The sequence below is a fragment of the Micromonospora foliorum genome (genome assembly GCF_022229015.1).
GTDB lineage: Bacteria > Actinomycetota > Actinomycetes > Mycobacteriales > Micromonosporaceae > Micromonospora > Micromonospora foliorum.
The window spans coordinates 1-45,318 of the sequence record NZ_JAKKFF010000116.1; the positions used below are offsets into that span (position 1 = coordinate 1).

Consider the following 45,318-nt stretch of genomic DNA (forward strand, 5'->3'; position numbering starts at 1 on the left):
CTGGGCCCGGAGCTGGCCGCCGCCCGACGCCGGGCCGACCTGGCGCGGGTGGACGTGTCCTCGGCGCTGCGTCGGCTGCTGCCCTGGGCGCAGGCCGCCCGCCTCGACGAGCTGGCCCCGGAGCGGATCGAGGTGCCGAGTGGTTCCCGGATCCGGCTGGACTACAGCGACCCGGCCGCGCCGGTGCTCGCCGTGAAGCTCCAGGAGACGTTCGGCTGGCCGGCTGCTCCCCGCGTCGCCGACGGTCGGGTGCCGGTGCTGCTGCACCTGCTCTCCCCCGCCGGCCGGCCGGTGGCGGTCACCGCCGACCTGGCGTCGTTCTGGCGTACCGGCTATCCACAGGTCCGCTCCGAGCTGCGCGGACGCTATCCCCGGCACCCGTGGCCGGAGGATCCGGGAACGGCGACACCCACCCGGCACGCCACGCCACGTCGGCGGTGAGCGCCGGTCTACTCCTCGACCACCTCGGCGGTGAGCGCCGGTCTACTCCTCGACCACGTCGGCCACCACGACGGTGACGTTGTCCGGCGCGCCGGCGTGCAGGGCCAGGTCGATCAGCTTGGCGGCGCAGGCGCCCCGGTCCGGATAGCCGCTGAGCACCTCGGTGAGGGTGTCCGGGCGGACCACGTTGGAGAGGCCGTCGCTGCATAGCAGCCACCGGTCGCCGGCCCGGGGCACCATGGTCGCGTACGACGGGGAGACCTCGTCGCCCTGCAACGCCTGGGTGACCACGGCGCGGCGCGGGTGGCTGCTGGCCTGGTCCGGGGTGATCACGCCCTGATCCACCAACATCTGGACGAACGTGTCGTCCCGGGTGACCTGCTTGAGCACGCCCTCGCGGAACAGGTAGGCCCGGGAGTCGCCGACGTGCGCGAGCGCCAGGCAGCTGCCGGTACGGGCGAAGAGCAGGGCGGTCAGCGTGGTGCCCATGCCCTGGCGCTCGGGATCCTCGGCGACCGCCTGTCGGATCCGGGAGGTGGCCAGCGCGATGCCACCTTCGAGCGCGGCCACCAGGGCGTCCTCGGGTGTCTCCACGTCCAGCGGGGCGACCGCGTCGATGGTGAGGGCGCTGGCCAGGTCGCCGGCGGCCATCCCGCCCATGCCGTCGGCGACGGCGACGAGCCAGGTGCCGGCGTGCAGGGCGTCCTGGTTTCCGCTGCGGATCAGCCCACGGTCGCTCGTTCCCACGGAACGCAGCTTCAGGGTCATGGGAGGCAGCCTGCCAGGCGAAGGGCGCAGTTGTCTCTAGGAGATCAGGACGACGGCGCGTGGCGCGGCCAATCTCACTTTCGGGCGGCGGCGCGACGGAACACGCCCGTCGGGCTGACCGCCCTCGTCGAATGCCAGAACCCATCCAACCAGATCAATTGACATGGCGTACCGGCACTGGAAACATCGAGCCGATACCTGGGAGCGCTCCCAGGTTTTCCCCGCACCACCGTGCCACCACCACTGTCCCACTTCCCGTCCCGGAAGGACTCCCCGTGACGCCATCCCGACGCCGCCTCCTGTTGGCTGCGGCGACCACTCTGGCCCTCACCGGCGCGGGCGCCGGCGCGGCCCACGCCGACCCACCACCGGACGCCCCCGAGCAGATCGACAACGGCGACTTCAGCGCCGGGGTGAGCCCCTGGTTCTCCTTCGGCACCGGTGCGCTGGCGGTCACCGACGGCCGGCTCTGCACCACGGTCGCGGGCGGGCTGGCCAATCCGTGGGACGCCGGCATCGGCCAGGACGGCGTGCCGCTGATCGCCGGCGCCGAATACACCCTCGGCTTCGCGGTCTCCGCCACTCCCGGCGCCGCGGTGAAGGCCGTGTTGCAGCTCGGCAGCGCCCCGTACACCACGTACGCGGCCGTGGACGCCACCGCGACCGGCACCATCCAGCGGGTCGAGCAGACCTTCACCGTCCCGGACGACAACCCCAACGCCCAACTGATCTTCCAGGTCGGCGGTTCCGCCCAGGCGCAGACCATCTGTCTGGACGACGTCTCGCTGCGCGGCGGCGAGCCACCCGAGCCGTACGAGCCGGACACCGGGCCGCGGGTGCGCGTCAACCAGGTCGGCTACCTTCCCGGCGGCCCGAAGAACGCCACTGTCGTCACCGAGGCCACCGAACCGCTGCCCTGGCAGCTGCGCAGCGCCGCCGGCGCGGTCGTGGCCAGTGGCACCACCACGGCTCGCGGCGTCGACGCCGCCTCTGGGCAGAACGTGCAGACTGTCGACTTCTCCAGCTACCGCACCTCCGGCACCGGGCTCACGCTCACCGTTGACGGTGAGACCAGCCACCCGTTCGACATCTCCGGCGCGCTCTACGACCAGCTGCGCTCCGACTCGTTGCAGTTCTTCTACGCCCAGCGCAGCGGCATCGCCATCGACGGCGACCTGATCGGCGACGAGTACGCCCGACCCGCCGGCCACCTCGGCGTCGCCCCCAACCAGGGCGACACCAACGTGCCCTGCCAACCGGGTGTCTGCGACTACTCCCTCGACGTGCGTGGCGGCTGGTACGACGCCGGCGACCACGGCAAGTACGTGGTCAACGGCGGCATCGCCACCTACCAGCTGTTGAACACCTTCGAGCGGACCAAGACGGCGGCCACCGCCGGTGGCGGCGCCGAGCTCGCCGACGGCACGCTGCGGGTGCCCGAGCGCGACAACGGGGTGCCGGACATCCTCGACGAGGCCCGCTGGGAGCTGGAGTTCCTGCTGCGCATGCAGGTGCCCGCCGGCAAGCCGCTCGCCGGCATGGTCCACCACAAGATCCACGATCAGAACTGGACCGGGCTGCCCCTCGCCCCACAGGACGACCCGCAGCCGCGCGAGCTGCACCCGCCGTCGACCGCGGCCACCCTCAACCTCGCCGCCACCGCCGCCCAGTGCGCGCGGCTCTTCGCCCCCTACGACGCGGCGTTCGCGACCCGCTGCGGCACTGCCGCGAAGACGGCCTACGCCGCGGCCAAGGCCCACCCGGCGGTGTACGCCAGCCCGACCGACGGCACCGGCGGCGGCGCGTACGACGACAGCAACGTCACCGACGAGTTCTACTGGGCGGCGGCTGAGCTGTACCTGACCACCGGGGCGCAGAACTACCTGGCCGACCTGACCGCCTCACCGCACCACACCGGGAACGTGTTCGACGCACGGGGCTTCGGCTGGCAGAGCGTGGCCGCGCTGGGCCGCCTCGACCTGGCCACGGTGCCGAACGGGCTTCCCGCCGCCGATCTGGCCCGGGTCCGCGCGTCGGTCACCGCCGCCGCCGACACGTACCTCGCCGAGCTGCGCCGGCAGGCGTACGGGCTGCCGATGCCCGGTGACGCCAACAGCTACTTCTGGGGTGGCAACAGCAACGTCATCAACAACGCCGTGGTGCTGGCCACCGCGTTCGACCTGACCCGCAACCCCGCCTACCGCGACGGCGCCGTGCAGGCCATGGACTACATCTTCGGTCGCAACGCCCTGAACATCTCCTACGTCACCGGGTGGGGAGAGCACGCCGCGCAGAACCAGCACAGCCGGATCTTCGGCCACCAGCTCGACCCGAACCTGCCTCGCCCGCCCGCCGGCTCACTCGCCGGAGGCCCGAACGCGGCCCTCCAGGACCCGTTCGTGGCGCAACTGCTCGCCGGCTGCAAGCCGATGTTCTGCTACGTCGACGACATCAACTCGTACTCGACAAACGAGGTGGCAATCAACTGGAACTCGGCGCTGGCCTGGATCTCCTCGTTCCTCGCCGACCAGGGTGAGGCCGGCGCGGTACCGGCCACCACCTGCACCGCGCGCTACGCCAACTACGGCGCCTGGCAGGGCGGCACCGGGTTCACCGGGCAGCTGACCATCCAGAACACGGGCGCCGCGGCCGTCAACGGCTGGAGCGTGCGCTTCGCGTTCACCGGCGACCAGCGGGTACGCGAGGCGTGGCTGGCGAAGGTCACCCAGTCCGGTGCGACGGTGACCGCGCGCAACGAGTCGTACAACGCCAAGATCGCTCCCGGCGGCACGGTGACGTTCGGCTTCAACGCGACGACGGGCGGAGGCGCCAACCCGAGCCCCGGCCTGGTCACCGTCAACGGGGCGGCCTGCTCGCTGACCTGATCGACGTCCCGGTGGCCGCCCTCCCCGGGCGGCCACCGGGACCGCACGTTTCACGCGGTCGGCGGGTCAACCGCCGGCCGCGTTGTACTTCGCGACCAGACCGGGGAGTTCGTCCAGCGAGTCGATCCGGAACAGGCACCGCTCGGCCACGGTGGAGGGGTCGAGGATGTGCCCCCAGGGACCACGTCGGATCAGGCACGTCTTCATGCCCGCCTCCAGGGCCGGGCGCACGTCGTTGTCGGGCCGGTCGCCGACGTACAGGATCGACGACGCGACACCGCCGCCCGCGGCGACGACCCGCTCGAAGAACACCGGCGACGGCTTCGCCATGCCCCACCCGTGCGACGTGCCGATCACGTCCACCGGAAGGTCGAGACCGCGCAGGGTCGCCTCCGCGTGAGCTGGCTGGTTGCCGGCCAGGCCCACGACCAGGCCCTGGTCCTTCAGGGACTGCAGGCATCCTCGCGCGTCCGGGTAGAGATCCTCCTCGGCGAACGACTCCGGCTGGCCGGCAGCCGCCCGACGCTCCAGCTCGGTGGTGAGATCGAAGTCGGGCCGGAAGACCCGGAACGTCTCCTGATAGTCCAGACCCCTGGCGATCACCGCACCGAAGACCGCCGAGAACGTGTGCCGGGGTACGCCGAGCCAGTCGGCCCAGGCAGCGAACTCGTGAGACTCGTCGAGAATGGTCCCACCGACATCGAAGATGACCGTGTCAATCATGTCCGTCTCCCCGCTGGCGCTCGCACCGTCGGTGAAGCGTAGACGGGAGTACGAGCGCCACCAGGCCCGCATGATCACTTGATGGTGGGTAGCCGGTACGCCTCAATTCCGCTACTGCCCATCAAGTGATCGAGGGCACGACGTGGCCGACTCATCCGGCGCGCAGCAAAATCGATGGATCGGACCCGCCGCGCCGGAAGCCGCCGAACCTGGCCTGCCAGCCAGCCAGCCGAAACTGTCGTACACCTGTTCTATTGTCGGTCCATGTTGGAGGGGTTGGCGCAGGCGGAGGCGGCAGTCGTCGACTGCCTCGACGCGCCGACGTGGGCTCTTCCGGAGCACGACCTCGTCGCGGCACTCGACGCCGCGCACCGGCTCGAGCAACGCCTGGCCGCGGTCAAGCTGGCCCTCGTGCGGCAGTTGGACGGTCGAGGCACCGCGACCAGGCAGGGCGCGTCCTCGACGGCGGTGTGGCTGCGGGACCGCCTGCGCCTACGGGTCGGTGCCGCCCGTCGTCTGGTCGAGTTGGCTGCGACGCTCGATGCCGCCCCGTCCGGCGTGCGGGACGCGTTGGCCGGCGGAGCGGTCGACGTGGAGCAGGCGCAGGTCATCGCCGGCACGGTCGAAACCGTCCATACCGCCGCCGGGGCAGAGGCCGCCAGCAAGGCCGTCGGCGTCCTCGTCGACTGGGCCGCGCAATTCGACGCCACCCTGTTACGCAGGTTCGGCACCCGAATTCTCGACCACGTCTCCCCCGAGGTCGCCGACGCGGCCGCCGACGCGGCGCTGCGGGCCGACGAGTCGCGGGCCGCCCGCGACCGGCACGTCACCATCAGCGAACAGACCGACGGCCGGCTACGCCTCGCCGGCATCCTCGATCCTGAGGCTGCCGCGCTGCTTCGCACCGCCATCGCCCCCCCAGCGCACCCACCGGCCCGGACGACACCCGCACCGCCGGGCAACGCCGCCACGACGCCCTCGCCGATGTCTGCCGACTCACCCTTCGCGGTGGCGAACTGCCAGACCACGGTGGTGACCCCACCCAACTCGTCGTCACCACCAGCTACGACGGGTTGACGCGGCAGCTGGGCACCGGCGCTCTCGACAGCGGCCTGCACCTCACCCCCGAGGCCGTGCGCCGGCTCGCCTGCGATGCCGCTGTCCTGCCCGCTGTCCTCGGGGGCGCCGGTCAGACGCTCGACGTGGGCAGGCAACGCCGGCTGATCACCGGCCCACTACGCCGCGCCCTGGTGCTGCGCGACGAGGGCTGCGCGTTCCCCGGCTGCAACCGTCCACCGCGCTGGTGCGACGCCCACCACCACTGGGTCGACGGCGGCACCACCAGCCTCGACAACGCCGTGCTGCTCTGCGGGCATCACCACCGACACGTCCACGGCGGCGACTGGAGCATCCGACTCGGCGGCGACGGCCACCCCGAGTTCGTCCCACCCGCCTGGCTCGACCCCGACCAGCTGCCCCGCCGCAACCAGTACCACCGACGGACGTGGCTTCTCAGCCGATCAGCCGATCTCCTCGTCGACGAAGCACCAGCGCCAGGCCTCGCCCGGCTGCGCCGAGCGGATCACCGGGTGGCCGGTGGACGCGAAGTGCTTGCTCGCGTGCTGGTTCGGCGACGAGTCACAGCAGCCGACCTGCCCGCAGCTCAGGCAGGTGCGCAGGTGCACCCAGTAGGTGTCGCCGATGGCAACGCAGTCCGCGCACTCGTCGGGGGTGCGGGGCTCGGCGGCACCGGCCTCGGTCAGGTGCTGACAGCTCACTTCTCAACCTCTCGCAGCAACGACTCTTCCAGGTCCAGGTCACGGTAGGCCCGCACCAACACCTCCTCGGGGATCCGACCGGAGTCCCGGGCTGCCCGGAACACATCCCGCTCAGCGTCGATCATCTCCTGCCGCAGCCGACCGTACGCCTGCGACGGGGTCTCCCGCTCGTCGCCGCCGAGTCGTTCCCACGCCATGTTGGTGCGGTCCTCCACCGCTCGGCGCAGCCGGTCCACCACCGGATCCGGGGCGCTGTCGGCCAACTCGTCGAGGCGGTCCTGGGCGGCCTTGCTGGCCTGTTGCTGCACTGCGGCTGCGGAGAGCGCGTCCTGCACCGGGTCGTCCTGCGGCAGCTTCAACCGGCGGGCGACCAGCGGCAGGGTGGCGCCCTGGCCGACCAGGGTGAAAACGATCACGGCGAAGGCCAGCCAGATGAACAACGCCCGGGGGTACGGCTCGTCGTCGGCCAGGGTCAGCGGCAGGGCCAGCGCGGCGGCCAGGGTCACCACGCCCCGCATGCCGGCCCAGCCGATGATGATCGGGAACTTCGGTGACGGCCGGGCGTCACGGCGGCGGATTTGGGGGACCAACCGGGCCAGGTAGGTGGCCGGGAAGAGCCAGACGAACCGGGTCAGGAAGACGGTGGCGAGCACCGCGAAGGTGATCAGGATGAGCGAGCCGATCGGCTCGTCGAGATCGCGCAGTACCTCCCGCAGTTGGAGCCCGACCAGCAGGAAGACCAGGCCCTCCAGGAGGAAGCGGACCAGCCGCCAGAACGCGCCGATCTGCAACCGCGACGCCGCGGACAGCAACTGGGGCAGCTTGTGCCCGAGCACCAGACCGGTGACGACCACCGCGACCACCCCGGAGGCGTGCAGGTGTTCGGCGGTGAACACCACCGCGAACGGGATGATCAGCGACAGCGCGTTGTCCAGCAGCGGGTCGTTGATCCGCCGATGCAGGAAGCCGAACACCAGCGCCCCGAGCGCCCCGATCAGGATGCCGCCGCCGGTGGACCGCAGCACCTCGATGGCGATCTTGTCGGCGCCGACGGCCGAGCCGATGGTGGCCATCGTCGCGACCCGCAGCAGCACCAGCGCGGTCGCGTCGTTGACCAGGCTCTCGCCCTCCAGGATGGTGACGACCCGGCGGGGCAGTCCGACCCGGCGGGCGACGGCCGTGGCGGCCACGGCGTCCGGTGGGGCGACCACCGCGCCGAGGGCCAGGCAGATCGCGAACGGCAGCTGCGGCAGCAGCAGGTGCAGCACCAGCCCGACCACGAACGCGGTGAACAACACCAGGCCGACCGCGAGCAGCAGGATCGGCCGGATGTTGTTCTTGAACGCCGGCACCGAGGTTTCCAGCGCGGCCACGTAGAGCAGCGGCGGCAGGATGCCGACCAGCACCAACTCCGGGTCGAGTTCCACCTGCGGGAAGCCCGGCACGAACGAGAGCGCCAGGCCGAGGACGACCAGCACGATCGGCGCGAGCAGACCGAGCCGCCGGGCCAACGCGGCGCCCAGGGTGGCGATCGCCAGGAAGACGACGACCGGAAACAGGCTTTCCATGGGGTACGAGCCTAGGGGTACGCGGGTACGGTCTCGATCAGCCGCCCGGGCGCAGCTTCGGCAGCACCTCAGCGCCAAACGCGTCGATGAAGCCGCGCTGCTCCTGCCCGACGTGGTGCAGGGCGATCTGGTCGAAGCCGAGCTGCACGTACTCCTCCAACCAGCCGACGTGTCGGCCCAGGTCCGCCGACACGTTCACCACCTCGGCGATCCGCTGGGCCGGCACGTCGGCGGAGACCACGTCGAAGTGTTCGACGGTCTCCAGGTCCCAGCAGACCGGCGGGGCGAAGACGTTGCTGCGCCACTGGTCGTGGGCGATGGCCTCGGCCTGGGCCTGCTCCGGGGCCCAGGAGACGTGCACCTGGAGGTGCAGCGGCCCACGCCCGCCCGCGTCCCGGTACGCGTCGATCATCTCGCGCAGGTGCGCCACCGGGGCGTTCACGGTGATCAGCCCGTCGGCCCACTCGGCACACCAGCGGGCGGTGGCCACGCTGACGGCGGCGCCGACAAGCGCGGGCGGCTGCTCGGGGCGGGTCCAGAGCCGGGCCCGATCCACCCGGACCAGGCCGTCGTGGCTGACCTCCTCGCCGGCCAGCAGGGCCCGGATGACGTCCACGCACTCGCGCAGCCGGGCGGCGCGCAGGTCCTTGCGCGGCCACGGGTCGCCGGTGATGTGCTCGTTGCTGGCCTCGCCGGTGCCCAGGGCCGCCCAGAACCGGCCCGGGTACATCGCGCCGAGGGTGCCGATCGCCTGCGCGATGATCGCCGGGTGGTACCGCTGACCGGGCGCGTTGACCACGCCGAACGGCATGCCGGTGGCCTGCAACGCCGAGCCCAGCCAGGACCAGGCGAAGCCGGACTCGCCCTGCCGGGCGCTCCACGGGGAGAAGTGGTCGGAGCACATGGCGGCGTCGAAGCCGGCCCGCTCGGCCTGGATCACCGCCTCCAACAGGGCGCGCGGACCGATCTGCTCATGTGAGGCGTGGAACCCGAACGACGTCATGGGCACACTTCCTACCCACGACGGCGCCGGCTGACGCGTGCCGCGCCCCGAACTACTCGGCGTGCGCGCCGGCGCCGGCCGAGGCGGCGCCCTCGCCCACCCAGACCGTCTTGGTGTTGCAGAACTCCCGCATGCCCAGCGCCGACAACTCCCGCCCGTAACCGGAGTTCTTCACGCCGCCGAACGGCAACTCCGGGTACGAGGTGGTCATCCCGTTGATGAAGACGTTGCCGGCGTCCAGGTCGGTGGCGAAGCGCTCCTGCTCGGCCCGGTCCCGGGTCCAGGCGTTCGAGCCGAGCCCGAAACTGGTGCCGTTGGCGACCTCGATGGCCTCCTCGTACGACGAGACCCGGAACAGGCCGGCGACCGGGCCGAAGACCTCCTCGGACCACATCCGCATCTGCGGGGTGAGGTCGGTGACCACGGTCGGCGGGTAGAACCACCCGTCGCCGCTCGGCGGTTCGCCCCCGCAGAGCACCGTCGCGCCGTTGTCCACCGCGTCGCGGACCTGGGCGTGCACCTCGTCGCGGCCCCGCTCGCTGGCCAGCGGCCCGACGTCGGTGTTCGGGTCCATCGGGTCGCCGACGCGCAGCGCGGCCATGTTCGCGGCGAACTTCTCGGCGAAGGCGTCGAACACGTCGGTGTGCACGATGAACCGCTTCGCGGCGATGCAGGACTGCCCGTTGTTCTGGCAGCGGGCGGTGGTGGCCACCTCGGCGGCCCGCTCCACGTCGGCCGAGGGCATCACCACGAAGGGGTCGCTGCCGCCGAGTTCGAGGACGGTCTTCTTCAGCTCCCGCCCGGCGATCTGCGCGATGGACCGACCGGCGGGCTCGCTGCCGGTGAGCGTCGCGGCGCGGACCCGGGGGTCGCTGAGGATGTGGTCGACGGCCTCCGAGTCGACCAGCACGGTGGTGAAGGCCCCCTCGGGGAAGCCGGCGCGCCGGAACACGTCCTCCAGCAGCAGCGCGGTCTGCGGCACGTTCGAGGCGTGCTTGAGCAGGCCGGTGTTGCCGGCCATCAGCGCCGGGGCGGCGAAGCGCATCACCTGCCAGAGCGGGAAGTTCCACGGCATCACCGCGAGCACCACGCCGATCGGCTGGTAGCGGATGAACGCCCGGGTCGCCTTCACGGCGTCGGCGTCGGCCGGCTCGTCGGCGAGGAACGCCGGGGCCTTGTCGGCGTAGAAGCGGGCGGCGGTGGCGCACTTGGTCACCTCGGCCTGCGCCGCGACGTACGTCTTGCCCATCTCCGTGGTCATGATCCGGGCGATCTCGTCGCGCTCGGCGTCCAGCAGGTCGGCCGCGGCGTTCATCCACTGGGCGCGCTGGTCGACGGTCGTCGACTGCAGCTGGTGGAACGCGAGGTCGGTGCGCTCGATGGCGTCGTCGAGTTGCTCGGTGGACATCGCCTCATAGGTCTTGAGCACCTGTCCGGTGGCGGGGTTGGTGGTGGCGATGTGGGGCATCTCGTCCTCCTGTCACTCGAACAACGAGTGTCGTACGCCCGGCTCCTCGCGGCGGCGGGCGGCGCGGCGTCGCTGGATCACGACCAGGTCGACCACGGCGACCACGGCGAAGATCGCGCAGAGTACGCCGAGCCAGGCGATGCCGGCCCAGAACGCCAGCACCGCGAAGAGCACCATGATCACCAGCCCGAAGCTGGCGAGGGTGAGCCGAAGGTTCAACGCGCTGTTCGCGTGGCCGACCGTGCCACGGGCGCGCCGGGGCTGCGATCTCGTCATACCCCCCGACCTACCCCCGATCGGCCGGGTTAACCGGTACGGCGGGCTCGCACACCCGGACGCGCCGGTGTGCTCCGGCACATCCGTTCGCGCCGCGGCCCCGTCGACCGCAGGATGGGCGCATGTCAATGACCCTCGCCGTGCCGGTGACCGTCTCCATCGCCCGCCGCGTCGACCCCGGCCGGGCCAGCGAGATGGTGGCCTGGATGCGGGCCGGCACCGCGCTGGCCGAGGCGTTCCCCGGGTTCCTCGGCGCGGGCTGGGTGCAGAGCGGCCCCGGTTCGCCGGAGTGGCACATGCTCTACCGCTTCGCCGACGCCGAGACGCTGCGCCGGTGGGAGGAGTCGCCGCAGCGGCACTGGTGGCTCAGCTCCGCGCAGGGCATCGTCGAGCACACCCGGGTCGAGCGGCGTACCGGGATCGAGGGCTGGTTCGACCCGCCGCTGGAGCACTCGGTGGACCCGGTGGACCCGGTTCCGCCCGCGTCGCCACCCCGGTGGAAGCAGGCGGTGACCATCTGGCTGGCGTTCTTCCCGCTGAGTCTGACCGCCACCCTGCTGACGAGCCGCTTCCTCGACGCGGTGCCGCTGGCGGCCCGGGTGCTGCTGATGACGCTCTGCCTGACCCCGCTGATGACCTATCTGGTGCTGCCCCAGATCACCCGGGCGTTGCACTGGTGGTTGCACGGCCAGCGGGCACCATGGCGGGACGTATAGCACCCCGACGGCCCTCACGTCGGCGCTCTGCCGCATACCCGACAGCAACTTCCCGACAAACCCCGTCCTGCGCATAGAGTTACCGCGCTGTCGCTCTGTGCTGCGGGAACGGGAGACGTCATGCCTCGACGCTGGGTCGCCGCCCTGGCCTGTCTCGCGGCACTGGTCGCACTGGCCTGCGAGGGCGGCAACTCCGCGACACCCCGCCCCACCACGAGCGCCCCGCCGTCGAGCGGGCCCGGCGGCATCGCCGCCCTCGGCGACTCGATCAGCACCGGCTTCGCCTCCTGCCTGGTGCTCACCTCCTGCGAGCGCAACTCCTGGTCGACCGGGGACGGGCTGCGGGTGCAGAGCCACTACCGGCGGCTGCTCGAACAGAACGCGGCGATCCGCGACCGGACGTACAACCACGCCCGTCCCGGCGCCCGCGCGGACGCCCTGGAGGGTCAGGCCCAGGCGGCGGTACGCGACCGCGCCGACTACGTCACCGTGCTGATCGGCGCCAACGACGTCTGCCGGGGCGGGGTGGACGCGATGACGCCGGTGGCACGGTTCCGGGCCGACGTCGACCGAGGGCTGCGGGTCCTGCGGACCGGCCGGCCGAAGGCCCGGGTGCTGGTGGTGAGCATCCCCGACCTGTACCGGCTCTGGGAGGTCGGGCACGACGACGCCCGGGCGACCCGTGCGTGGCGGCGGGGCATCTGCCCGGCCCTGCTGGCCGAGGCGACCTCGACCGCGCCCGCCGACCGGGCGCGCCGGGCCGCCGTCCGGGACCGGATCGACGCGTACAACGCCGAGTTGAAGGCGGCCTGCCGGGCGTACGGATCACGGTGCCGGCACGACGGCGGCGCGTTGCACAGGGTCCGGTTCACCCTGGACCTGCTCAACCCGCTGGACTGGTTCCACCCCAACGCCACCGGCCAGGGCCGCATCGCCGAGGTGACCTGGCGCTCCTCCGGCCTGGCCACCTGACGACCCGGGCGGGGCCGTCAGGGCTGGCGTGGCTCCGGGACGGCGTTGCCGCGGGAGCGGTAGAGGGCTCGGGACCGCTGGGCGAGATCCTTTGTCGCCGACGAGTTGGCCCAGGTGCCGAGCACGATGGCCGCACCGGGGACGATCTTGGCAACCATCCGCTTCGCGGCCCGGACGCCGGCCATCTGGGCCAGCCGGATGCCGAGTTGCAGCATGACCCGACCGAGCGGACGCTGACCGCCCAGGCCGAAGAGCGCGTCGGCGCGTTCCCGGCCGGCGGCCACGCCGAGCGCCAGCCGGGCGCTCTCGGCGACCTTGTGTACCCGCTGGAGGACCAGCAGGTCGGTGGCCCGATCACTGTGCAGGGGGTCGACGTCGTACGCGGCGGCGATGTGCAGCACCATCCGCGCCTGGGTCCAGGCCAGCACGCCCACGTCGATCACGGCGCCGGGCAGCCCGGCCGCGCCGGAGACCGCGCCGGAGAGCCGGGCCAGGTTGACGAACTTGCGGGCCGCCTGGTCGGCCAGGACATCGGCGGAAACCCCGGGCTGCTCGGCCCGGGCCCGGCCGGCCCACTGCACGGCTTCCGGCCCGAGGCGGCGCACCGCCTCCAGGGCGAGGTGCTCCGGGGCGTACTGCGGGTCGTCCCGCATCCGGTCCCAGAGCCGGGCCGGCGGACCCTCGGGGGCGTCCACCGGCCCGGCCGGCAGGTCGACGGACGGCTGCGGAGTAGGTGCGGCGGGCTGACCGCCGACGGGCGGGGTGTCGGTCACCAGGTCTCCCCAGGGGTGGGAACGGTGGACAGGGCGGCCGATGGAGCGGTCAGCGGCGGCGGTTGGAGAACCGCGCTGCCAACCCCTTCAGCTTCTGCTGGTTGCCCGGCTTGGCCATCTCGCGCCGGCCCCGGTCGACCAACTGCTGCCCCTTCGGCGATTTCAGAAACGCGCTGATCCGCTGCATCAGTGACATAACGTCCTCCTGTCGGTGATCCCGTACTCATGTGTACCCCGAACCCGCAACACATGTACCCGGGATGCGACAGCCTCAACCCTGACCGTCCATAGTGGGCGGTAGGTTACCGCCCCGCCGGCACGATGGCCTCGACGACCCGGGTGGCCCGCCACTCGTGCTGCTGGTAGTGCTCGGGGTACGCGGAGACCTGCACCGCCTGCGCCGCGTCGGTGAGCCGCATCCGCTCCCAGCCGGGCACCTGCTCCAGCGCGGTGAGGAACTGCCGGGTGGCGAACTCGGGGTCCATCAGCCGTCCCACCGGGCCCCAGCCGCTGCTGGAACGCTGCTGGAACAACCCGACCGAGTCGTGGTCCCAGCCGACGCCCTGGTGCGGGTAGTCCTGCGACTCGGGCAGCACGCCGCTGGCCACGTTGTAGAGGTTGCTCTCCTGCATGGCGGTGGCCACCGCGATCACCAGACCCCGGCGCGGCACCCCCATCTTGCGGCCGGTGCGGACGATCGCCTCGGCGTTCTCCATCTGCTCGTCGTCCAGCCCGGCGACGGGCGCCGGGTCGGTCGGGCGCGCCGGGGCGACCTTGCGGGCCGGGGCGCTGGTGTCCGGGTTGGCGGAACTCGCCGCGGCGGACGGGGCGGCTGCGGACGTGCTCGGGGCAGCGGTGCGGTCGAGGGAACGGGAGGCGCGCTGCTGCTCGGCGCGCTGCGCCAGCTCGGAGCTGGAGAGCGACCCACTGCGGGTCGCCGCGTCGGCGTCCTCGTTCCGGACCTGGACGACGGCGGTCAGACCGAGGCAGCACACCACACCGGTGGCCAGCGCCAGCTGTGCCCGGCGTCGACCGGTCAGGTCCCGGGCGTACGCCCGGAGCCGGCTCGCGGCGGTTGTCCGTTCGGTTGAGGTGCCATCCTCCATATCGGTAGTGGGGCTGCTCGGGGCGTACGGGTCGTCGAGGGTGCCGTCGTCACGCATCAACCGAGGCTAGGCAGGCGAAAACCCTGATCACGCACGGTGATCACGTGGCGCTCGCCACAGATTCGACCCGTACTGGTGGACGACCTGGCCGGGTCGACCCGCCCGGGGAACGGACCTCGCGTACCGGATGAAGCTGGTGAAGCACGCGGGCCGGCACGGCCCGGGACACAGCCGGACATCCCACCTCCGAGGCTGACATGATCGACAAACTCGGCCTTTGGGCCGAACCGCTCCTCGACCGATCGGCCAGGAGGCTCGGCCTGGTGGCGTAAACAGCCGATTAGTCCGGTCACGCCCACCACCCGGCCAACGGATCGCCCGGCGCAGGAATGCACCAGGATGGCGGGTACGTTGCCCGAACGGGTGCCCTCCGTCGCGACGGCGCCCCGCAGGCACATTTCAGGGAGGTCCGCACCGGTGCTCGACCCACACGAGCTCTACCAGCTCACCGACGATCTGCCCGACCTCGGGCAGCCGGTCCTGATCCAGGCCCTCACCGGGTTCGTGGACGCCGGAAACGCCAGCCGACTGGCGCGTGAGCAGCTACTCACCTCGCTGGAGGGTCGGCCGATCGCCACCTTCGACGTCGACCAGCTCTTCGACTACCGATCGCGGCGACCGGTGATGACCTTCGTCGAGGACCACTGGGAGAGCGTCGACGCGCCCAAGCTGGAGCTACACCTGCTGCAGGACGACGACGAGACCCCGTTCCTGCTGCTCACCGGCCCCGAACCGGACCTGCAGTGGGAGCGTTTCGTGGCCGCCGTGGCCGGGCTCGCCGCCCGGCTGGACGTCCGGCTCACCGTCGGGCTCAACTCGATCCCGATGGCGGTCCCGCACACCCGTCCGACCGGGGTGACCGCCCACGCCACCCGCCCCGAGCTGATCGCCGGCTACGAGCCCTGGCTGCAACGCGTCCAGGTGCCCGGCAGCGTCGGTCACCTGCTGGAGTTCCGCCTCGGCGAGCAGGGCCGCGACGCGCTGGGCTTCGCCGCCCACGTGCCGCACTACGTGGCGCAGACCGAGTACCCGGCCGCCGCCGAGGTGCTGCTCACCTCGGTGTCCCGCAGCACCGGGCTGCTGCTGCCCGGCGACGGGCTGCGCTCGGCCGCCGAAGTGGTCCGGGTGGAGATCGACCGGCAGGTCGCGCAGACCGAGGACGCCGCGGCCCTGGTCCAGGCCCTGGAGGAGCAGTACGACGCGTTCGCCCGAGGTCGGGGCGAGAAGAGCCTGCTCGCCCCGGACGCCGGCCCGCTGCCCACGGCCGACGAACTCGGCGCCGAACTGGAACGGTTCCTGGCCGAACAGACCCGTCCCGGCGACACCCCGGGCACCTGACCCGGCGTCGCGGCGGCGGATACGGCAGGCTGGGGGCATGCGCCTGGCGACCTGGAACGTCAACTCGGTGAAGGCCCGTCTACCCCGACTGCTGGAGTGGCTGGCCGACACCGGGCCGGACGTCGTCTGCCTGCAGGAGACCAAGTGCCCCGACGGCGCCTTCCCGGTGACCGAGGTGGGCCAGCTGGGCTACACGGTGGCCAGCCACAGCGACGGCCGGTGGAACGGCGTCGCCATCCTGTCCCGGGTCGGGCTGGGCGACGTCCGGGTCGGGTTCGCCGACGAGCCCGGCTTTCCCGAGCCCGAGGCCCGGGCCATCTCCGCCACCTGCGACGGGGTGCGGGTCTGGTCGGTGTACGTGCCCAACGGCCGGACGCCGGACGACCCGCACTACGCGTACAAGTTGGCCTGGTTCGCGGCGCTGCGCGACGCGCTGGACACCGAACTGGCCGGCGGGTTGCCGCTGGCGGTCTGCGGCGACTTCAACGTCGCCCCGACCGATGCCGACGTCTGGGACCCGGCGCTCTTCACCCACTCCACGCACGTCACCCCGGCCGAGCGGGCGGCCCTCGCGGCGCTGCGCAATCTGGGCCTGAGCGACGTCGTGCCCACTCCGATGAAGGGCCCGCACCCCTTCACCTACTGGGACTACCGGGCCGGCATGTTCCACCAGAACAAGGGCATGAGAATCGACCTGGTGTACGCGTCCGCGCCGTTCGCCCGAGCGGTCCGCTCCGCGTACGTGGACCGCGAGGCCCGCAAGGGCAAGGGCCCCTCCGACCACGCGCCGATCGTGGTCGACGCGGACCTGGTCCCGGCGGTCGAGTCGTTCTGAGCCCGCTGCGTCGTCCCGGCTGCCGTCCCGGTGCCGCGCTCACTGGCTAGGGTGGGCAGATGGCAGTCGTGAAGATCAACGCAATCGACGTCCCGCCCGGTGGCGGCGCGGAGTTGGAGAAGCGGTTCGCCGCCCGGGCCGGCACGGTGGAGAACTCCCCCGGGTTCCTCGGCTTCGAACTGCTCCGCCCGGTGGCCGGCGAGACCCGCTACTTCGTCTACACGAAGTGGGAGAGCGAGGAGGCGTTCCAGGCGTGGGCCGCCGGCCCGTCACGCGCCGCCCACGCCACCGCCCCCGGCGACAAGCCCCGTCCCCCGGTCTCCACCGGCGCCAGCCTGCTGGAGTTCGAGGTGGCGCTGCACGTCCCCCAGCCCTAGCCGCGCCGAGGATCCCGCACCGCCGCCGAACCGGGCCGGGTCGGACGTTTCCGTTGATAGCGTCGAAGCGGCCCGAGCGGTAGCCGGCCACCATCGCCCTGCCCGCCGGCACCTGCCGTTCGCGCCGGGCGTCCCAGGAAGGTGCGGGGTCCGGCCATGTTCGACGGCTTCGAAGAGTTCGACATCGACACGCCCAGCGCGACGATCCACGGACGCCGGGGCGGGAGCGGGCCGCCCGTTCTGCTGCTGCACGGCATCCCCGAGACGCACCTCATGTGGCACCGGGTCGCGCCGCGGCTCGCCGAGAACTACACAGTCGTCGCCACCGACCTGCGGGGCTGGGGCGACAGCGGTAAACCGCCCAGCACCGCGGATCACGAGCCGTACAGCATGCGAGCCATCGCCCGCGACCAGGTCGAGGTGATGCGGAGTCTGGGCCACGAGCGGTTCCGACTCGTCGGCCACGATCGGGGGGCCCGCTGCGCGTACCGTCTCGCGCTGGACGAACCGGACGCCGTCACCCGGCTGGCCGTGATGGACGTCGTTCCCATCGGCGACGTCTACGACCGCGCCGACAAGACGTTCAGCCTCTCCTACTGGGTGTGGTCCTTCCTGGCGGCACCGGCGCCGGTGCCCGAGCAGTTCATCGACGCGGCGCCCGCGGTGCTCGTCGACTTCATGCTCGACACGTGGCCCGAGGTGAAGGACGCCTTTCCCGCCGAGGTCCGCGCGGCGTACGTCAAGCAGTTCAGCGACCCGGCCACGGTGCACGCGATCTGCGAGGAGTTCCGCGCCGCAGCGACGCTGGACTACCAGCAGGACGAGGCGGATCGCGGAATTCGCAGGATCGCCTGCCCGGTGCTGTTCCTGTGGAGCCAACACGGCCAGGTCGCGAAGCTCTACGACGACCCGCTCGCGATCTGGCGCGAGTGGGCCGACGACGTACGCGGCGAGCCGGTCCCGGTCGGGCACTTCATCCCGGAGGAAGCCCCCGACGAGACCGCCCGCCACCTCCTGGCCTTCCTGACCTGACGCGGGGCGGAGTCGGTCTCAGGACTTGCGGGAGGACTGGAGGGTGGCGAAGGCGATGACGTTGTCGGCGTAGCCGGTGCGGCCCCCGATGAACTGCCCGCCACAGGTGATCAACCGCAGCCCCGGCGGCCCGTCGTGGCCGTAGATCCGCTCGGCGGGCAACTGGTCCTTCGGGAAGTGCTCGACGGTGTCGACCCGGAACACCACCACCGACTCGTCCGCCCGGGCCACCTCGATCAGGTCGCCGGGGTGCAGCTTGCCGAGGTCGTAGAAGACCGACGGGCCGGTCTTCGTGTCCACGTGCCCGACGATCACCGCCGGGCCAGGCTCACCGGGTGTGGGGCCACGGTCGTACCAACCGGTCTCGTTGTGCCGTTCCAACGGCGGTACGGCGATCGAGCCGTCCCGCGCCTGCCCGACGGGTGCCACCGGCGCGGCCACCTTGATCGCCGGCACGCTGAGGCGCACCGGCCGACTGGCCGACAACCCGACCGACTCACTGCGGGCCGGCCGGTCACCGCCGGTCGGGGCCAGGTCGAACGGGCCGACCGAACGGCCCAGCCCCGCCCCGGTGGCGAAGACCCCGGCCAACACCAACACCACGGCCAACGGTACGGACCAGGGGCTGCGGCCGGAGGGACGGCTACGTCGGGGGGCGACGGCGGTCGGCGGGCGCGCGGCCACCGAGGGGCGCTCGGGATCCGAAGGGCGGTCGGGATCCCGCCGGCGCTGGGGATCCGGTGGGCGGTCCGAGCCCGGCCAACCGTCGTCCAGGTGCAGCCGAACATCATCGGGCGGCGAGGCGGGGCGGCCAGCGAGCGGCGGGCGTGAACCGGCCGGCGGCGGCGTGGGACGGAAGATCGTCATGGCGGGCTCAGCGACGCGGGGCGGCTCGGGGACGACGCAGCGCCATCACGGCGAGGATCAGCCCGGTGATGGTCAGTGCCGCGCCGCCGGGCAGCAGCAGCTTGCCGGTCATCCCGCCGGTGCTTCCACCGAAGCCGGTTGCCGGACCACGGCTGGGCTGGACGGGGACCTTCTTGACCACCTGAAGCATGGTCGAGGCGGTCTCGCCGTCGCGGCACTCCAACTTGACCCGGTAGTTACCGGGGCGGGTGCGCTCGCGCACCATCGGTGCCGCGGTGAGCACCCCGCCCTGCGGCTGCACGCCGACCGCCCCGAAGGCGTCGGAGACCACGGTGGCGCCCACCGAGTTGTCCCGACAACTGGCCCGGATGCCGACCAGATAGCCGGGCTGCACCGTGCTGGGGCTCACCTCGACGAAGATGTCCACCGACGGCGCCGGTTGCGGAGCGCCACCGGGTGGCCCTTCCGGCTGCGGCGCGGCCGCGACGGCCCGCTCGGGCACGGGCGCGACGGCAACAGCCTGCTCGGGCACGGCAAGAACGGCATCAGGCCGCTCGGGCAGGGGAAAACCGGCGACGGCAGGCTCGGATACGGCACGGGCAACGGCGGCAGGCTGAGGCGCGGCGAGGGCGGGCGCGGCGGCCAGCAGGGGGCCGGCGAACACGGCCACCAGCGACAGGGTCACGACGCCGCGGGTCACTGCCACGATGCCCCCTCTCGACGCCGTGCGGCCGGGTCGGCCAGTGGAGCGCCCGACCTGCCGTACCAGTTGGATCCTCTCATTTCCGGTCGCACATCACATCCGATCCGTCGGCGGCGTGGCGTACGCTCGGGTCGCTGTGACCGCCACCGACCATGAACCCGCCGTCCCGCCCGTGAGCCGGACGATCCGCACGTTCCACCCCCGCCGGGGTCGGATGAGCGACCGGCAGACCGACGCGCTGAGCCGGCTCTGGCCCGCGTACGGCCTGGATGTGCCGGACGGACCGGTCGTGCCCGTCGACCTTGCCGACCTGTTCGGTCGCCGGGCTCCCGTGGTGCTGGAGATCGGCTCGGGCATGGGCGACAGCACCGCTGCGATGGCCGCCGCCGACCCGGATCGAGATTATCTGGCGGTCGAGGTGCACACGCCGGGAATCGCCAACCTGCTCGACCTGGTGGAGCGCGGTGGCCTGCGGAATGTGCGGGTGGCGCAGGGCGACGCGTTGTCCCTGGTCAACGGCTTGCCCGAGGGCGTGTTGGACGCCGTGCACGTCTTCTTCCCGGACCCGTGGCCGAAGTCCCGCCACCACAAGCGGCGGATCATCCAGCCGGCGCACGTGGCGCTGCTGCGGTCCCGGCTGCGCTCCGGCGGCATGCTGCACTGTGCGACCGACTGGGCCGAGTACGCCGAGGCGATGCGGGAGACCCTGGACGCGGACCCGGAACTGGTGGACGCGTACGGCGGCTTCGCGCCGCGACCGGCGCACCGTCCGGTGACGAAGTTCGAACGGCGGGCGATCACGGCCGGTCGGCCGGTCGCCGACCTGCTGTACCGCCGACGGTGACCGGCGAAACGCCCGAACCGGAACACGGCGGCGCGTTCGGGACGCCCGGACGGGGGTCCGGTGCCGGCCGGGTTGGCGTACCGGGGCATGATCCAGGCACCATGGACAGGCTATGACGCTCACCGCCGCGCTGCCGACAAGCGCCGACCCCGACACCCTCTTCGACGCGTTCGCCGGCTGGGCGAAGGAGCGCGGCCTCGACCTCTACCCCCATCAGGAAGAGGCGGTCATCGAGATCGTCTCCGGCGCCAACCTGATCATGAACACGCCCACCGGCTCGGGGAAGAGCCTGGTGGCGATCGCCGCGCACTTCGCGGCCCTCGCCGACAGCCGTACGACCTTCTACACCGCGCCGATCAAGGCCCTGGTGTCGGAGAAGTTCTTCGCGCTCTGCGAGGTCTTCGGCGCCGAGAACGTCGGCATGCTCACCGGCGACGCCAGCGTCAACGCCGACGCCCCGATCATCTGCTGCACCGCGGAGATCCTGGCGAACCTGGCGCTGCGCGAGGGCACGAAGGCCGACGTCGGCCAGGTGATCATGGACGAGTTCCACTTCTACGCCGAGCCCGACCGGGGATGGGCGTGGCAGGTGCCGATCATCGAGCTGCCGCAGGCCCAGTTCATCCTGATGTCCGCCACCCTGGGGGACACCACCCGCTTCGTCGACGACCTGACCCGGCGCACCGGGCGGCCGACCGCCGTCGTGCGCACGGCGGAGCGGCCGGTCCCGCTCATCTTCTCGTACGCGATGACGCCGCTACACGAGACGCTTGAGGAGCTGCTGGAGACCAAGCAGGCCCCGGTGTACGTGGTGCACTTCACCCAGGCCGCCGCGCTGGAACGCGCCCAGGCGCTGACCAGCGTCAACGTCTGCACCCGCGCCGAGAAGGACATGATCGCCGAGGCGATCGGTGGTTTCCGGTTCACCGCCGGCTTCGGCAAGACGCTCTCCCGGTTGGTCCGGCACGGCATCGGCGTGCACCACGCCGGCATGCTGCCCAAGTACCGCCGCCTGGTGGAGACCCTCGCCCAGGCCGGCCTGCTCAAGGTCATCTGCGGCACCGACACCCTCGGCGTCGGCATCAACGTGCCGATCCGCACCGTGCTGTTCACCGGCCTGTCCAAGTACGACGGGGTCCGTACCCGGCTGCTCAAGAACCGGGAGTTCCACCAGATCGCCGGGCGGGCCGGCCGGGCCGGCTACGACACCATCGGCCGGGTCGTGGTGCAGGCCCCGGAGCACGTCATCGACAACGAGAAGGCCCTCGCGAAGGCCGGCGACGACCCGAAGAAGCGGCGCAAGGTGGTCCGCAAGAAGCCGCCGGAGGGCTCGATCGGTTGGGGCCAGCCCACCTTCGACCGACTCGTCGACGCCGAGCCGGAGCCGCTGACCTCCAGCTTCCAGGTCAGCCACTCGATGCTGCTCAACGTCATCGGCCGGCCCGGGGACGCGTTCACCGCGATGCGGCACCTGCTCACCGACAACCACGAGGAGCCCGCCGCGCAGCGCCGGCACATCCGCCGGGCGATCGCCATCTACCGGGCGCTGCGGGCCGGCGGGGTCGTGGAGGAGCTGCCCGAGCCGGACGAAACCGGCCGGCGGATCCGGCTCACCGTCGACCTCCAGCTCGACTTCGCCCTCAACCAGCCGCTCTCCCCCCTCGCGCTGGCCACCATCGAGCTGCTCGACGCCGAGTCCCCGTCGTACGCGCTCGATGTGCTGAGCGTCATCGAGTCGATCCTCGACGACCCGCGGCAGATCCTGTCCGCGCAGCAGTTCAAGGCGCGCGGCGAGGCGGTCGCCGCCATGAAGGCCGAGGGCATCGAGTACGAGGCGCGCCTCGAACTGCTCGACGAGGTGACCCACCCGAAGCCCCTGGCCGAGCTGCTGGACGCCGCGTACGAGATGTACCGGCAGGGGCACCCCTGGGTCGCCGACCACCAGCTCTCCCCCAAGGCCGTCGTCCGCGACATGTACGAGCGGGCCATGACCTTCACCGAGTACGTCCAGTTCTACGGGCTGACCCGCTCGGAGGGTCTCGTCCTGCGCTACCTGGCCGACGCGTACAAGACGCTGCGCCAGACCGTGCCCGAGGACGCCAAGACCGAGGAGCTGATCGACCTCATCGAGTGGTTGGGCGAGCTGGTCCGCCAGGTCGACTCCAGTCTCATCGACGAGTGGGAGCGGCTGCGCAACCCGTCCGACGTCGCCGAGGTGGCCCAGGCGCACGCCGCCCTGACGGACCGGCCGCCGGCGGTGACCCGTAACGCGCGGGCGTTCCGGGTGCTGGTGCGCAACGCGCTGTTCCGCCGCGTCGAGTTGGCCGCGCTACGCCGCTGGGACCTGCTCGCCGAGTTGGACGCCGAGGACGGCTGGGACTACGACGCGTGGGCCGACGCCCTGGCGCCGTACTTCGAGGAGTACGACTCGATCGGCGTCGGGCCGGACGCCCGAGGGCCGGCGCTGCTCATGATCGAGCAGGGGCGGGAACGGTGGACCGTCCGCCAGAGCTTCGACGACCCCAACGGCGACCACGACTGGGGCATCAGCGCCGAGATCGACCTGGTGGCCTCGGACGAGGTCGGGGCCGCGGTCGTGCGGATCACCGACGTCGGCCAGCTCTGACGTGTCTGCCCCCGACAGACCGTCGGGGGCCGACGGCCCGGGGCGGAAGAGCGCCGGGGTACGCCGGGCGGCCACGTCCTCGATCCAGCCGAACAGCAGCACCGCCCCGGCGGTCAGTAGGCACACCCCGGTCAGTCGCAGCGCGATCGAGGCCACCGAGTTGTACGGGAGCAGCGGTGCGAGCAGCAGGAACATCCCGAGGATGGCCGGGATGTGCCACAGGTAGATGGTGACCGCCCGGGCGTTGACCACCCGGAGCACGGTGCCCAGCGGCACCCGGCCGACGAGCCGGGGGCTGCACTCTCAGCAGCACGGCGACGAGGGCCATCGACCACAGTGTGGTGCCACCGGCGATGTGGTTGAGGTCGACGGCCCGGCCGGTCACCATGGCGGCCACCACCCACGTGCCGCCCGCTCCGGCGAGGCCGGCCACGAGGCAGCCGTACCAGCGCAACGGGACGCGGTGCAGCAGCCGATCGTGCGCCGTACCCCTGCTGCCAGGGATGACGACCCTGGACACATCACCAATGGTCACAACGCACAATAACGCCACAAGTCGGACAAGTTTTGCGGCATCGCGAACGCGAGTCTGGGAACGGTCCGTCCCCCGGGCGACTGTTCCTCTGATCAGCCGGCTTCCTCACCAGGCAAGCCGGCGTTGGCCCGCGACGCTCGCTCGAGCGGGCGATTCGCCCGGTTGCCAGGAGGCCGTCGACCCCCTCCAACTTCGCTGGGCAATGTCAGACCTGTCGATTAGAATGTATGTACTAATCAAGATCCTGACCTGGGAGGACGCCCGTGACCGCGCCCGCCTCCACGCCCCTCACCCCCTACGCCACACTGCTCGGTTTCACCCGCTACGTCGACCGCACCGGCCCCACCAAGGCGACCTTCGTCGGGGGGTTGCGCAAGCAACGCGCCAGCCGGTCCGGCTTCAACCCGCACGGCCAGTTCGTCAAGGCGCTCAAGGCCGACATCGCCTTCCACACCGGCGGCACGCACCTGGCCGGGGTGGTCGACATCGTCAAGCCACGGTGGCGCCCGCTCTACCAGGCGCTCGTCCCCGGCGCCACGAGCTGGCTGCACTCCCTCGGCGAGCCGGCCGCCATCGATCTCGCCCAGACCCGCGACGCCCTGGCCATGCTGGGCGACCTGCCCGTCAAGATCAACCCCCATTTCGGGGTACGCCACGCCGACGGCCGCGCCGAAGCGGTCCGCCTGCACTTCGACGAGGCCCCACCGAGCGAGGAGTCGGTGCTCGCCACCCTGCACCTGATGGCCCGACACATGGACGCGGTGCTCCCGCACGCCGAGCCGGTCCTGGTCGACGTCCGCCGCGGCCAGGCCCACCGCATGCCCACCGACGCCAAGCCCGACCAGATCGAACGATGGCTCTCCGGCGAAGCCGCCGCCTTCCGCGCCATCTGGTCCACCGCCGCCTAACCCACCCCAAGACGTAACGCCTCCAGTCCCTCCGCCCTCCACGCCTCCAGGCTCCACGCTCTCAAGGCCCTCAAGGCCCTCAAGGCCCTCAAGGCCCTCCAGGCCCTCCGCCCTCCACGCCCTCTGCGCTCCACGCGCTCCACGCGCTTCGCACGCCCGCCCGGCAAGATCGCGCTTGATCCAGGATGTAGTGGCCTCTGCTTCTCGGGAGGCCACTACATCCATGTTCGAGCGCGATCATGGGGACAACGGCGCGCATTGGCGCCGGTGCGGTGACGGCGGTTATCCACAGGGGCAGCGGGACGGGAAGGGGTTCGGCCAGCCTGAGGTCCATGCCGAAAGTTCCTCGTCGGCCGCCGCAGTTGCGGGGTCGGGTCTTCCGTGGCTCGACCGCCGTCTCGCGAGGCCTACTGACCCGCAATGACCTCCGCAGCTCGGCGTGGCGACCGCTCTTCCGCGACGTCTACGCAGACGCCCAGGTCACAGTCACCCACACCATCAGATGCACCGCCGTCGGACGCTGGCTGGTCCCGCGCGACGCCGCCATCGCAGGGCGCGCTGCCGCCGGCCTGTTCGGCTGTGTGAAGCCGAGCGCGAGCGAGCCGGTCGACGTCCTCGTTCCCGCCACCACCCGGATCGGCCCGACCGCCGGCATCCGGGTCCACCACGCCGACATCGACCCCGGCGACACCGTGGACCGGGCCGGGGTCACGGTGACCAGCCCGGCGCGTACCTGCTGGGACCTGGCCCGTTGGCTCGACGTGGTCGAGGCCGTGGTCGTCATCGACGCCATGCTGGCCAGCCGGCTGACGACCGTGCCAGCCCTGCGCGAGTACTCGCTGAGCCGGGCCGGTCGGCGCGGCTGGCGGTCGCTGCTACGTGCGGTCGACCTGGCCGACGCGGGCGCGGAGTCCCCCCAGGAGTCCCGGACCCGGGTGCGGTTGGTGCTCGCCGGCCTGCCGAGGCCGGAGACGCAGTGGGTCGTGGCGGAGCAGGGCCGGTTCGTGGCCCGGCTGGACCTGGCCTGGCCGCAGTTCAAGGTGGCGGTGGAGTACGACGGGCTCTGGCACGACGACCCCGAGCAGTTCCATCGGGACCGCCAACGCCTCAACCGACTGCTCGGCGGCGACTGGATCGTGCTGCACGTGACCGCCAAGCGCCTCCGGGACGACTTCGACGGGTTCCTCGCCGAGGTCCGAGCCGCCCTACGGGCACGCTCGCGCTCCCCCCGGTGACGATGATCGTGCTCGAACATGGAAGTAGTGGCCTCCCTGGACGAGGAGACCACTACTTCCTGGATCGAGCACGATCATGAGCGAGCGCGCGGGGCGCGGACGTGCGCGGGGTGGGTCAGGCGGCGGGGAGGTACTTGGTCAGGTCGTCGAGGATCTTGTTGGCGGCGCCGACGCCGATGCCGGTCATCCAGACCTCGTCGGAGACGGGGTACGCCTTGCCGGCCTTGACCGCGTTGAGGCCCTTCCAGAGCGTGCCGCCAGCGACCTTGGTCTGCTCGGCGGCGGCCTTGTCGCCGTACGCGGTCACGAAGATGACGTCACCGTCGACCTCGTTGATCCGCTCGGGGCTGACCAGGTCGAAGCGCTTGTCCTCCTTGTTGGCGAGCAGCTGCCGCTCGGGGCGGCCCAGACCGGTGTCGCCGATGACGATGCCGGAGAACGAGTCCGGGCCGTACACCCGGATGTTGCCGGGCAGGAACCGCACGATCGACACCTTGCGCGCGGCGGCGTCGCCGAGCGTCGCGCCGAAGTCCTTGGCCCGCTTCTCGTACGTGGCGAGCAGATCCTTAGCCTGCTGCTCACGGCCGAGCGCCTTGCCGTCGAGGAGGAGGTTGTCCTTCCAGGTGATGCCCACCTTCTCGGTGAACACGGTCGGCGCGATGGCGGCCAGTTCGTCGTAGAACTTCTCCTGACGGAACTTGCTGCCGAGGATGAGGTCCGGCTTCAGCGCGTTGATCGCCTCCAGGTCGGGCTCGGTGAGCACCCCGACCTCCTTGATGCCGGCGAGCTTGTCCGCACCGAAGTACGTCGGCCAACTCTTCGCCTCACCGGCGGTGGCGGCGCCGACGGGCGTGATGCCCAGCGAGAGCGCCGTGTCGATCTTGTCGGTGTCGAGCACGACGACGCGCTTGGGCTCGGCCGGGACCTTGGTGGTGCCCATGGCGTGGGTGATTTCCCGGGTCTCCCCGGTGGTGGTACCGGCGACCGGGTCGCTCTCACCGCAGGCGGTGAGTCCGGCGCCGAGGGCGGCGGCCGCGGCGAGAGCGGCGACGAGACGACGCATCAGAGTCCTTTCGAGGGGTACGAGCCGGCGAGCGGGTTGGCCGCGTCGCCGGTGGCGGGTCGGGCGTCCGGTACGGACGCCGTCGAGGAAGTGGGTTCTCCGGCAGCAGCGGACGCATCGCCCGGGCCACCATCGCCACCTGGCGAAGCGACCGCGCCGCCAGACGCGGCAGCGGCAGCCGGAGCCGCAGCGGCAGCCGGAGCCGGAGCCGGAGCCGGAGCGTTGCCGCCGGTGTACGCGGGCACCACCAGCGGTGCGCCGGTCACCGGGCAGGGCACGACCACGCAGGCCAGCCCGAAGACGTCGCGGACCAGGTCGGCGGTGAGGATCTCCCGGGGTGGTCCGGCGGCGACCACTGCGCCGGCACGCATGGCGACCAGGTGGTCGGCGTAGCGGGCGGCCTGGTTCAGGTCGTGCAGCACGGCGACCACGGTGCGGCCCCGCTCGGAGCGCAGTCGGTGCAGGAGGTCCAGCACCTCCACCTGGTGGGCCAGGTCGAGGAAGGTGGTCGGCTCGTCCAGCAGCAGGGCGTCGGTGTCCTGGGCGAGGGTCATGGCGATCCACACCCGTTGCCGCTGACCACCGGAGAGGCTGTCCACCGGCCGGTCGGCCAGGTCGGTGACGTCGGCGAGGGCCATCGCCTGGTCCACCGCCGCGCCGTCCTCCGCCGACCACTGCCGCCACCACCGCTGGTAGGGCTGTCGGCCGCGTCCGACCAGGTCTGCCACCGTGACGCCCTCGGGCACCAGTGGGCTCTGCGGCAGGACGCCGAGGCGCCGGGCGACCTCCCGGGTCGGCAGGTCGCGGATGGCGGTGCCGTCCAGCAGCACCGTGCCTCGGCGAGGGGTGAGCAACCGGGCCATCGTGCGCAGCAGGGTGGACTTGCCGCACGCGTTGGGTCCGACGATCACGGTGAACGCGTCGGTGGGCAGGTCGAGGTCGAGCCCGTCCAGCACGGTCCGCTCGTCGTAGCCGGCGACCAGGTCGCGGGTGGAGAGCATCACACGACTCCTTGAGGCTTCACGACGACCGCCGCCGGCCGCGCAGCAGCAGGAAGATCAGGTACGGCCCGCCGATCGCGGCGGTCAGCACACCGGCGGGTAGTTGAGTGGGTGCGAACAGCCGCCGGCCGGCCAGGTCGGCCAGCACCAGCAGGAGGGCGCCGAGCAGCGCCGCGCAGACCAGCGGTGGTCGTTCGGCGCGTACCAGTCGTCGGGCCACCTGCGGGGCGACCAGCGCCACGAAGTCGACGGCGCCGACCTGGGCGGTGACCATGGCGGCGACGAGTACGCCGGTGCCGGCGAGGCCGATCCGGCGGGCCACCGGGCGCAGCCCGACGCCCCGGGCGGTGTCGTCGTCCAGGGCGGTGCTGTTCAGCGCCCAGCCGGCCCAGGCCAGCACCGGCAGCAGCACCAGCAGCGTGCCGGCGATCCAGGCGGCCTCGGTCCAGCCCTTGCCGGCCAGGGTGCCGATCAGCCAGATCTGCGCGCGTAGCCCGTCGATCGGGTCGGCGGTGAGCATGACCACCTCGGTGAGCGCCCGGAAGCCGAACGCGACCGCCACCCCGGCGAGCACGAACCGCTGCGCGGCCAGCCCGTGCCGGGCGCCGAGGGCGAACAGCAGCACCGCAGCGAGCAGCCCGCCCACCAGCGCGGTGGGTGCCACCAGCGCCGCGGCCATTCCGGTGGTCAGGGCCACGGTCGCGGCGAGGCCGGCGCCCTGGGTGATGCCGATGACGTCCGGGCTGGCGAGCGGGTTGCGGGCCACGCTCTGGATCAGCGTGCCGGCCACGCCGAACGCGGCGCCGGCCACGGCCGCCAGCACGACCCGCGGCAGCCGAAGATCAAAAACCACGAGGTCGTACGGAGTGCCGGCACCGGAGAGGGCACGCAGCACGTCGGCCGGGGCGACGTACGGGGTGCCGAGCGAGAGGCTGAGCACGACGGCCAGCAGGAGCAGCACGGTCAGCACGGCGGCCACCAGCACCGCGCGACGGCGGATCAGGAGGCTGACCGGGCCGATCCGCAGCAGCGACCGCCCGGGCAGCCGAGCCGCGTCGGCAGCAGGCGAGTCTGGGCGGCGGGTCGTGGTCACGCGGTCACCACCCGGGCGCGGCGGACCAGCACGGCCAGCAGTGGCGCACCGATCAGCGCGGTGACGATGCCGGCGGGGACCTCGCCAGGCGGGGCGACGAGTCGACCGACGATGTCGGCGGCGAGCAGCAGCGCCGGCCCGAGCAGGGCGGAGACGGCGAGGGTCCAGCGGTGGTCCGCGCCGACCAGGGCGCGCGCCAGGTGCGGCACGGCCAGTCCGACGAACGCGACCGGTCCGGCGGCGGCCACTGCGGCACCGGTGAGCAACACAGCGGCGAGGCCACCACCGAGGCGGACCAGGCCGATCCGGTGGCCGAGTCCACGGGCCACGTCGTCGCCGAGGGCCAGCGCGTCCAGCCCTCGGGCCACCAGGGCGGCCAGCACCAACCCGGTGAGGACGAAGGGCAGCACCTGCGCGGCGACCGACAGGTCCCGTCCGGCCAGCCCGCCGACCACCCAGAAGCGGTATTCCTCGAAGGTGCGGGCGTCGATGCTGAGCAGCGCGTACACCCCGGAGGCCAGGCTGGCGTCGAGCGCCGCGCCGACCAGCGCGAGGGTGACCGGGCTGGCGCCCTCGCGGGCGCGGGTGGCGATGGCGAAGACCAGCAGCCCGGCGATCAGGGCCCCGGCGATGCCGAACCAGACGTACCCGGCGAGCGTGCCGACGCCGAAGACGGAGATCGCGAGCACCACCCCGAACGACGCGCCCGCGCTGATGCCCAGGATCCGCGGCTCGGCGAGGGGGTTGCGGGTGAGCGCCTGGAACAGCACGCCCGCCACGGCGAGCGCGAGCCCGACAGCGAGGCCGAGCGCGGTCCGCGGCATCCGCAGCTCACGGACGATGGTGCTGGCGTCGCCGCCGTCCGGCGCGACGAGCGCGTGCCAGACCTGGTCGACGCCGAGTTGCCGGCTGCCGAGCGCGAAGCTGGCCAGCACGGTGAGCAGCAGCACCAGCGCGGCCCCGACGGTGACGGCCACCCGGCGGCCGGTGCGGGTGCCGGTCCGGTTGCGGGCCGAGGTCGGCCGGGTGGCGAGGGTGGTCACGAGTCTCCTGCACGTTCACGCTTAGGTTCGCCTAACCTTAGCCGAGCTGCGGAAAGGGGCCTAACCGGCGTCTGTCGATGCCGTCCCGGGTCCCCCGGGCCCGGCCGACGGGCCACCGTCCCCGCTCGACGAGCCACCGTCCCCGGCCGCCGCGCCACCGCGCGGCAGCACGTTCAGTGGTCGCATCATCTCGTTGTCCTCGTGCTCCAGCAGGTGGCAGTGCCAGGCGTACCGACCCGGCAGGTCGAAGTGCGCCTTGATCCGGGTCACCTCCCACGGGTACGCGAGCACCGTGTCCATCCACCCCCGCTCCCCCGGCCCGGGCTGCGCCCTGCCCGAGTGCCCCCGGCCGAGCAGCTCGAACTGGACCTGGTGCAGGTGGACCGGATGCACGTGCCGGGTGAAGTTGCGCACCTCCCAGACCTCGGTGTCGCCGAGGGTGGGCTGCTCGGTCACCGGGTCGCTCCAGCGCAACGGCCGGCCCCGGCCACGCTCGTCGAGGACGCCGAGCAGCATGGTCGTCCCGCCCGACCCGCCGGAGCTCCGCTCGTTGAGCGACAACCGGCGGACCCGCTGGGCCGAGCCGAGCCGAGGGTGTGGCGGCAGCCGCAGCTGCTCCGGTGGCACGCTCGGGTCCGCGCCGGCCGCGTCGGTGACCACGAAGCGGAGCACCTGCCCGGTGGTGTGCGGGTCGGCCGGGTCGAAGTCCACCCCGGGCCGACCGCCGCCGTACGACCAGTCGGGTCCCTCGTTGACGAGGTACAGCTCGGTGCCGGCCGGCACGTCGGTGAAGTCGACGATCGCGTCGACCCGCTGGGCCGGGCCGAGGGTCACCCGTTCGTGCGGCACCGGCTCGGGCAGGAGACCGCCGTCGCTGCCGATCTGCCAGACCGGCAGGACCGGCCGGGCCGGCCGCGCGGTGGCGTGGGCGGCCACGCTGAGCAGCAGGAACCGGCTGTTGCAGCCGTTGAGCAACCGGAACCGGTAGCGCCGACGCTGGACCGTCAACGTGGGCCAGGTGCGGCCGTTGACCACGATGGCGGAGCCGGAGAACCCCGACGCCCACAGCGGTGGCACGTCGTCGTGCGACGAGCGCCCGTCCGGGTAGAGCAGATCGCCGTCGACGGTGAAGCTGCGGTCCTGGATCAGCAGCGGAATGTCGTGGTACCGGGCGTGCGGCGGATCGTCGCGGCCCGGCGCCGGGCCGGGCAGTACACCGTCGGGCAGGTCGTCCCCGCCGCCGAGCAGGTAGAACCCGGCCGGTCCGGCGTAGACGTTCTCCCGGGTGAGCCCCAGCGTGTGGTCGTGGTACCAGAGGGTGCAGGACCGCTGGTCGTTCGCGTACTCGAAGGTGGCCGAGCCCGGTGCCCAGCGCAGGCCGGAACCCTCGGCGAAGCGGGACCGGAACTCGCGGTACGCGCTGCCGGTCACCGCGAAGTCGGGCGGCAGGTCGCGGGTGACCGGCAGGTACCACGCCTCGGAGTGTCCGTCGCTCTCCTGCGTGCTGTGCCCACCGTGCAGGTGCACCACCTGGGGCACCGGGCCGCGGTACCCCCGGGGGTCGCCGTCCCAGTGACCGTGCCGGTCCCGGCCCGCCGATCCGCCCGGCGGGTTGGCCCAGTGCAGGGTGGGGTCCACCGGCAGCAGGTGCGGCAGGTGGTCGCCCCGATGGTCGACGAGCTGGTTGACCCAGGTCACCCGCACCGGGCGGCCCACCCGCGCCATGATGGTGGGCGCCGGGTAGCCGAAGCTTCCGGGGTGGGCGGTGGAGCCGTAGCCCCACACGGTGGTGCGCGGCCACGACGGCGGCAGGATCTGCTGGCGAAACTGCCGTACCGCGATCACGTACTCGTCCCGCTCCGGGCCGGTCGCCACCGCCGGCATGGCCGGTGGGATCCGCAGCGGCGTGACGTACTTCGGGATCTCGCCGGCGTCCAGTGGTGCCGCCGCGGCGAGCGCCCGGCCCGACGCCGTCCCGCCGGCCGGGACCAGAACCGCCGCGCCGCCGACGGCACTGGCCGCGAGCAGTTGTCGTCTGCTGACCATGCCGCACCTCCCAATCGCAGCGAACCCCGATTCGAGAATGAGATTCGCAGACGATGACAGGGCGGACAGATGGCAGATGACACCCAGAAGAGGAAGATTCGCACCATAGGGTGTGGGCATGCGATTCGACCAGCACACGGTCGTCCTGCTGACCCGGCCGTCGGATCCGCCGGAGCTGCCGCAGGACGCGATCGACCGGCTGCGGGACGCGCATCTGGCCCACCAGGCGGGCCTCGTGCAGCAGGGGCTGGTGCTCGCGGCCGGGCCGTTCCTGCACCCCGACGACGAGCAACTGCGGGGCTTCGTGGTGCTCTCCATCGCCCCGGACGAGGCACGCGCGCTCTTCGCCAACGACCCCGCCGTGCGGGCCGGTCGGCTGGTCGCGCGGGTCACGTCGTGGCTGCTCCCGGAGGGCAACCTGCGCTTCGAGAGCGTGCCGGTGCCGCAGTCGATGCTGGAGGCGGCCTCCGGAGACTGACTCGGGGGCCCCGGTCAGCCGGCCGAGCCGCTACCGGCCTCCGCCGGCAACTCCCTGAGCGGGACCACCCGCAGGGCGTCCGTCGGGCCGACGATCACCCGCAGTTGCGGGAAGTAGTCCCGCAGCACCTGCTGGCACCGGTCACAGGGCGCGACGATCTCGCGGCCACGGTCGGCGACCGTGACGATCGTCTCCAGTACGGTGACGCCCTGCGTCGCGGCCGTGCCGATCACGACCAGCTCGGCGCAGGCCCCTCCGGTGGCGTGCTGGACGTTCACGCCGGAGAAGACCCGCCCGTCCGCGGTCCGGGCCGCCGACGCGACCGTGTGGTGCTGGCTGCGACAGCGCAGCTTGGAGACCGCCATGGCGGCCTGCACCAACGCGCGGTCGGTGTCGCGCATCTCCATCCCGGCTCCCCCAGCGCTCGACGTCGGCCGCCAACTCTAGGGCCCTGCTCGTGGCCGTCCAGGGACGGGAGGTGGCCTTCGAAGAGCCGGCCGCTCGGTAACCCAGGGGCGGTGCGCCGTCGGGCTGCCTATCCTTGGGCACGACATGCAGAATCCAACCGCCTCCGTCGCGTCCGACCCCGTTCGCGAGCTGCACCGCCGCCTCACACCTCTGATGTTCCGCGACCAGCGCCGGCTCCAGCGGCGGCTGGACGGTGCCCGCAAGCTGCGCGACCCGCAGCGGCGGGAGGCGGCGCTGACCGAGATCACCGCCGACCTGGTCCGGGCCGAGCAGCGGCTCGCCGCCCGCCAGGCGGCAGTCCCCGTGATCACGTACCCGGTGGGGCTGCCGGTCAGTGAGCGCAAGGACGACATCGCCGCCGCCATCCTTGATCACCAGGTGGTGATCGTGGCGGGCGAGACCGGCTCCGGCAAGACCACCCAGATCCCCAAGATCTGTCTGGAGTTGGGGCGCGGGGTGCACGGCCTGATCGGGCACACCCAGCCCCGGCGGTTGGCCGCCCGGACGGTGGCCGACCGGATCGCCGACGAGCTGGGCACCGAGTTGGGCGACGTGGTCGGCTACAAGGTGCGCTTCACCGACCAGGTCAGCGAGCGCAGCCTGGTGAAGCTGATGACCGACGGCATCCTGCTGGCCGAGTTGCAGACCGACCGGATGCTGCGCCAGTACGACACGTTGATCATCGACGAGGCGCACGAGCGCAGCCTCAACATCGACTTCATCCTCGGGTACCTGCGGGAGCTGCTGCCCCGCCGACCCGACCTCAAGGTGATCATCACCTCGGCGACCATCGAGACCGACCGGTTCGCCCGGCACTTCGCCGGCCCGCCGACCGCCGACGAGCCGGAGGGCGTGCCCGCGCCGGTGGTCGAGGTGTCCGGGCGTACCTACCCGGTGGAGGTGCGCTACCGACCCCTCGTCGAGCTGGCCGAGGGCGAGGAGGACGGCGACGGCGACGAGGAGAACGTCCGCGACCAGATCCAGGCGATTGGCGACGCCGTCGAGGAGCTGGCCGCCGAGGGCCCCGGCGACATCCTGGTCTTCCTCAGCGGTGAGCGGGAGATCCGGGACACCGCCGACGCGCTGGGCAAGCTGGTGCAGAAGAAACGCTCGCTGCTCGGCACCGAGATCCTGCCGCTGTACGCGCGGCTGTCCAGCGCCGAGCAGCACCGGGTCTTCGCCGCGCACTCGTCGCGCCGGGTGGTGCTCGCCACAAACGTCGCGGAGACCTCGCTGACCGTGCCCGGCATCAAGTACGTGGTGGACCCGGGGACCGCCCGCATCTCCCGCTACTCCAGCCGGCTGAAGGTGCAGCGGCTGCCGATCGAGCCGATCTCCCAGGCCTCGGCCAACCAGCGCAAGGGCCGCTGCGGTCGTACGTCGGACGGCATCTGCATCCGCCTCTACGACGAGCAGGACTTCCTGTCCCGGCCCGAGTTCACCGACCCGGAGATCCTGCGGACCAACCTGGCGTCGGTCATCCTCCAGATGACCGCGATCGGGCTCGGCGACCTCGCCGCGTTCCCGTTCATCGACCCGCCGGACAAGCGCAACATCGCCGACGGCGTCAACCTGCTGCACGAGCTGGGCGCGTTGGACCCGACCGAGGCCGACCCGGCGAAGCGGCTCACCGCGCTCGGCCGGCGGCTGGCGCAGTTGCCTGTCGACCCGCGGCTGGCCCGGATGGTGGTCGAGGGCGAACGCAACGGTTGCGCCACCGAGGTGCTGGTGATCGCCGCCGCGCTCTCCATCCAGGACCCGCGCGAGCGGCCGGCGGAGAAGCAGGCCCAGGCGGACCAGGCGCACGCCCGGTTCGCCGACAAGGAGTCGGACTTCGTCGCCTTCCTCAATCTGTGGCGTTACCTGCGTGAGCAGCAGCGGGAGCTGTCCTCCAGCGCGTTCCGCCGGATGTGCAAGGCGGAGTACCTGAACTACCTGCGCATCCGCGAGTGGCAGGACATCGTCAGCCAACTGCGGCAGGTGCTGCGTACCCCGCAGGAGGGCGACCGGCGTGGTGGGCGGCCGGCGCGTGACGCCGAGGGTGACGCGGACGCCGGCCGGGGCCGCCGGGGTGGCGCGGACCTGCCGGAGGAGATCGACACCCCGAAGGTGCACCAGTCGCTGCTACCCGGTCTGCTGTCGCACATCGGCCTGAAGGACGCCCAGAAGCACGAGTACCTGGGCGCGCGGGGCGCGAAGTTCGGGCTCTTCCCCGGGTCGGCGTTGTTCAAGAAGCCGCCGCGCTGGGTGATGGCCGCCGAGCTGGTGGAGACCTCCCGGCTGTGGGGTCGCATCGCCGGCCGGGTCGAGCCGGAGTGGGTCGAGCCGCTGGCGCAGCACCTGGTCAAGCGCAGCTACAGCGAGCCGCACTGGGAGAAGAAGCAGGCCGCGGTGATGGCCTACGAGAAGGTCACCCTGTACGGCGTCCCGCTGGTCAGCTCCCGCAAGGTCAACTTCGGGCGGATCGACCCGACGCTGAGTCGGGAGCTGTTCATCCGGCACGCCCTGGTCGAGGGCGACTGGCAGACCCACCACCAGTTCTGGACGGACAACAAGCGGCTGCTCGCCGAGATCGAGGAGCTGGAGAGCCGGGCCCGGCGCCGGGACATCCTGGTCGACGACGAGACCATCTTCGGCTTCTACGACCAGCGGATCCCGGCCGACGTGTCCTCCGGGCGGCACTTCGACAGCTGGTGGAAGAAGGCTCGCCGCGAGCAACCCGACCTGCTCACCTTCACCCGCGACCTGCTGATCAACGACGGCCGGCCGGGGGTGGACGAGGACGACTACCCGGACGAGTGGCAGGCCGACGGGGTGAGCCTGCCGCTGACCTACCGGTTCGAGCCGGGCACGCCGGACGACGGCGTCACCGTGGACATCCCGCTGCCGCTGCTCAACCAGGTGCCGGCGGAGACCTTCGACTGGCAGGTGCCGGGGCTGCGCGAGGAGACGGTGATCGCGCTGATCCGCTCGCTGCCGAAGGCGATCCGCCGCAACTTCGTCCCGGTGCCGGACTACGCCCGGGCCGCCCTGGCGGCGATCACCCCCGGCGAGGAGTCGCTGCTGGACGCGCTCACCCGCCAGCTGCGCCGGATGACCGGGGTGACCGTGCCCCGGGACGCCTGGGAGCCGGCCAAGCTGCCGGCGCATTTGCGGGTGACCTTCCGGGTCCTCGGCGACGACGAGAAGCCGGTCGCCGAGGGCAAGGACCTGCCGGCCCTGCAACGCCAACTCCGCCAGGAGGTACGCCAGGTGGTGGCGGCCGCCGCGCCGGAGGTGGCCCGTACCGGGCTGCGGGAGTGGAGCATCGGCACGCTGCCCCGGACCATCGAGCAGGTCCGCGCCGGTTACGCGGTCACCGCGTACCCGGCGCTCGTCGACGAGGGCGCCACGGTCGGGGTGAGGGTGTTCGACTCCCCCGCCGAGGCGGACGCGGCGCACTGGGCCGGCACCCGCCGGCTGCTGCGGCTCACCGTGCCGTCCCCGGCGCGGTTCCTGCAGGGGCGGCTGGACAACGAGGCGAAGCTGGCGTTGAGCCGCAACCCGCACGGCGGCGTGCAGGAGCTGATCGAGGACGCGGCGGGCGCGGCCATCGACCGGCTGATCGGTGTGGCCGGCGGGCCGGCGTGGGACGCCGACGGCTTCGCGGCCCTGCGCGAGAAGGTCCGCGCCGACCTGGTCGACACCGTCGTCGAGGTGATGGACCGGGTCCGCAAGGTCCTCGCCGCCGCGTACGCCGTCGAGCAGCGGCTCGGCGCGACCCGCAACCTCGCCGTGGTGGCGGCGCTGGCCGACATCCGCAGCCAGCTCGCCGGGCTGGTGCACGCCGGTTTCATCACCGAGACCGGGTACGCCCGGCTGCCCGACCTGCTGCGCTACCTGACCGCCATCGAGCGTCGACTGGACCGGCTGGGCGGCAACCCGCAGCGGGACCGTCAGCAGCAGGACCGGATCGCGGTGGTGCAGAAGGAGTACGCCGACCTGCTCGCCAACCTGGCGCCGGCCCGCCGCCAGGAGACGGCCGTCCGGCAGATCCGCTGGATGATCGAGGAGCTGCGGGTGAACGTCTTCGCCCAGGCGCTGGGCACCCCGTACCCCGTCTCGGAGCAGCGGATCTACCGGGCGATGGACGACGCCGAGGGCCGCTGAGCGACCGCCCGGCGGCCGGGCCGTTGCCGGCCTCTTCGCGGCGGCCGCCCGGAGGGGTCAGGTCAGTGGTTCGACGCCGGGGGGCAGTTCGCCGAGGTCGATCGCCGACTGGATGTAGGCGAGCAGGATGCGTCGAAGCTCCCGACCGGCGTGGGTGGGTACGACGTCGCGCCGACGGGCCACCGCGATGGTCCGCCGCACCCCGGGCGGGGCGAGGGGGGTGATCCGCACGCCCGGCCGGCGAGCCAGCACGATGCCCGGCACGAGCGCGATGCCGAGCCCCGCCTCGACGAAGCTGAGCACCGCGTCCATCTCGCCGCCGTCCACCGCGAAGGTGGGTTCGAAGCCCGCCTCCCGACACGCCTGGATGGTCGCGTCGCGCAGGTCGTACCCCTCCCGGAACATCACCATCGGCTGGTCCCGCAGGTCGGTGATGCGTAGCTCCCCGGTCGTCGACGCGGTCGCCACCTCCCCCACCGAGGCCACCACGAGGCTCTCCCGCAGGATCGGGTCGACCCGCAGCCCCGGGTCGGCCCCCTGCGCCGGCATGATGATCAGGGCCAGGTCGAGGTCGCCGCGGAGCAGGTCACGCACCAGGTCCTGGGAGCCGCCCTCCTCGACGCGCAGGTCGATGGTGGGGTGCGCGTCGCGGAACCGGCGCAGCACCGGCGGGGCGAGCGAGGTGGCCAGACTCGGGGTGGCCCCGAGCCGGACCCGGCCCCGACGCAGCCCGACCAACTCCTGGACCTCCCGGGTCGCGGTCTCCACGTCGGCGAGAATCCGGGTGGCCAAGGGCAGCAGCACCTCACCCGCGGCGGTGAGCGCGATGTTGCCCCTTACCCGCTCGAACAGCGGCGCTCCGAGGTCGGCCTCCAGAGCGTGAATTTGCTTACTGAGCGAGGGCTGCGTGATGCCCACGATGTCGGCGGCTTGGGTGAAATGTCGTACTTCGGCCACCGCGACGAAGTACCGGAGCTGATGGAGCTGCATCTAAATAGCCTACGGCTATCAACACTGCGAGTTTGATGCATTGGACGACTGATCGAAGTGCTCCTAGCGTCGGTCCTGTGGTAATCACGAAAACTCGGTCGCCCATCCGCTCGAACGTCGGCCTCAAGGCCGTCATGGCGGTGACGGGCATCCTGCTGGCGCTGTTCCTCATCGCCCACATGCTCGGGAACCTGAAGGTGTTCACGGGGGAGACCTCGTTCGACCACTACGCGCACTGGCTGCGCGACATCGGCAAGCCACTGCTGCCCGGCGTCTGGTTCCTGTGGATCCTGCGCACCGTGCTGGTGGTGGCCGTGGTCGCGCACATCGTGGCTGCCACCGTGCTGGCCAGGCGTGCCCGTGCCGCCCGCCCGGTCAAGTACGCCCACCGCAAGAAGGTCAACGGCAGCTACGCGGCCCGCACGATGCGCTGGGGTGGAGTGATCATCCTGCTCTTCGTGATCTACCACCTGCTGGACCTGACCACCGGCACGCTGAACCCGGTCGGCGACGCCAGCAAGCCGTACGGCAACGTCGTCGCCGACTTCGCGCCGGAACGCTGGTACGTCACGCTCTTCTACACGCTCGCCATCCTCGCGGTGGGCTTCCACCTGCGCCACGGCGCGTTCAGCGCGTTCCGCAGCCTCGGCCAGCAGACGCCGCGCGGCGAGCGCAGGGCGCGTACCGCGGCTCTGGTCTTCGCCGTGCTGCTCTGCGCCGGGTACCTGGTGGTCCCGTTCGCCGTACTCACCGGATTGGTGTCCTGACATGGAACTCTTCACCGAGGGCGACCCGATCGCCGACACCAAGGCTCCCGCCGGCCCGGTCGAGAAGCGTTGGGAGACCCGGCGCTTCGAGGCCAAGCTGGTCAACCCCGCCAACCGCCGCAAGATGACGGTGATCGTGGTCGGCACCGGCCTGGCCGGCGGCTCGGCCGCGGCGACGCTTGCCGAGCAGGGCTACCACGTCAAGTCCTACTGCTACCAGGACAGCCCGCGCCGGGCGCACTCCATCGCGGCGCAGGGCGGCATCAACGCGGCGAAGAACTACCGCAACGACGGCGACTCCGTGCACCGGCTCTTCTACGACACGGTCAAGGGCGGCGACTTCCGCTCCCGGGAGTCGAACGTGCACCGGCTCGCCGAGGTGTCGGTCAACATCATCGACCAGTGCGTCGCCCAGGGGGTGCCGTTCGCCCGCGAGTACGGCGGCCTGCTGGACACCCGCTCCTTCGGTGGCGCACAGGTGCAGCGCACCTTCTACGCCCGGGGCCAGACGGGCCAGCAGCTGTTGCTCGGCGCGTACCAGGCGCTGGAGCGGCAGATCGGCCTGGGCAACGTGGAGATGAACGCCCGGCACGAGATGCTGGAACTGGTCCTGGTGGACGGCAGGGCCCGGGGCATCGTCGTCCGGGACCTGGTCACCGGCGAGATCAGCACCGAGATGGCCGACGCCGTGGTGCTCGCCTCCGGCGGCTACGGCAACGTCTTCTACCTCTCCACCAACGCCAAGGGCTGCAACGTCACCGCCACCTGGCGGGCGCACCGCAAGGGCGCGTACTTCGCCAACCCGTGCTACACGCAGATCCACCCGACCTGCATCCCGGTCTCCGGCGACCACCAGTCGAAGCTGACCCTGATGAGCGAGTCGCTGCGCAACGACGGCCGGGTCTGGGTGCCGAAGACCAAGGGTGACGACCGCAGCCCGAAGGACATCGGCGAGGACGAGCGGGACTACTACCTGGAGCGGATCTACCCCTCCTTCGGCAACCTGGTCCCCCGCGACATCGCCTCCCGCGCCGCGAAGAACGTGTGCGACGAGGGTCGGGGCGTCGGGCCGACGAAGCTCGGCGTCTACCTCGACTTCGCCGACGCGATTGGCCGGCTGGGCCGCAAGGCCATCGAGGCCAAGTACGGCAACCTCTTCGAGATGTACGAGCGGATCACCGGCGAGGACCCGTACGAGGTGCCGATGCGCATCTACCCCGCCGTGCACTACACGATGGGCGGCCTGTGGGTCGACTACGACCTCCAGTCGAACATCCCCGGCCTGTTCGTGATCGGTGAGGCGAACTTCTCCGACCACGGCGCGAACCGACTCGGCGCCTCGGCGCTGATGCAGGGCCTCGCCGACGGCTACTTCGTGCTGCCCACCACCATCGCCAACTACCTGGCCTCCGGCCCGCTGGAGAAGGTCGACGCCAGCCACCCGGCGGCGGTCGAGGCGCGCACCGACGTCGAGGACCGCGTCCAGCGGCTGCTCGCGGTCGACGGCGACCGGACCGTGGACTCGTTCCACCGGGAACTCGGCCAGATCATGTGGGAACACTGCGGCATGGAGCGCAGCGAGGCCGGGCTGCGCAAGGCGATCGACGAGATCCGCGCCCTGCGCGAGCAGTTCTGGCAGCGGGTCAAGGTGTCCGGCACCGGCGAGGAGCTCAACCAGTCGCTGGAGAAGGCCGGCCGGGTGGCCGACTTCTTCGAACTGGCCGAGCTGATGTGCATCGACGCCCTGCACCGCGAGGAGTCCTGCGGCGGCCACTTCCGGGCCGAGCACCAGACCCCCGACGGTGAGGCGCAGCGCGACGACGACCGGTTCGCGTACGTGGCGGCTTGGGAGTTCACCGCCGACGGCGGGCCCTCGGTGCTGCACAAGGAAGACCTGAAGTTCGAATACGTCCACCCCACGCAGCGGAGTTACAAGTGAACCTGACCCTGCGCATCTGGCGCCAGAAGGGCCCTGAGGACAAGGGTCGGATGGTGACCTACCCGGTCGACGACGTGTCCCCGGACATGTCGTTCCTGGAGATGCTCGACGTCCTCAACGAGCGGCTGATCCTCGCCGGTGACGACCCGGTGGCGTTCGACCACGACTGCCGCGAGGGCATCTGCGGCATGTGCGGCCTGATGATCAACGGCGACGCGCACGGGCCGCAGCGCGGCACCACCGCCTGCCAGCTGCACATGCGGCAGTTCAAGGACGGCGAGACGATCGACATCGAGCCGTGGCGGGCCAGCGCCTTCCCGGTCGTCAAGGACCTGGTCGTCAACCGGAGCGCCTTCGACAGGATCATCGCGGCGGGCGGCTACGTCACCGCGCCGACCGGCAGCGCCCCCGAGGCGCACTCCACCCCGGTAGCCAAGGCCAACGCGGACGCCGCCTTCGAGTCGGCGGCCTGCATCGGCTGCGGCGCCTGCGTGGCCGCCTGCCCGAACGGCTCCGGCATGCTCTTCACCGCCGCCAAGCTCACCCAGCTCTCGCTGCTGCCGCAGGGCCAGCCCGAGCGTTACACCCGGGTGATCGGCATGGTCGACGCGCACGACGAGGCCGGCTTCGGCGGCTGCACCAACGCCGGCGAATGCACCCCGGCCTGCCCGAAGGGCATCCCGCTGAACACCATCGGCCGGCTCAACCGCGACTACCTCGCGGCCACCGCCAAGGGAGCCAACAACACCCCCGGTTCCTGAGGTCCACCGTACGACGCCAGACCGCCGTATCCCGCGCTTTCCCAGGGGTACGGCGGTCTGGCGTTGGCCGGCATGATCCACTCGGGTTTCCGGAAGTCGGCCTGTCGCCGAGCCCCGGATACCGCGACTTCAAGGAACGCGAGTGGATCAACCCGACCACCGACGAGCCTGAGACGCCCATCGAGTGCGGCCGGTTCAAGTGCCCGAGCCCGGGTAGCAGTCTTGCGAGACGGCAGAAGGGATGAGGGACATGAAGGCGCTCACCTGGCAGGGCAAGCGGGACGTACGGGTCGAGGAAGTCCCGGACCCTCGGATCGAGGAGCCGACCGACGCGATCGTGAAGATCACTTCGACCGCGATCTGTGGTTCCGACCTGCACCTGTACGAGGTGCTCGGGCCGTACCTGAAGCCCGGTGACGTCCTGGGTCACGAGCCGATGGGCATCGTCGAGGAGGTCGGGTCGGAGGTGAGCGGGCTCAAGCCGGGCGATCGGGTGGTGGTGCCGTTCAACATCGCCTGCGGCAGGTGCTGGATGTGTTCGCGCCAGCTCTACGCGCAGTGCGAGACCACCCAGGTCACCAGCGAGGGCAAGGGCGCGGCCCTGTTCGGCTACACCTCGCTCTACGGTTCGGTGCCCGGCGGGCAGGCCGAGTACCTGCGCGTCCCGCAGGCCCACTTCGGGCCGATCAAGATCCCGCAGACCGGCGCGGACGAGCGCTACCTCTACCTGTCCGACATTCTGCCCACCGCCTGGCAGGCGGTGAAGTACGCGGACACCCCGCCGGGCGGCACCCTGGCCGTGTTCGGGTTGGGCCCGGTCGGGCAGTTCTGCGCGCGGATCGGCCGCCACCTCGGCGCGGGCCGGGTGATCGGGCTGGACCTGGTGCCCGAGCGGCTGGAGTTGGCCCGCCGGCACGGCATCGAGGTGCTCGACGTCAGCGAGCTGTCCGACGTGCCGGGCGCGCTGATCGAACTGGTCGACGGCCGCGGCCCGGACGCGGTGATCGACGCGGTGGGGATGGAGGCGCACGGTTCGCCGGCGGGGAAGTTGGCCCAGACCGCCGCCGGGCTGTTGCCGGACAAGCTGGCCCAGACGATGACCGACCGGGTGGGTGTGGACCGGCTGTCCGTCCTGCACGCCGCGCTCAAGGCGGTTCGCCGCGGCGGCACCGTCTCACTCTCCGGGGTGTACGGCGGCGAGGCGGACCCGATGCCACTGATGGAGATGTTCGACCGGGGCATCCAGCTGCGGATGGGGCAGTGTCACGTGCGCCGGTGGACCGACGAGATCCTGCCGCTGCTCTCCGGCGACGACGACCCGCTGGGTGTGGAGGACCTGTGTACCCACCGGTTGCCGCTGGCCCGGGCGCCGCAGGCGTACGAGATGTTCCAGAAGAAGGAGGACGGCTGCATCAAGGTCGTGCTGGAACCGTGAGCCGGGTGGTCGTGATCGTTGGCGCGAGCAGCGGGATCGGCCGGGCGACGGCCCGGGCGTTCGCCGAGCGCGGCGACCGCCTGGTCCTCGCCGCTCGCGCCACCACGACCCTGGCCGAGGTACGCGCGGAGTGCGCCGACGTCGACGTGCTGACCGTGCCGACCGACGTGACCGAGCCGGGCGCGCTGGACGCTCTCGCGGGCGCGGCCGTCGATCGTTTCGGCCGCATCGACGTGTGGGTGCACACGGCGGCGGTGATGGCCTACGGTCGCTTCGACGAGCTGCCGGAACGGGTCTTCGACCAGGTGGTGCGGACCGATCTGCTCGGTGCGGCCGGCTCGGTGCGGGTGGCGCTGCGGCACTTCCGGGCCGCCGGGGCCGGCACGGTAATCCTCACCGGTTCGGTGCTGGCGCACATCACCGCGCCGTACATGAGCGCCTACGTGGCGAGCAAGTGGGGGTTGCAGGGTCTGGTCCGGACGGTGCAGCAGGAGTTGCGGGACAGCCCGGAGATCCGGCTGTGTCTCGTCAACCCGGGCAGCGTGGACACTCCGGTGTACCAGCAGGCGGCCAACTATCTGGGCCGGGTCGGGCGGCCTCCGCCGCCGATCGCCGGCCCGCAGCGGGTGGCCCGCGCCATCGTGCACTGTGTGGACCGGCCCCGCCGGGAGGTTTCCGTGGGCCGGCTCAACGTGGTGCTGCGGGCCGGCTTCACCGTCCTGCCAGGGGTCTACGACGTCCTCGTCGGGCCGTTGATGCGGGCGGCCGGCCTGAGTGGACGGTCAGTCGACGCGCATGACGGCTCGGTCTTCACTCCGAACCCCTCTGGCGAGGCGGTCCGGGGCGGTCACCTGCCCGACCTGCGGCAACTCCTGTTCGGACCGGTCGGTGCGGTGGGTGCCGCACTACGACGACGGTTCGGCTGACCCTGTTCGGGACTGTTCGGAACATGTTCGGGGGGCGTCGTGCGTCGATCAACTCGCCTAGGGTGGTGGGCCAGCAAGCGCTCTGGCGCACCACGATCGGGGAGACGATTGACCATGCGACTGAACCGCAGAACGGCACTCGGGTTGGGCACGGTGGTCACCGCCGGCACGGTGCTGGGCGCCGCCTCCTCGGCGAGCGCCGCCGAGAGCACCGAGGCCGTCCCGACCACGCCCGCCCGGGCCGCCCGCCGGGTCGCCGAGGTCTTCGCCAAGCACAGCACCGAGGCCGGCGGCAACTGGCAGGCGTACGTCAGCGTCGCCGACCCGGCCGGCACGCCGGTGGTCGCGGTGGAGGCCGACGCGGACCGGCGGATCGAGGCGTACAGCGTCAACAAGATCGCCGTCGCCACGGCGGTGCTCGACAAGGTCGACCGAGGGCTGCTCACCCTGGACCAGCAGGTCGAGGTGAGCGCGGCGATCGTCGTACCGGGCGGGGACGGCATCTTCAGCCTGGACGGCGCGTACCCGAGCCTGGTGACCCTCGGGCACGTGCTGGCCAACCTGCTGACCGTCTCGGACGACACGGCGGTGCGGCTGTGTGGGCTGGTCGCCCCGGCCGCCGAGATCAACTCCATCCTGGTCGCCAAGGGCTTCCCGAACACCCAGGTCCAGCCGGTGGCCAACCCGAACCGGTTCTTCCTCGGCACCAGCACCCCCCGGGAGACGCACGACCTGCTGCGCGCCCTGGTCGCTGGCACGCTGCTCTCCCCCGCCTCGACGACGTACCTGTTGGGCATCCTGCGCTCCCCGGTGGCGTTCACCGACGGCATCCGGCGCACCATGTCCTCCGACGAGCGGGCCCGGATCGCCACCAAGGCCGGCTGGTACGCCGACGCCCGGCACGAGGCCGGTGTGATCTTCGACCGTTCCGGCGCGGCGGTGCTCACCTACGCGCTCTTCGCCGACGGGCAGGCCAACCCGGAGGACTTCGGCGCGACCCACCCGGCGGTGCAGGCCCGGGCCGCCATGGGCCCCAGGTTCCTGGCCGCCGTGGACCGGATCGCGGGCGTGGGCAGGACGTTCCGGATCACCGCCCGACGCCCCAGCAACGGCGGCTAGGGCACCCGCTGAGCTCGTCCCGGGTCGGTCGCCGCTGCCGGCGACCGACCCGGCGTGGCGACCACCGAGGCACGGGTCGGTCCGGGTGACTACCGTGTAGGGCGGACACGTCGGAGGGACGGCAATGGCACGAGCGCAGAACACGGACGTCGAACGGTCGCTCGGGCGGCGGATGCGGGGCGCGGCTGGCCACCAGCGCGGCG

39 protein-coding genes and 2 pseudogenes are annotated in these 45,318 nt (G+C 71.9%); 21 read left to right on the plus strand and 20 right to left on the minus strand.

Features of this window, described 5'->3' with window-relative positions:
- The coding region (locus tag PSH25_RS10490; RefSeq protein WP_274527281.1) for an ATP-dependent helicase C-terminal domain-containing protein at positions 1–441 on the plus strand (441 nt) is incomplete at its 5' end.
- Between the two features lie 42 nt (positions 442–483).
- Here the strand turns inward: PSH25_RS10490 and PSH25_RS10495 are convergent.
- The gene (locus PSH25_RS10495; protein WP_238658847.1) at positions 484–1,209 is read right to left on the minus strand and encodes a PP2C family protein-serine/threonine phosphatase; all 726 of its coding nucleotides are present in this window, start codon (positions 1,207–1,209) and stop codon (positions 484–486) included.
- Positions 1,210–1,484: 275 nt separating this feature from the next.
- Here PSH25_RS10495 and PSH25_RS10500 point away from each other — a divergent pair, with 275 nt between their 5' ends.
- On the plus strand, positions 1,485–4,094 hold the full coding sequence (locus tag PSH25_RS10500) for a glycoside hydrolase family 9 protein (protein WP_238658848.1): 2,610 nt from the start codon (positions 1,485–1,487) through the stop codon (positions 4,092–4,094).
- A 66-nt stretch (positions 4,095–4,160) separates the two neighbouring features.
- Here the strand turns inward: PSH25_RS10500 and PSH25_RS10505 are convergent, their stop codons facing one another.
- The gene (locus PSH25_RS10505; RefSeq protein WP_238658850.1) at positions 4,161–4,817 is read right to left on the minus strand and encodes an HAD family hydrolase; all 657 of its coding nucleotides are present in this window, start codon (positions 4,815–4,817) and stop codon (positions 4,161–4,163) included.
- A 264-nt stretch (positions 4,818–5,081) separates the two neighbouring features.
- On the opposite strand from PSH25_RS10505, the pseudogene PSH25_RS10510 reads away from it, so the two are divergent.
- Positions 5,082–6,019, plus strand: a pseudogene (locus PSH25_RS10510) (DUF222 domain-containing protein); the annotation flags it as partial.
- 33 nt (positions 6,020–6,052) lie between these two features.
- Here PSH25_RS10510 and PSH25_RS34295 read toward each other — a convergent pair.
- Genes PSH25_RS34295 through PSH25_RS10535 form a run of 6 tightly spaced genes read right to left on the minus strand, consistent with a single transcriptional unit; the run spans position 6,053 to position 10,910 of the window.
- Positions 6,053–6,313 (minus strand): hypothetical protein, encoded by a 261-nt coding sequence (locus tag PSH25_RS34295; RefSeq protein WP_441005350.1) that lies wholly within the window; start codon positions 6,311–6,313, stop codon positions 6,053–6,055.
- Positions 6,314–6,337: 24 nt separating this feature from the next.
- Positions 6,338–6,595, minus strand: a complete 258-nt coding sequence (locus PSH25_RS10515) for a UBP-type zinc finger domain-containing protein (RefSeq protein WP_091401591.1) — start codon at positions 6,593–6,595, stop codon at positions 6,338–6,340.
- Positions 6,592–8,163 carry a Na+/H+ antiporter gene (locus PSH25_RS10520; protein WP_238658851.1) on the minus strand — a complete coding sequence of 524 codons (1,572 nt, stop codon included), beginning with the start codon at positions 8,161–8,163 and terminating at the stop codon, positions 6,592–6,594. The genes PSH25_RS10515 and PSH25_RS10520 overlap by 4 nt, the downstream gene beginning before the upstream one ends.
- Before the next feature lie 37 nt (positions 8,164–8,200).
- Positions 8,201–9,166, minus strand: coding sequence for a TIGR03885 family FMN-dependent LLM class oxidoreductase (locus PSH25_RS10525; protein ID WP_238658853.1), 966 nt, complete (start codon positions 9,164–9,166; stop codon positions 8,201–8,203).
- Positions 9,167–9,218: 52 nt separating this feature from the next.
- Positions 9,219–10,634 carry an NADP-dependent succinic semialdehyde dehydrogenase gene (locus PSH25_RS10530; protein WP_238658854.1) on the minus strand — a complete coding sequence of 472 codons (1,416 nt, stop codon included), beginning with the start codon at positions 10,632–10,634 and terminating at the stop codon, positions 9,219–9,221.
- 12 nt (positions 10,635–10,646) lie between these two features.
- A complete protein-coding gene (locus PSH25_RS10535) occupies positions 10,647–10,910 on the minus strand; it encodes a DUF6343 family protein (RefSeq protein ID WP_091401582.1) in 264 nt (87 codons plus the stop codon).
- Between the two features lie 122 nt (positions 10,911–11,032).
- Between PSH25_RS10535 and PSH25_RS10540 the strand changes: the two genes are divergently transcribed.
- Together PSH25_RS10540 and PSH25_RS10545 are read left to right on the plus strand one after the other, a co-directional pair.
- Positions 11,033–11,626, plus strand: a complete 594-nt coding sequence (locus PSH25_RS10540; RefSeq protein WP_238658855.1) for an antibiotic biosynthesis monooxygenase — start codon at positions 11,033–11,035, stop codon at positions 11,624–11,626.
- Between the two features lie 120 nt (positions 11,627–11,746).
- On the plus strand, positions 11,747–12,598 hold the full coding sequence (locus PSH25_RS10545; RefSeq protein WP_238658857.1) for a GDSL-type esterase/lipase family protein: 852 nt from the start codon (positions 11,747–11,749) through the stop codon (positions 12,596–12,598).
- A 17-nt stretch (positions 12,599–12,615) separates the two neighbouring features.
- On the opposite strand, the gene PSH25_RS10550 is transcribed toward PSH25_RS10545, so the two are convergent.
- The 3 genes from PSH25_RS10550 to PSH25_RS10560 all read right to left on the minus strand — a co-directional run bounded on the left by PSH25_RS10550 (position 12,616) and on the right by PSH25_RS10560 (position 14,534).
- Positions 12,616–13,371: an EcsC family protein gene (locus PSH25_RS10550; RefSeq protein WP_238658859.1), complete on the minus strand. Its 756-nt coding sequence runs from the start codon at positions 13,369–13,371 to the stop codon at positions 12,616–12,618.
- A gap of 49 nt (positions 13,372–13,420) precedes the next feature.
- Positions 13,421–13,567, minus strand: a complete 147-nt coding sequence (locus tag PSH25_RS10555) for a hypothetical protein (RefSeq protein ID WP_203122442.1) — start codon at positions 13,565–13,567, stop codon at positions 13,421–13,423.
- A gap of 106 nt (positions 13,568–13,673) precedes the next feature.
- Positions 13,674–14,534 carry a peptidase M23 gene (locus tag PSH25_RS10560; RefSeq protein WP_238658861.1) on the minus strand — a complete coding sequence of 287 codons (861 nt, stop codon included), beginning with the start codon at positions 14,532–14,534 and terminating at the stop codon, positions 13,674–13,676.
- A 420-nt stretch (positions 14,535–14,954) separates the two neighbouring features.
- Between PSH25_RS10560 and PSH25_RS10565 the strand changes: the two genes are divergently transcribed.
- From PSH25_RS10565 to PSH25_RS10580, 4 genes are all read left to right on the plus strand, one after another.
- A complete protein-coding gene (locus tag PSH25_RS10565; RefSeq protein WP_238658862.1) occupies positions 14,955–15,875 on the plus strand; it encodes a proteasome assembly chaperone family protein in 921 nt (306 codons plus the stop codon).
- A gap of 37 nt (positions 15,876–15,912) precedes the next feature.
- On the plus strand, positions 15,913–16,710 hold the full coding sequence (locus PSH25_RS10570; RefSeq protein ID WP_238658864.1) for an exodeoxyribonuclease III: 798 nt from the start codon (positions 15,913–15,915) through the stop codon (positions 16,708–16,710).
- A gap of 59 nt (positions 16,711–16,769) precedes the next feature.
- Positions 16,770–17,087 carry an antibiotic biosynthesis monooxygenase family protein gene (locus PSH25_RS10575; RefSeq protein WP_112584657.1) on the plus strand — a complete coding sequence of 106 codons (318 nt, stop codon included), beginning with the start codon at positions 16,770–16,772 and terminating at the stop codon, positions 17,085–17,087.
- Between the two features lie 156 nt (positions 17,088–17,243).
- The gene (locus PSH25_RS10580; protein WP_238658866.1) at positions 17,244–18,119 is read left to right on the plus strand and encodes an alpha/beta fold hydrolase; all 876 of its coding nucleotides are present in this window, start codon (positions 17,244–17,246) and stop codon (positions 18,117–18,119) included.
- A gap of 18 nt (positions 18,120–18,137) precedes the next feature.
- On the opposite strand, the gene PSH25_RS10585 is transcribed toward PSH25_RS10580, so the two are convergent.
- The gene (locus tag PSH25_RS10585; protein WP_238658867.1) at positions 18,138–18,803 is read right to left on the minus strand and encodes a class F sortase; all 666 of its coding nucleotides are present in this window, start codon (positions 18,801–18,803) and stop codon (positions 18,138–18,140) included.
- A gap of 190 nt (positions 18,804–18,993) precedes the next feature.
- Positions 18,994–19,695 (minus strand): hypothetical protein, encoded by a 702-nt coding sequence (locus tag PSH25_RS10590; protein WP_238658895.1) that lies wholly within the window; start codon positions 19,693–19,695, stop codon positions 18,994–18,996.
- A gap of 130 nt (positions 19,696–19,825) precedes the next feature.
- On the opposite strand from PSH25_RS10590, the gene trmB reads away from it, so the two are divergent.
- The 4 genes from trmB to PSH25_RS10610 all read left to right on the plus strand — a co-directional run bounded on the left by trmB (position 19,826) and on the right by PSH25_RS10610 (position 25,837).
- Complete coding sequence (trmB, locus tag PSH25_RS10595; RefSeq protein WP_372492762.1) at positions 19,826–20,533, plus strand: tRNA (guanosine(46)-N7)-methyltransferase TrmB; 708 nt, start codon at positions 19,826–19,828, stop codon at positions 20,531–20,533.
- Positions 20,534–20,645: 112 nt separating this feature from the next.
- A complete protein-coding gene (locus tag PSH25_RS10600; RefSeq protein ID WP_238658869.1) occupies positions 20,646–23,159 on the plus strand; it encodes a DEAD/DEAH box helicase in 2,514 nt (837 codons plus the stop codon).
- A gap of 798 nt (positions 23,160–23,957) precedes the next feature.
- Positions 23,958–24,602 (plus strand): hypothetical protein, encoded by a 645-nt coding sequence (locus PSH25_RS10605; protein WP_238658870.1) that lies wholly within the window; start codon positions 23,958–23,960, stop codon positions 24,600–24,602.
- A 332-nt stretch (positions 24,603–24,934) separates the two neighbouring features.
- On the plus strand, positions 24,935–25,837 hold the full coding sequence (locus tag PSH25_RS10610; RefSeq protein WP_238658872.1) for an endonuclease domain-containing protein: 903 nt from the start codon (positions 24,935–24,937) through the stop codon (positions 25,835–25,837).
- A gap of 115 nt (positions 25,838–25,952) precedes the next feature.
- Here the strand turns inward: PSH25_RS10610 and PSH25_RS10615 are convergent, their stop codons facing one another.
- From PSH25_RS10615 to PSH25_RS10635, 5 genes and pseudogenes are all read right to left on the minus strand, one after another.
- Positions 25,953–26,900 carry an ABC transporter substrate-binding protein gene (locus PSH25_RS10615; RefSeq protein WP_238658873.1) on the minus strand — a complete coding sequence of 316 codons (948 nt, stop codon included), beginning with the start codon at positions 26,898–26,900 and terminating at the stop codon, positions 25,953–25,955.
- A gap of 230 nt (positions 26,901–27,130) precedes the next feature.
- A pseudogene (locus PSH25_RS10620) lies at positions 27,131–27,901 on the minus strand (ABC transporter ATP-binding protein); the annotation flags it as partial.
- A 19-nt stretch (positions 27,902–27,920) separates the two neighbouring features.
- A complete protein-coding gene (locus tag PSH25_RS10625; RefSeq protein ID WP_238658877.1) occupies positions 27,921–28,994 on the minus strand; it encodes a FecCD family ABC transporter permease in 1,074 nt (357 codons plus the stop codon).
- Positions 28,991–30,037: a FecCD family ABC transporter permease gene (locus tag PSH25_RS10630; RefSeq protein WP_238658879.1), complete on the minus strand. Its 1,047-nt coding sequence runs from the start codon at positions 30,035–30,037 to the stop codon at positions 28,991–28,993. The genes PSH25_RS10625 and PSH25_RS10630 overlap by 4 nt, the downstream gene beginning before the upstream one ends.
- A gap of 60 nt (positions 30,038–30,097) precedes the next feature.
- Positions 30,098–32,083, minus strand: coding sequence for a multicopper oxidase family protein (locus PSH25_RS10635; protein WP_238658880.1), 1,986 nt, complete (start codon positions 32,081–32,083; stop codon positions 30,098–30,100).
- Between the two features lie 118 nt (positions 32,084–32,201).
- On the opposite strand from PSH25_RS10635, the gene PSH25_RS10640 reads away from it, so the two are divergent.
- Positions 32,202–32,561 (plus strand): YciI family protein, encoded by a 360-nt coding sequence (locus tag PSH25_RS10640; protein WP_238658882.1) that lies wholly within the window; start codon positions 32,202–32,204, stop codon positions 32,559–32,561.
- Positions 32,562–32,575: 14 nt separating this feature from the next.
- Here the strand turns inward: PSH25_RS10640 and PSH25_RS10645 are convergent, their stop codons facing one another.
- A complete protein-coding gene (locus PSH25_RS10645) occupies positions 32,576–32,968 on the minus strand; it encodes a cytidine deaminase family protein (protein WP_238658883.1) in 393 nt (130 codons plus the stop codon).
- Between the two features lie 145 nt (positions 32,969–33,113).
- Between PSH25_RS10645 and hrpA the strand changes: the two genes are divergently transcribed.
- Complete coding sequence (hrpA, locus tag PSH25_RS10650; RefSeq protein WP_238658884.1) at positions 33,114–37,178, plus strand: ATP-dependent RNA helicase HrpA; 4,065 nt, start codon at positions 33,114–33,116, stop codon at positions 37,176–37,178.
- 57 nt (positions 37,179–37,235) lie between these two features.
- Here the strand turns inward: hrpA and PSH25_RS10655 are convergent, their stop codons facing one another.
- Positions 37,236–38,168, minus strand: coding sequence for a LysR family transcriptional regulator (locus PSH25_RS10655; protein WP_238658886.1), 933 nt, complete (start codon positions 38,166–38,168; stop codon positions 37,236–37,238).
- Between the two features lie 35 nt (positions 38,169–38,203).
- Between PSH25_RS10655 and PSH25_RS10660 the strand changes: the two genes are divergently transcribed.
- The 6 genes from PSH25_RS10660 (at position 38,204) to PSH25_RS10685 (ending at position 45,115) form a co-directional block, all read left to right on the plus strand.
- The gene (locus PSH25_RS10660) at positions 38,204–38,935 is read left to right on the plus strand and encodes a succinate dehydrogenase cytochrome b subunit (protein ID WP_196922118.1); all 732 of its coding nucleotides are present in this window, start codon (positions 38,204–38,206) and stop codon (positions 38,933–38,935) included.
- A gap of 1 nt (position 38,936) precedes the next feature.
- Positions 38,937–40,874, plus strand: a complete 1,938-nt coding sequence (locus PSH25_RS10665) for a fumarate reductase/succinate dehydrogenase flavoprotein subunit (RefSeq protein ID WP_238658887.1) — start codon at positions 38,937–38,939, stop codon at positions 40,872–40,874.
- Complete coding sequence (locus PSH25_RS10670) at positions 40,871–41,635, plus strand: succinate dehydrogenase/fumarate reductase iron-sulfur subunit (protein ID WP_238658889.1); 765 nt, start codon at positions 40,871–40,873, stop codon at positions 41,633–41,635. Before PSH25_RS10665 ends, PSH25_RS10670 begins: the two co-directional genes overlap by 4 nt.
- Positions 41,636–41,885: 250 nt before the next feature.
- Positions 41,886–43,070 (plus strand): zinc-dependent alcohol dehydrogenase, encoded by a 1,185-nt coding sequence (locus tag PSH25_RS10675; protein WP_238658890.1) that lies wholly within the window; start codon positions 41,886–41,888, stop codon positions 43,068–43,070.
- Between the two features lie 5 nt (positions 43,071–43,075).
- Positions 43,076–43,996 (plus strand): SDR family NAD(P)-dependent oxidoreductase, encoded by a 921-nt coding sequence (locus PSH25_RS10680; RefSeq protein ID WP_238658892.1) that lies wholly within the window; start codon positions 43,076–43,078, stop codon positions 43,994–43,996.
- A gap of 114 nt (positions 43,997–44,110) precedes the next feature.
- The gene (locus tag PSH25_RS10685) at positions 44,111–45,115 is read left to right on the plus strand and encodes a serine hydrolase (protein ID WP_238658893.1); all 1,005 of its coding nucleotides are present in this window, start codon (positions 44,111–44,113) and stop codon (positions 45,113–45,115) included.
- The last annotated feature ends 203 nt before the right edge of the window (positions 45,116–45,318 follow it).

Coding starts and splice junctions, on each gene's coding strand:
- PSH25_RS10655 (WP_238658886.1), bottom strand. CDS start 38,168: ATGCAGCTCCATCAGCTCCGGTACTTCGTCGCGGTGGCCGAAGTACGA.
- PSH25_RS10600 (WP_238658869.1), top strand. CDS start 20,646: ATGACGCTCACCGCCGCGCTGCCGACAAGCGCCGACCCCGACACCCTC.
- PSH25_RS10645 (WP_238658883.1), bottom strand. CDS start 32,968: ATGGAGATGCGCGACACCGACCGCGCGTTGGTGCAGGCCGCCATGGCG.
- PSH25_RS10540 (WP_238658855.1), top strand. CDS start 11,033: ATGTCAATGACCCTCGCCGTGCCGGTGACCGTCTCCATCGCCCGCCGC.
- PSH25_RS10545 (WP_238658857.1), top strand. CDS start 11,747: ATGCCTCGACGCTGGGTCGCCGCCCTGGCCTGTCTCGCGGCACTGGTC.
- PSH25_RS10520 (WP_238658851.1), bottom strand. CDS start 8,163: ATGGAAAGCCTGTTTCCGGTCGTCGTCTTCCTGGCGATCGCCACCCTG.
- PSH25_RS10685 (WP_238658893.1), top strand. CDS start 44,111: ATGCGACTGAACCGCAGAACGGCACTCGGGTTGGGCACGGTGGTCACC.
- PSH25_RS10535 (WP_091401582.1), bottom strand. CDS start 10,910: ATGACGAGATCGCAGCCCCGGCGCGCCCGTGGCACGGTCGGCCACGCG.
- PSH25_RS10555 (WP_203122442.1), bottom strand. CDS start 13,567: ATGTCACTGATGCAGCGGATCAGCGCGTTTCTGAAATCGCCGAAGGGG.
- PSH25_RS10530 (WP_238658854.1), bottom strand. CDS start 10,634: ATGCCCCACATCGCCACCACCAACCCCGCCACCGGACAGGTGCTCAAG.
- PSH25_RS10660 (WP_196922118.1), top strand. CDS start 38,204: ATGCATTGGACGACTGATCGAAGTGCTCCTAGCGTCGGTCCTGTGGTA.
- PSH25_RS10495 (WP_238658847.1), bottom strand. CDS start 1,209: ATGACCCTGAAGCTGCGTTCCGTGGGAACGAGCGACCGTGGGCTGATC.
- PSH25_RS10570 (WP_238658864.1), top strand. CDS start 15,913: ATGCGCCTGGCGACCTGGAACGTCAACTCGGTGAAGGCCCGTCTACCC.
- PSH25_RS10580 (WP_238658866.1), top strand. CDS start 17,244: ATGTTCGACGGCTTCGAAGAGTTCGACATCGACACGCCCAGCGCGACG.
- PSH25_RS10575 (WP_112584657.1), top strand. CDS start 16,770: ATGGCAGTCGTGAAGATCAACGCAATCGACGTCCCGCCCGGTGGCGGC.
- hrpA (WP_238658884.1), top strand. CDS start 33,114: ATGCAGAATCCAACCGCCTCCGTCGCGTCCGACCCCGTTCGCGAGCTG.
- PSH25_RS10525 (WP_238658853.1), bottom strand. CDS start 9,166: ATGACGTCGTTCGGGTTCCACGCCTCACATGAGCAGATCGGTCCGCGC.
- PSH25_RS10505 (WP_238658850.1), bottom strand. CDS start 4,817: ATGATTGACACGGTCATCTTCGATGTCGGTGGGACCATTCTCGACGAG.
- PSH25_RS10560 (WP_238658861.1), bottom strand. CDS start 14,534: ATGCGTGACGACGGCACCCTCGACGACCCGTACGCCCCGAGCAGCCCC.
- PSH25_RS10610 (WP_238658872.1), top strand. CDS start 24,935: ATGCCGAAAGTTCCTCGTCGGCCGCCGCAGTTGCGGGGTCGGGTCTTC.
- PSH25_RS10615 (WP_238658873.1), bottom strand. CDS start 26,900: ATGCGTCGTCTCGTCGCCGCTCTCGCCGCGGCCGCCGCCCTCGGCGCC.
- PSH25_RS10640 (WP_238658882.1), top strand. CDS start 32,202: ATGCGATTCGACCAGCACACGGTCGTCCTGCTGACCCGGCCGTCGGAT.
- PSH25_RS10635 (WP_238658880.1), bottom strand. CDS start 32,083: ATGGTCAGCAGACGACAACTGCTCGCGGCCAGTGCCGTCGGCGGCGCG.
- PSH25_RS10665 (WP_238658887.1), top strand. CDS start 38,937: ATGGAACTCTTCACCGAGGGCGACCCGATCGCCGACACCAAGGCTCCC.
- PSH25_RS10675 (WP_238658890.1), top strand. CDS start 41,886: ATGAAGGCGCTCACCTGGCAGGGCAAGCGGGACGTACGGGTCGAGGAA.